General features: G+C 64.6%; 57 protein-coding genes (1 of these 57 running past the window's edge). 38 read left to right on the plus strand and 19 right to left on the minus strand.

What is annotated here, in order from left to right; genetic code table 11:
* Positions 1-197, minus strand: partial view of an SDR family NAD(P)-dependent oxidoreductase gene (locus tag CH305_RS15295; protein ID WP_032402975.1) — the 5' end (the start) only. Its footprint begins 574 nt before the window's first position; the window shows 197 of its 771 coding nt (coding positions 1-197); its start codon is at positions 195-197; its stop codon lies off the left edge, out of view.
* Between the two features lie 102 nt (positions 198-299).
* On the opposite strand from CH305_RS15295, the gene CH305_RS15300 reads away from it, so the two are divergent.
* The 5 genes from CH305_RS15300 (at position 300) to CH305_RS15320 (ending at position 5,111) form a co-directional block, all read left to right on the plus strand.
* On the plus strand, positions 300-1,136 hold the full coding sequence (locus CH305_RS15300; RefSeq protein WP_094704177.1) for a helix-turn-helix domain-containing protein: 837 nt from the start codon (positions 300-302) through the stop codon (positions 1,134-1,136).
* Between the two features lie 34 nt (positions 1,137-1,170).
* Positions 1,171-1,965, plus strand: a complete 795-nt coding sequence (locus CH305_RS15305) for a TIGR03620 family F420-dependent LLM class oxidoreductase (protein WP_094704117.1) — start codon at positions 1,171-1,173, stop codon at positions 1,963-1,965.
* 12 nt (positions 1,966-1,977) lie between these two features.
* Positions 1,978-3,057: a redox-regulated ATPase YchF gene (ychF, locus tag CH305_RS15310; protein ID WP_032386277.1), complete on the plus strand. Its 1,080-nt coding sequence runs from the start codon at positions 1,978-1,980 to the stop codon at positions 3,055-3,057.
* Positions 3,058-3,283: 226 nt separating this feature from the next.
* A complete protein-coding gene (locus tag CH305_RS15315; protein ID WP_094704118.1) occupies positions 3,284-4,279 on the plus strand; it encodes an alpha/beta hydrolase family protein in 996 nt (331 codons plus the stop codon).
* A gap of 214 nt (positions 4,280-4,493) precedes the next feature.
* On the plus strand, positions 4,494-5,111 hold the full coding sequence (locus CH305_RS15320; protein ID WP_094704119.1) for a class I SAM-dependent methyltransferase: 618 nt from the start codon (positions 4,494-4,496) through the stop codon (positions 5,109-5,111).
* 1 nt (position 5,112) lies between these two features.
* Here CH305_RS15320 and CH305_RS15325 read toward each other — a convergent pair whose 3' ends face one another.
* On the minus strand, positions 5,113-6,285 hold the full coding sequence (locus tag CH305_RS15325) for a winged helix DNA-binding domain-containing protein (protein WP_094704120.1): 1,173 nt from the start codon (positions 6,283-6,285) through the stop codon (positions 5,113-5,115).
* Positions 6,286-6,289: 4 nt separating this feature from the next.
* Entirely contained in the window at positions 6,290-7,057 is a 768-nt protein-coding gene (locus tag CH305_RS15330) for a metallophosphoesterase (protein ID WP_094704121.1), read from the minus strand.
* Between the two features lie 171 nt (positions 7,058-7,228).
* Here CH305_RS15330 and CH305_RS15335 point away from each other — a divergent pair, with 171 nt between their 5' ends.
* Both CH305_RS15335 and CH305_RS29475 read left to right on the plus strand, forming a co-directional pair.
* Entirely contained in the window at positions 7,229-8,572 is a 1,344-nt protein-coding gene (locus CH305_RS15335; RefSeq protein ID WP_094704122.1) for an MFS transporter, read from the plus strand.
* 83 nt (positions 8,573-8,655) lie between these two features.
* On the plus strand, positions 8,656-9,294 hold the full coding sequence (locus CH305_RS29475) for a hypothetical protein (RefSeq protein ID WP_256983773.1): 639 nt from the start codon (positions 8,656-8,658) through the stop codon (positions 9,292-9,294).
* 50 nt (positions 9,295-9,344) lie between these two features.
* Here CH305_RS29475 and CH305_RS15345 read toward each other — a convergent pair whose 3' ends face one another.
* Positions 9,345-9,905: a DUF2716 domain-containing protein gene (locus tag CH305_RS15345; protein WP_094704123.1), complete on the minus strand. Its 561-nt coding sequence runs from the start codon at positions 9,903-9,905 to the stop codon at positions 9,345-9,347.
* A 162-nt stretch (positions 9,906-10,067) separates the two neighbouring features.
* On the opposite strand from CH305_RS15345, the gene CH305_RS15350 reads away from it, so the two are divergent.
* A complete protein-coding gene (locus CH305_RS15350) occupies positions 10,068-10,292 on the plus strand; it encodes a hypothetical protein (RefSeq protein ID WP_256983775.1) in 225 nt (74 codons plus the stop codon).
* 13 nt (positions 10,293-10,305) lie between these two features.
* On the opposite strand, the gene CH305_RS15355 is transcribed toward CH305_RS15350, so the two are convergent.
* Complete coding sequence (locus tag CH305_RS15355; protein WP_094704125.1) at positions 10,306-11,679, minus strand: FAD-binding oxidoreductase; 1,374 nt, start codon at positions 11,677-11,679, stop codon at positions 10,306-10,308.
* 70 nt (positions 11,680-11,749) lie between these two features.
* On the opposite strand from CH305_RS15355, the gene CH305_RS15360 reads away from it, so the two are divergent.
* On the plus strand, positions 11,750-13,498 hold the full coding sequence (locus CH305_RS15360; protein ID WP_094704179.1) for a GAF domain-containing protein: 1,749 nt from the start codon (positions 11,750-11,752) through the stop codon (positions 13,496-13,498).
* Here CH305_RS15360 and CH305_RS15365 read toward each other — a convergent pair.
* Entirely contained in the window at positions 13,484-14,473 is a 990-nt protein-coding gene (locus tag CH305_RS15365; protein ID WP_094704126.1) for an SDR family NAD(P)-dependent oxidoreductase, read from the minus strand. The genes CH305_RS15360 and CH305_RS15365 overlap by 15 nt on opposite strands.
* A gap of 71 nt (positions 14,474-14,544) precedes the next feature.
* On the opposite strand from CH305_RS15365, the gene CH305_RS15370 reads away from it, so the two are divergent.
* The 4 genes from CH305_RS15370 (at position 14,545) to CH305_RS15385 (ending at position 18,348) form a co-directional block, all read left to right on the plus strand.
* A complete protein-coding gene (locus CH305_RS15370) occupies positions 14,545-16,458 on the plus strand; it encodes an alpha-amylase family protein (protein WP_094704127.1) in 1,914 nt (637 codons plus the stop codon).
* Between the two features lie 73 nt (positions 16,459-16,531).
* Positions 16,532-17,488 carry an alpha/beta hydrolase family protein gene (locus CH305_RS15375; RefSeq protein WP_037171606.1) on the plus strand — a complete coding sequence of 319 codons (957 nt, stop codon included), beginning with the start codon at positions 16,532-16,534 and terminating at the stop codon, positions 17,486-17,488.
* 16 nt (positions 17,489-17,504) lie between these two features.
* Positions 17,505-17,864 (plus strand): VOC family protein, encoded by a 360-nt coding sequence (locus tag CH305_RS15380; protein ID WP_037153490.1) that lies wholly within the window; start codon positions 17,505-17,507, stop codon positions 17,862-17,864.
* Between the two features lie 10 nt (positions 17,865-17,874).
* Positions 17,875-18,348, plus strand: coding sequence for an SRPBCC family protein (locus tag CH305_RS15385; RefSeq protein ID WP_094704128.1), 474 nt, complete (start codon positions 17,875-17,877; stop codon positions 18,346-18,348).
* On the opposite strand, the gene CH305_RS15390 is transcribed toward CH305_RS15385, so the two are convergent.
* On the minus strand, positions 18,314-19,195 hold the full coding sequence (locus tag CH305_RS15390; RefSeq protein ID WP_094704129.1) for a PE-PPE domain-containing protein: 882 nt from the start codon (positions 19,193-19,195) through the stop codon (positions 18,314-18,316). The genes CH305_RS15385 and CH305_RS15390 overlap by 35 nt on opposite strands.
* Before the next feature lie 75 nt (positions 19,196-19,270).
* Positions 19,271-20,644 (minus strand): WS/DGAT domain-containing protein, encoded by a 1,374-nt coding sequence (locus tag CH305_RS15395; RefSeq protein ID WP_094704130.1) that lies wholly within the window; start codon positions 20,642-20,644, stop codon positions 19,271-19,273.
* A 194-nt stretch (positions 20,645-20,838) separates the two neighbouring features.
* Between CH305_RS15395 and CH305_RS15400 the strand changes: the two genes are divergently transcribed.
* Positions 20,839-22,191, plus strand: coding sequence for a sialidase family protein (locus tag CH305_RS15400; RefSeq protein WP_143545285.1), 1,353 nt, complete (start codon positions 20,839-20,841; stop codon positions 22,189-22,191).
* A 78-nt stretch (positions 22,192-22,269) separates the two neighbouring features.
* On the opposite strand, the gene CH305_RS15405 is transcribed toward CH305_RS15400, so the two are convergent.
* On the minus strand, positions 22,270-23,091 hold the full coding sequence (locus CH305_RS15405; protein ID WP_094704132.1) for a hypothetical protein: 822 nt from the start codon (positions 23,089-23,091) through the stop codon (positions 22,270-22,272).
* A gap of 133 nt (positions 23,092-23,224) precedes the next feature.
* The gene (locus CH305_RS15410) at positions 23,225-23,803 is read right to left on the minus strand and encodes a TerD family protein (RefSeq protein WP_032380864.1); all 579 of its coding nucleotides are present in this window, start codon (positions 23,801-23,803) and stop codon (positions 23,225-23,227) included.
* Positions 23,804-24,031: 228 nt separating this feature from the next.
* On the opposite strand from CH305_RS15410, the gene CH305_RS15415 reads away from it, so the two are divergent.
* Complete coding sequence (locus CH305_RS15415) at positions 24,032-24,781, plus strand: DUF1906 domain-containing protein (protein ID WP_032402990.1); 750 nt, start codon at positions 24,032-24,034, stop codon at positions 24,779-24,781.
* Positions 24,782-24,909: 128 nt separating this feature from the next.
* Here CH305_RS15415 and CH305_RS15420 read toward each other — a convergent pair whose 3' ends face one another.
* On the minus strand, positions 24,910-25,770 hold the full coding sequence (locus tag CH305_RS15420; protein ID WP_094704180.1) for a hypothetical protein: 861 nt from the start codon (positions 25,768-25,770) through the stop codon (positions 24,910-24,912).
* 300 nt (positions 25,771-26,070) lie between these two features.
* On the opposite strand from CH305_RS15420, the gene CH305_RS15425 reads away from it, so the two are divergent.
* Positions 26,071-27,288 (plus strand): mannosyltransferase, encoded by a 1,218-nt coding sequence (locus tag CH305_RS15425; protein WP_094609667.1) that lies wholly within the window; start codon positions 26,071-26,073, stop codon positions 27,286-27,288.
* Here the strand turns inward: CH305_RS15425 and CH305_RS15430 are convergent.
* Complete coding sequence (locus CH305_RS15430) at positions 27,233-27,514, minus strand: 4a-hydroxytetrahydrobiopterin dehydratase (RefSeq protein ID WP_094704133.1); 282 nt, start codon at positions 27,512-27,514, stop codon at positions 27,233-27,235. The genes CH305_RS15425 and CH305_RS15430 overlap by 56 nt on opposite strands.
* Before the next feature lie 14 nt (positions 27,515-27,528).
* Here CH305_RS15430 and CH305_RS15435 point away from each other — a divergent pair, with 14 nt between their 5' ends.
* Positions 27,529-27,954 (plus strand): (deoxy)nucleoside triphosphate pyrophosphohydrolase, encoded by a 426-nt coding sequence (locus CH305_RS15435; protein WP_094704134.1) that lies wholly within the window; start codon positions 27,529-27,531, stop codon positions 27,952-27,954.
* Here the strand turns inward: CH305_RS15435 and CH305_RS29055 are convergent.
* Positions 27,920-28,096 carry a hypothetical protein gene (locus tag CH305_RS29055; protein ID WP_094609726.1) on the minus strand — a complete coding sequence of 59 codons (177 nt, stop codon included), beginning with the start codon at positions 28,094-28,096 and terminating at the stop codon, positions 27,920-27,922. The two genes, CH305_RS15435 and CH305_RS29055, sit on opposite strands and share 35 nt — an antisense overlap.
* Positions 28,097-28,271: 175 nt before the next feature.
* Here CH305_RS29055 and typA point away from each other — a divergent pair, with 175 nt between their 5' ends.
* The 5 genes from typA to CH305_RS15460 all read left to right on the plus strand — a co-directional run bounded on the left by typA (position 28,272) and on the right by CH305_RS15460 (position 33,812).
* The gene (gene typA, locus CH305_RS15445) at positions 28,272-30,209 is read left to right on the plus strand and encodes a translational GTPase TypA (RefSeq protein WP_032365354.1); all 1,938 of its coding nucleotides are present in this window, start codon (positions 28,272-28,274) and stop codon (positions 30,207-30,209) included.
* A gap of 103 nt (positions 30,210-30,312) precedes the next feature.
* A complete protein-coding gene (locus CH305_RS15450; RefSeq protein WP_094704135.1) occupies positions 30,313-32,121 on the plus strand; it encodes an ABC transporter family substrate-binding protein in 1,809 nt (602 codons plus the stop codon).
* Between the two features lie 77 nt (positions 32,122-32,198).
* Positions 32,199-33,092 (plus strand): N-acetyl-1-D-myo-inositol-2-amino-2-deoxy-alpha-D-glucopyranoside deacetylase, encoded by an 894-nt coding sequence (gene mshB / locus CH305_RS15455; RefSeq protein ID WP_037153827.1) that lies wholly within the window; start codon positions 32,199-32,201, stop codon positions 33,090-33,092.
* A 43-nt stretch (positions 33,093-33,135) separates the two neighbouring features.
* Positions 33,136-33,294 carry a hypothetical protein gene (locus CH305_RS29060; protein ID WP_008714214.1) on the plus strand — a complete coding sequence of 53 codons (159 nt, stop codon included), beginning with the start codon at positions 33,136-33,138 and terminating at the stop codon, positions 33,292-33,294.
* 65 nt (positions 33,295-33,359) lie between these two features.
* Positions 33,360-33,812: a hypothetical protein gene (locus CH305_RS15460; RefSeq protein ID WP_094704136.1), complete on the plus strand. Its 453-nt coding sequence runs from the start codon at positions 33,360-33,362 to the stop codon at positions 33,810-33,812.
* Here CH305_RS15460 and CH305_RS15465 read toward each other — a convergent pair.
* The 3 genes from CH305_RS15465 to CH305_RS15475 are packed head-to-tail and all read right to left on the minus strand — an operon-like array spanning position 33,739 to position 36,434.
* Positions 33,739-34,440 (minus strand): uracil-DNA glycosylase, encoded by a 702-nt coding sequence (locus CH305_RS15465; RefSeq protein WP_094704137.1) that lies wholly within the window; start codon positions 34,438-34,440, stop codon positions 33,739-33,741. The two genes, CH305_RS15460 and CH305_RS15465, sit on opposite strands and share 74 nt — an antisense overlap.
* Before the next feature lie 6 nt (positions 34,441-34,446).
* Positions 34,447-35,895 carry a PH domain-containing protein gene (locus CH305_RS15470; protein ID WP_256983787.1) on the minus strand — a complete coding sequence of 483 codons (1,449 nt, stop codon included), beginning with the start codon at positions 35,893-35,895 and terminating at the stop codon, positions 34,447-34,449.
* 59 nt (positions 35,896-35,954) lie between these two features.
* The gene (locus CH305_RS15475; protein WP_094704139.1) at positions 35,955-36,434 is read right to left on the minus strand and encodes a PH domain-containing protein; all 480 of its coding nucleotides are present in this window, start codon (positions 36,432-36,434) and stop codon (positions 35,955-35,957) included.
* 122 nt (positions 36,435-36,556) lie between these two features.
* Between CH305_RS15475 and CH305_RS15480 the strand changes: the two genes are divergently transcribed.
* The 5 genes from CH305_RS15480 to CH305_RS15500 all read left to right on the plus strand — a co-directional run bounded on the left by CH305_RS15480 (position 36,557) and on the right by CH305_RS15500 (position 42,181).
* A complete protein-coding gene (locus tag CH305_RS15480) occupies positions 36,557-39,097 on the plus strand; it encodes a bifunctional FO biosynthesis protein CofGH (protein ID WP_170944749.1) in 2,541 nt (846 codons plus the stop codon).
* Between the two features lie 37 nt (positions 39,098-39,134).
* Positions 39,135-39,893, plus strand: a complete 759-nt coding sequence (locus tag CH305_RS15485; RefSeq protein ID WP_032380584.1) for a hypothetical protein — start codon at positions 39,135-39,137, stop codon at positions 39,891-39,893.
* A 113-nt stretch (positions 39,894-40,006) separates the two neighbouring features.
* Positions 40,007-40,330: a ferredoxin gene (gene fdxA, locus CH305_RS15490; protein WP_008714223.1), complete on the plus strand. Its 324-nt coding sequence runs from the start codon at positions 40,007-40,009 to the stop codon at positions 40,328-40,330.
* 4 nt (positions 40,331-40,334) lie between these two features.
* Positions 40,335-41,438: a succinyldiaminopimelate transaminase gene (gene dapC, locus CH305_RS15495; RefSeq protein ID WP_094704140.1), complete on the plus strand. Its 1,104-nt coding sequence runs from the start codon at positions 40,335-40,337 to the stop codon at positions 41,436-41,438.
* Positions 41,439-41,563: 125 nt separating this feature from the next.
* Positions 41,564-42,181, plus strand: coding sequence for a LysE family translocator (locus CH305_RS15500; protein ID WP_032380586.1), 618 nt, complete (start codon positions 41,564-41,566; stop codon positions 42,179-42,181).
* Between the two features lie 12 nt (positions 42,182-42,193).
* On the opposite strand, the gene CH305_RS15505 is transcribed toward CH305_RS15500, so the two are convergent.
* Positions 42,194-42,616, minus strand: a complete 423-nt coding sequence (locus CH305_RS15505) for a hypothetical protein (RefSeq protein WP_094704141.1) — start codon at positions 42,614-42,616, stop codon at positions 42,194-42,196.
* A 2-nt stretch (positions 42,617-42,618) separates the two neighbouring features.
* Here CH305_RS15505 and CH305_RS15510 point away from each other — a divergent pair, with 2 nt between their 5' ends.
* The 5 genes from CH305_RS15510 to CH305_RS15530 all read left to right on the plus strand — a co-directional run bounded on the left by CH305_RS15510 (position 42,619) and on the right by CH305_RS15530 (position 47,281).
* Positions 42,619-44,034 (plus strand): acyl-CoA synthetase, encoded by a 1,416-nt coding sequence (locus tag CH305_RS15510; RefSeq protein WP_094704142.1) that lies wholly within the window; start codon positions 42,619-42,621, stop codon positions 44,032-44,034.
* Between the two features lie 83 nt (positions 44,035-44,117).
* Positions 44,118-44,780: an SDR family oxidoreductase gene (locus CH305_RS15515; protein WP_094704143.1), complete on the plus strand. Its 663-nt coding sequence runs from the start codon at positions 44,118-44,120 to the stop codon at positions 44,778-44,780.
* A gap of 203 nt (positions 44,781-44,983) precedes the next feature.
* Positions 44,984-45,496 carry an OsmC family protein gene (locus CH305_RS15520; RefSeq protein WP_094704144.1) on the plus strand — a complete coding sequence of 171 codons (513 nt, stop codon included), beginning with the start codon at positions 44,984-44,986 and terminating at the stop codon, positions 45,494-45,496.
* Between the two features lie 4 nt (positions 45,497-45,500).
* Positions 45,501-46,799: an O-acetylhomoserine aminocarboxypropyltransferase/cysteine synthase family protein gene (locus CH305_RS15525; RefSeq protein WP_094704145.1), complete on the plus strand. Its 1,299-nt coding sequence runs from the start codon at positions 45,501-45,503 to the stop codon at positions 46,797-46,799.
* A complete protein-coding gene (locus tag CH305_RS15530; RefSeq protein WP_094704146.1) occupies positions 46,796-47,281 on the plus strand; it encodes a CoA-binding protein in 486 nt (161 codons plus the stop codon). Before CH305_RS15525 ends, CH305_RS15530 begins: the two co-directional genes overlap by 4 nt.
* Before the next feature lie 14 nt (positions 47,282-47,295).
* On the opposite strand, the gene CH305_RS15535 is transcribed toward CH305_RS15530, so the two are convergent.
* The gene (locus tag CH305_RS15535; RefSeq protein ID WP_094704147.1) at positions 47,296-47,997 is read right to left on the minus strand and encodes an SDR family NAD(P)-dependent oxidoreductase; all 702 of its coding nucleotides are present in this window, start codon (positions 47,995-47,997) and stop codon (positions 47,296-47,298) included.
* Between the two features lie 59 nt (positions 47,998-48,056).
* On the opposite strand from CH305_RS15535, the gene CH305_RS15540 reads away from it, so the two are divergent.
* Positions 48,057-48,497, plus strand: coding sequence for a MarR family winged helix-turn-helix transcriptional regulator (locus CH305_RS15540; RefSeq protein ID WP_094704148.1), 441 nt, complete (start codon positions 48,057-48,059; stop codon positions 48,495-48,497).
* Here the strand turns inward: CH305_RS15540 and CH305_RS15545 are convergent.
* Entirely contained in the window at positions 48,472-49,233 is a 762-nt protein-coding gene (locus CH305_RS15545; protein ID WP_256983779.1) for an SDR family oxidoreductase, read from the minus strand. The genes CH305_RS15540 and CH305_RS15545 overlap by 26 nt on opposite strands.
* Positions 49,234-49,294: 61 nt before the next feature.
* On the opposite strand from CH305_RS15545, the gene CH305_RS15550 reads away from it, so the two are divergent.
* The 5 genes from CH305_RS15550 to CH305_RS15570 form a co-directional block, all read left to right on the plus strand.
* Positions 49,295-49,879, plus strand: coding sequence for a TetR/AcrR family transcriptional regulator (locus CH305_RS15550; protein WP_094704150.1), 585 nt, complete (start codon positions 49,295-49,297; stop codon positions 49,877-49,879).
* Positions 49,880-49,889: 10 nt separating this feature from the next.
* Positions 49,890-50,321, plus strand: coding sequence for a DUF1810 domain-containing protein (locus CH305_RS15555; protein ID WP_032403008.1), 432 nt, complete (start codon positions 49,890-49,892; stop codon positions 50,319-50,321).
* Positions 50,322-50,331: 10 nt separating this feature from the next.
* Complete coding sequence (locus CH305_RS15560; RefSeq protein ID WP_032380598.1) at positions 50,332-50,787, plus strand: 6,7-dimethyl-8-ribityllumazine synthase; 456 nt, start codon at positions 50,332-50,334, stop codon at positions 50,785-50,787.
* Between the two features lie 28 nt (positions 50,788-50,815).
* On the plus strand, positions 50,816-51,229 hold the full coding sequence (locus tag CH305_RS15565) for a DUF4440 domain-containing protein (protein ID WP_094704151.1): 414 nt from the start codon (positions 50,816-50,818) through the stop codon (positions 51,227-51,229).
* 129 nt (positions 51,230-51,358) lie between these two features.
* Positions 51,359-51,790: DUF222 domain-containing protein (locus CH305_RS15570; RefSeq protein ID WP_143545287.1), on the plus strand; the 432-nt coding region annotated here is incomplete at its 3' end.

Here is a 51,790-nt window from a genome sequence, read left to right on the forward strand (position 1 = left end):
TCGATGAAGGCCGCAGTGCCGCCTGTCTCGGAAATGCTGTGCGCCAGGGCCTTGCCGCGCTCGGCGTCGCGGCCGCTGACGACCACCGATGCCCCCTGGGCGGCGAGGGTCAGCGCGATGGCAGCACCGATCCCACTGGTCGATCCGGTGACGACGGCGGTGCGTCCGAGGAGCTGCGGAGAAGTAGAAGAAGTCATGACGCCATGTCTACGGTCGGTCGATGCAGTCAACCAGGCGTCGTTCTGCCTAGGTCTGTCATGACCAGGTTGGCAATCGCCCATGTCGCTACTGTGGAATTCGTGAACAAGGACAGGTCCGCCCTCAGCGCGTTTCTGCGTGATCGGCGCGACCGCATGACTCCGGTCGAGGCCGGGATTCGTACGTATCCCGGTGCCAGACGGGTGCCGGGGCTGCGGCGCGAAGAGCTGGCGGCTCTGGCCGGAGTGAGTCCGGATTACTACAGCAAACTCGAACAGGGTCGCCAGGCCAACGTGTCGACCGAGGTGCTGCGGGCAATCGCCGGCGCGTTGAAGCTCGATGAGGTCGAGTCCGCGCATCTACTCGATCTCGCGTCCCCGGCGACGCCCACCGAGGATGTTGCGCAGCTACCGAATCCGGGGCTGCTACAGGTCATGAAGGCGCTCGACCATGTGCCGGTGATCCTGCTCGGGCGTAGCGGGGCCGTCCTGGCCAGCAACTCGCTGGTTCGATCCGTACTGAGTCTGCAACCGCCCGCTGATCACTCGTTGTTCCACTATCTGTTTCGCAATCCCATCGCCCGCGAGCGAATCGTCAATTGGTCGCAGTTCGCGGCGGCCTCGGTCGCGGCGCTTCGCCGCGATCTTGCCCGTCGACCGGGAGACCCGACCCTGACGGCGTTGATCGACGAATTGCGTTCGTCGGAGACATGTTTCGAGCAATGGTGGAGCGATCACGAGGTCGCCGAATTTGCAGGTGCAACCAAGATCATTCAGCACCCGGCGGCGGGCACCCTGCAATTCGGGATCGAGTTTCTGACGTCGCCGAGCGAGCCGGATCAAAGTCTGATCGTCTACACGGTCGAGGAAGGGTCGAGTACGGCGAAAGTACTGCCGATCCTGGCGAGCTGGGACCCGAGTTCGGCGATCACCTCTTGACCTGAACAACACTCGAGGTTTTAGCGTCGTAGCCATGGACACACTCGGTCTCGGCACAATCGGCATTTCCATCGACGTGTCACCGTCGCACCTCGACGACGCACGCGAGTTGGAATCACTCGGATTCACCTCGGTCTGGTTGCCGGGTGGGCAGCTCGATCGACTCGGCAGGCTGGCCGATCTGGTCCACGCGACCGAGACTGCGACCATCGTTCCGGGGATCGTGCCGGTCGATGTGTACTCGCCTGCGCAGACCGGTGAACTGTTCGACGAGCTCTCGGGCACCGGTCGATTCGTCCTCGGCCTCGGTGGGCCGCAGAGTGCTCGGCCTTTGGCTGGGTTGAGGAAGTACCTCGACGAGCTCGAGGTGCCCGCCGATCACCTTCTGCTTGCGGCGCTCGGTCCGAAGAAGTTGGAGATGGCGCGGGACCGCGCTGCCGGCGCAATCGCGTTGCTGGTGACGCCGGAGTGGACGGCGCAGGCGCGCAGTGCACTCGGTGGGTCGACGTTGGTGGTCGACCAGTTCGTCGTGGTCGAGTCCGATCCGGATCGGGCGCGCGCTGCAGCTCGGGAACCGCTGAGCTTTCTCGCCACGGTCCCTGGGTATCGGCAGAACTTCCTGCGCATGGGGTTCACCGAGGCGGATGTCGACGATCTCAGCGACCGTCTGGTCGACGGCTTGGCGGTGTGGGGGAGTGTCGACGACATCGCCGAGCGAGTGTCCGCGCACCATGCTGCCGGCGCAGATCACGTGGTTCTGGCGCCGCTGGGTGCGTCGAGTATCGAGGCTGGCCGGGCACTGTCCGAGCTGGTGGTGTTGTCAAAGTAGACTCCATAGATCGTGAGCCTCACCCTCGGAATCGTCGGACTGCCCAACGTCGGCAAGTCCACCCTCTTCAACGCGCTGACCAACAACGATGTGCTGGCCGCGAACTATCCGTTCGCCACCATCGAGCCCAACGTCGGTGTGGTCGCGCTGCCGGATCCCCGGCTCGAGAAGCTGGCCGAGGTGTTCGGTTCGGAGAAGCTCGTGCCTGCGCTGGTGTCGTTCGTCGACATCGCCGGCATCGTCAAGGGTGCGTCCGAGGGCGCAGGCCTGGGCAACAAGTTCCTCGCCAACATTCGTGAGGCCGACGCCATCTGCCAGGTCGTTCGTGTCTTCGCCGACGACGACGTGGTGCACGTCGATGGTCGCGTCGACCCGACCGCAGACATCGAGGTCATCGAAACCGAACTCGCGATCGCCGATCTGCAGACCCTCGAGAAGGCCATCCCGCGCCTCGAGAAAGAGGTGCGGATCAAGAAGGATCGCAAGCCCGCGCTCGACGCGGCTCTGGCGGCACAGGCCGTACTGAACGACGGCAAGACGTTGTTCTCGGCCAAGGCGAAGTTGGACTTCGAGCTGCTCGGTGAATTTCAGCTGCTCACCACCAAGCCCTTCCTCTACGTCTTCAACGCCGACGAGTCGGTGCTGACCGACGACGCGAAGATCGGCGAACTGGCTCGTCTCGTTGCCCCCGCCGACGCGGTGTTCCTCGACGCCAAGATCGAATCCGAACTGCTCGAGCTGGACAAGGAATCGGCAGCGGAACTGCTCGAATCCGTCGGACAGACGGAGCCCGGTCTCGACGCATTGGCTCGCGCCGGCTTCCACACTCTGGGCCTGCAGACCTACCTCACCGCAGGCCCGAAAGAGGCCCGCGCGTGGACGATTCATCGAGGCGACACGGCTCCGCAGGCTGCGGGAGTCATTCACACCGACTTCGAGCGCGGTTTCATCAAGGCCGAAATCGTTTCCTTCGACGACCTCGTAGCCGCAGGGTCGATGGCCTCGGCCAAGGCTGCCGGCAAGGTGCGCATCGAGGGCAAGGACTACGTCATGTCCGACGGCGACGTGGTGGAGTTCCGCTTCAACGTCTAGCTTGACGCGCGACATCAGTAGGTCACCCAGCATGTCACTTGTCGGCAGCACACTGGCTGCTCGCGGCCTCGGTACGTACTGAACTGTTCCCATCGGCGAGGCACAAAACAGGCTGAATGCCGGATTTTTCACAATTTGCTGACGATCAGTCCGATTCTTGCCCCTCCTTCGTGCAAAACTGCCCCGACAACAGCGGTCGCACAGCGCCGCGGGCAGTGGGGGTCCTATGTTCGGCGTGCGGCCGGTTCTGGTGGTGATCGCAGTTCTGCTCACCTTCGTGGCGGGCGTGCCCGCCGCTGCTCAAGACATCGACACTGAAAATCCTGCACCGAGCCAGCCGGCGCGGATCGAGAACCGAATCGATACCGGCCCGACGCTGACGTGGCTGTCGGTGTACTCGCCGAGCATGGATCGGACCATCGAGGTGCAGGTTCTGACCCCCGCGGAGCGTAAAGGCACGCGCCCGACGTTGTACATGCTCAGCGGATCCGGGGAGAACGAACCGTCGAGCAGCATCTGGCTTCGCAAGGGCAACGCGGCGGAGTTCTTTCGTGACAAGAACGTCAACGTGGTTCTCCCGCTTGCCGGTCCAGCGAGCTTCTACACCGACTGGGAGAACGACGACCCCCGACTCGGCCGCTACCGCTTCGAAACCTTTCTGACGCAGGAGCTTCCGCCGTTGATCGACGCGGAGTTCGAGGGCAACGGCAATGACGGTGTGGCGGGCCTGTCGATGGGCGCTCAGTCGGCGATGATGCTTGCCGCCCGGAACCCGGACAGGTACTCGGCCGTCGCGGCGTACAGCGGGTGCTTTCTATCCGAGGGCATACTTGGGCAAACCCTCATGCGAACCATCGTCGCCGGTTACGGCGGCAACGCCAACAATATGCTCGGTGGCCCCCTCAACGCGGGCTGGGCCGCCCACGATCTGCTGGTGAACGCAGAAGCGCTGCGCGGAATGTCCATCTACCTCTTTTCCGCCAGTGGCCTCCCCGGTCCGCACGAGCGGTACGAGACGCTCGAAGACCTCGACACGCTGGTGATCGGCGGGGCGATCGAAGTAGGCACCGATTTCTGCACGCGCCTGCTGCGCGACAAACTCGTCGAGCTGAACATCCCGGCCACGTTCGATCTGGGCAGCCCTGGTACGCACTCGTGGCCGTACTGGGCCGACCAGCTTGCAAAGAGCTGGCCGACGCTGGCCGCGGGGCTCGAGCCGTGAGCTTGCTCGCGGAGCGGTAGGTACCCCGCGCAAGTCCAGCAGGTTCACGCGGATTGATTCCGTTCACACTCCGCAAGTTCCGCCACACCTGGTCGTATTCCTGGCTCAACATGGCATCGGCGAGACGCCTATCGGTAACTTACCGTTGAGCCCAGTCGTCTGCGCCGCCCATCGAACTTGGCTACGCTCCGAATCAGACGATAGGAGAACGTGGATGGGTCTGCAGGAACTCGAGGCATTGGTACACCAAACGGCCACTGCTGGGGAACCTTTCGAGCGTGGAGCCGATGAGGCGGAGCAGGCATACTTGTCTTCGCTCGCCGCCCGGCCGGGTACGAAGCTGATCTGTGAGGTCGGGTTCAATGCAGGCTTCTCGAGTTGGGCTTTTCTGTCCGCGTCACCCGACGTGACCGTCGTGTCCTTCGACTTGGCCGCGTACACATACAGTGCCGCCGCGAAAGCCCATATCGATGAACACTTTCCGGGCCGCCACACCCTGATACAAGGTGATTCGCACACCACCATCGCCGCATACGCGAAGGAACACCCGGACGTGCGATTCGATGTCATCTTCGTCGACGGCGACCATTCGGTGGAGGGTGCTCGCGCAGACCTCGACGATTTACGTGCGCTCGCTACCGTCGAGTCGGTGGTCGTGATGGACGACATCACCCCGTGGCTCTGGTTCGGTGAAGGACCGACCCAAGCGTGGCAGGAAGCAGTCGACGAGGGTCGAATCCTGCACACCAGCTACTTCCGCGACGGTGAACCTGTCGATGCGGTGACACCGCCGGCAGCCCGTGCCTGGGCCGAGGGACGCTACGTCTTCTGATTCACTTCTTTCCCCGTAGCATTTTCTCCAACGGTGTCGGGAATGACGGGACCACCGCGGTGCCGTCGAGCAGGGTGGTGAGGCGGTCAGTCTCTGCTGCAACGGCTTTCGACACCGTCGAGCCGACGTCTTCGAGCAACTCGGTCGCCACTTCTCCGGATCCGGTCACGGCCCAACCTCCGACGATACGACCCCCGGACCAAATGGTCGGGCCAATGTTGCCGAAGGTATCGAACAGCGGGGCCTTGTGTTCGCCGAGATACCAGGCGCGGTGCTTCCAGCCCATCGGCGTGGGATCGAGTGCGGGCAGCAGCATGACGCTTGTGCCGGCGGGCTTGTCGAAGGTAGTGCCGGTCAACATGATTCCGTCGCCTTCGGTCAGTTCGACCGCCACTGTGTCCAGGCCGGAAACTGCACCACGAGTCTGCGTCTTGTTCCACCCTGTCCACCATTGCAGGTCGTCGAGCGTCGCCGGTCCGAATACTTCGAGCCAGCGTCGGGCAAGTTCGGCGCGTGCCTCGGTTTCATCGAGATCAGGAATCCCGTCCGGCCACCAGTGGTCGATCGGTGCCCACGCATGCCGCCGAGAAGTCCATGCTCCCCGTGGCTCGACCCGCACCAATTTTCCTTCGGCGGCCATCATGACCAACACCTCGGAGGTGACGTATCGCCTGACGTCGTACACCTTGTCGGTGGTCGGTAGCAGTGCCGTCTTGAGGCCGGGGACCACTGCCGACAGCTCGGCTCCGGTCGCTGTACCCATCGAGCGAAGCGCCGCCTCGGCTTCTTTTTCCGTTGCGGCAAGCCAGGATTCGACATCGACGATCACCGGTTCGGTGGGCAGCGTCGAGACCTGTTTGACCAGGCGTGCCCGCATGGTGCGTGCAACCCCGAGACTCGCCGCGGCATGAATCACCGGGACGTCGTCGTGAGCGACGACGAACATCGTGCGCCGCATCGCCATCAGGCGGATCAGACTTCGGCGCTCGTACATCGCGTCACGAACATCGGACAGTCCCAGCGATCGAGCACGCGCCAACACCGAGAGATACACAGTCGCCGGGTCGGTCGCGTGCAACGCGAGCAGGGACGACACCACGGCTTCGACGGTCGAAGGGTCGGAGAAGTGTTGCGCGACGAGCCGGTGTCGCCGCTGGGCGTCGGTGATCTTCACGCGATCAGTGTGACGGCATTTGTGGCGCAGGGCCGACAAAACCGGTGAGGAGGGCGTCGGCGATGGCGTTCATGCCGTGCGCGCGGGCATCGGCGGCAGCACCGATGTGGTCGTAGTCGACCAGCTCGAAAGACACAGACCAGCTGCCTGTGCCGCGATCGTCGAGTACTGCGTAACGCGCATGCGGCGACCCGGATTCCATGACGTGAGGGTAGGGCTGATTGTCGTCGTACGCGGGGGTGCCGACGCTGCCCGGGTTGACCACGAGTGTGCCACTGGGAAGAGTCCACTGGCGCTGTAGGTGGGTGTGTCCACAGGCGATGACAGATCGGTCCGTGAAACCTGCTGCCCGTTCGAGGATTTCGGCTTCGGTCGCCTCGCGCGAACCGTTGGCGTCCACCGAGTGCAGGAAGTATTGCTGATCGTCGGTGGGTGTTCCGTGTACTGCCAGTATTCCGTGATCCAGCGCGAGTGAGAACGGCAGCGAGCCCAGCCACTGTCGGTGCTCGTCGTCGAGTCGATCATGGGCGTGCCGATCCCAACTACCCATGGACTCGGGATCCTGCTCGAGCAGGTAGCGATCGTGATTTCCGGCGATGGTGGGAAAGTTCAGCGCCATCAGCCGATCGGCAGTCTGACGCGGATGCAGTCCGCCGGACAGCAGATCGCCGAGGTTCACCACCGAGTCGACGCCTTGCCGTTCGATGTCGTCGAGGACGGCGTCGAGCGCCGCGATGTTGCCGTGAATATCGGCTATGAGAGCTATCCGCACAACCAACAGGATCGCAGCGTGGGCATTCGACTGCAACAGGGCAGCCCTCGGCGAGCGTTGGAGACTTCGCCCTCGAATCTCCGCCTTGGGTGGGTGATATCTCCATAGACCCGTGCCCGATAGGTCCATAGTGTGGTCCAGGTCACTTTCGCTCTAGGGAAAGCCGAGCCCATGCCTGCAGTCATTTCGAAGCCCGAGATCGAAACGCGGGTGGTCAAGAAGGTCGCCCGACGCATCATCCCGTTTCTCGGGTTGGCCTACTTCGTCAACTATCTCGATCGCACCAACATCGGTCTCGCCAAGCTGACCATGAGCGACGAATTGGGCCTCACCGAAACGATGTTCGGTCTGGCGTCGGGACTGTTCTTCATCGGGTATCTGCTGTTCGAGGTGCCCAGCAATTTGGCGCTGCACAAATTCGGTGCCCGACGGTGGATCGCCCGCATCATGGTGTCGTGGGGAATTGTGGCCGCCGCCATGGCATTCGTACCGACAGCAGGGTGGCTGTACGGGCTACGGATTCTGCTCGGCATCGCCGAGGCCGGCTTCTTCCCCGGTGTGCTGCTGTACATGACGATGTGGTTTCCGCGTGCCTACCGAGTCCGTCTGATGGGCCTGTTCATGCTGGCACTGCCGGTGTCGTCGGCGCTCGGTGCGCCCCTGTCCAGTGCGATCATTCAGTACATGGACGGGCTGTTCGGACTGTCGGGTTGGCGGGTGATGTTCCTCCTCGAGGGCATTCCTGCGATCCTGCTCGGAGTGGTCACCTGGTTCTATCTCACGGATCGACCGTTCCAGGCGAAGTGGCTCACTGCCGATGAGAAGGCCTGGCTTACCACCGAATTGGAGTCCGAGGACGCTGTGAAGGACGGGCACATCAGCGGCTCGGTCAAGCGTGCTCTCGGTGACGTCCGAGTCTGGATGCTCGGCTTGGTGTATTTCGGCATCACCTACGGTCTCTACTCGCTGAGTTTCTTCCTGCCCAGCATCGTCGCGGGATTCAAGCAGACGTTCGACACCGACTTCTCGCTCGTGACAACGGGCCTCATCGTGGCCGTGCCGTTCGCAGTGGGCGCAGTGGCAATGGTGCTCTGGAGTCGACATTCGGACCGGACCGGCGAGCGCACCTGGCACGTCGCGATCCCCACCCTGATCGGTGCGATCTCCATTCCGTTTGCGCTGTACATGGATTCACCGTTCACCACCATGATCGCGGTGACGGTCAACGCCGTGGGCGTGTTCTGCGCGCTTCCCGTGTTCTGGTACCTGCCCAGTACGTTCCTCACCGGAGCGGGAGCAGCGGCTGGAATTGCGATCATCAACTCGGTCGGCAACACTTCGGGCTTCGGTGCCCCGTACGTGACGGGGTGGCTTCTCGACGCTACCGGCAACGCCAAGGCCGGGCTGTGGGTCGTCGGTGGTGTCATGCTGATGGCGGTGGTGCTGGTGATCGTGCTGCGGGGCCGGATGGGTGTCCGCTCCGAGACCAATACGGAAGTGCCGGTGGCGCACTGACGAACGAATGCGCATTCACGGAGCGGGGTATCTCCACGCAGCTGGATCCAGCTCTTCCACCGAACACCGGACATACTCGACAGATGACGAGTCGCGGGCGGGTCCGGAGCTGGGAGATTCTCGGCATGGAGGGCGTGATCGATTCCGAGGACACCCCGGGCGGCAGTTGGACGCCGTCGGCATCCGTCGCTGTTCGCGGATTGCCTGTTCTGGCTCCAGGCGAGGAGGTGGAGTTCGAGTGGCAGCACCAGGCAGAACCTCTGTACGGGTACAGCTTCTTCACAGTTCACGCCTGGCCGCTGGGTACCGAGCCGGTCGCACAGTCGGATCGTCCGACATCCGGTGCTTGGGATATTGCCCCTGACGGCACCGTCACCGAAGTGACAGATCTGGATTGGGAAGAACCGATTCGGATTGGAACGTGGTCCGTCGGAGTGGTGTCCGTGTGGAACGGCGAAGAGAGTTGGGGCGTCATCGATTCCGAGGACACTCCGGGTGGGTGCTGGACTTTCTTCAGTGCCCTTCATCCAGACGAAGTCATCGACTCGCGCTCGGTCGGAGGTTTCAGCATCGGTGGGGGTGAGTCCAACCTCGAAGTAGGCGAGCAGGTCGACTTCGAGTGGGAGCCTGCTATCGATCAGGACGGCTATCGGTTTCGCGCGATCAAGGTCCGACCGCGTCGCGAGATTCCGCCGTGGCGGATCGAGCGATTCGAAGGCTGACGCATCGATCGAAAACAATGATGCTCTGATCTCACGGCGGCCTCCGACGGCTATTGAGCCGTAACCTGCTCTCCGTCGACGCGGATCGTGGGAAGCCACGTTGCCAAGGTGCGGCCGAGCGTGGCGACCATGCGCGGTCCGAAGACACACAAGGTGCGTTCCCACGGGTGGCCGAAGGTCCCTTCGGTGAATCCGTCGCGGGCGAAGATGTAGTAGTCGCCGTCCGGGTGGACGGGGACCCGCCACTCGCCGTTCTCGGCCGCGTCGGCGTGCGCTTCCGCGTCGAAGCTGTAACCGGGGTGTTGCCAGTCCAGGACGACGAAGGTCGGGTTGTCCGAAAACTCGGTGACGAAGCAGCGCAAAGCTTCCGCGTTGACAGCGTCGACCCGGGCAGACCACGAGGCCGTCGTGCGGACGGTATGGGCGTCCAGGTCGAATGTCATGGAGGGTGCAGGCTCGGCGATGGCCGGCCACGACTCAGGTTCGGTCCCGGGCCGAAACCCGAACTTATTGTTGAACACCGACCAGTGCTGTGTTTGCGCAGTTCGGTCGAGTTCGGTCCACCCGATGGGTAGCGTAGATCCGAAGTCCATGGTCAGCTTGGTCGTCATCGGTCTATCGTTCCAGTCCCGTGAGACTGCGCGTAGACAGCAGTCGGAAGGGGAGATGACTGTATGTCGCTTGCGTTGTGTGCCATCACGTTCGCTGTACTGCTCCACGTCGTGGCGGCTCGAATCGCATCTCGTGAAAATTATGGCCGTAGGTTGCCAGCCGTGAACGGCTCGTATCCGGTCAGACCTGCCCAGCGCGCCCGACGTGCCCAGGCTGCCGGATGGATACTGAGTATCTTCGGTGCGCTACAGCTCGGCAATCATTTCTGGCTGACCGAGCCGTGGTTGGCGACTGGCCTCGTGGTGGCCGTTCTCTTGTTGGTCAACGGCCTGCCGAGTCTGGTGGTGACCGCGCTGCACAACGGCAATCTGCGCACTCAACCGTAGGATCTCAGCGCTGTCAGGACGCGAACACCTTGCCCGGGTTCAGGATCCCGTATGGATCCAGTGCCTTTTTCACCGCGCGGTGCATGTCCAACACCACCGGATCCAGTTCCTGCACCAAGCCGTCCATCTTGAGTAGCCCCACTCCGTGTTCGCCGGTCACGGTGCCGCCGAGTTCCAGAGCAGCGTCGATGATCTCGGCAAAGGCGGCCTGAGCGCGCTCGCGGGCCGGAAGGTCGTCGTGCGGAGTGATGAGCAACGGATGCAGGTTTCCATCACCGGCGTGTGCGATGTTGGCGATCGTAGTCTCGTACCGCAGGCCGATCTGCTCGATACGCGAAAGCATCTCGGGCACATGCTTCTTCGGCACACATACGTCCTCGGTCAACACCGGACCCAGGCGCTCCATCGCGGGATACGCCAACCGGCGGGCCGCGAACAGTGCGTCGGCCTCCTCCTGATCGGTCGAGACCGCAGACCACGTGGCCCCGGCCTCGTCGAAGCACGAGAGCATCTTCTCGGCTTCCTGGTCTCCGATGAGCCCTGGATCGTCGATCCGCCCGAGCAACACCACATTTGCCTCGACCGACAGGCCCATGTTCTTCCAGGCATCGACGGCGATGAGGCACTGCTTGTCGATCAGCTCCAACGCAGACGGCGTCAATCCGGCGGCGGCGACCGCGGCCACGGCGCGCCCGGCGTCGACGATCGAGTCGAAGTAGCCGGCGACGGTCCGTTGCGGATCCTGGAGCGGGCGCAGCTTGAGGGTCACCTCGGTGATGATGCCGAGGGTGCCCTCCGATCCGACCATCAGACCCGCAAGATCGTAGCCGGCAACACCTTTCGCGGTCTTGCGACCGAGCCTCACCAGTTCTCCGGTTCCGGTGACCACCTGCATCCCCATGACGTAATCGCGGGTGACGCCGTACTTCACGCAGCACAGCCCGCCGGCGTTGGTGGCGACGTTGCCGCCGATGGTCGACCACGGCGCGCTGGCCGGATCCGGTGGGTACCAGAGGCCCTGCTCGGCGACCGCTGCTCGCAGGTGATCGTTGACCACTCCCGGCTCCACGACGGCGTATCGCTCGAGCTGGTCGATTTCCTTGATCGCATCCATGCCGTCGAGGGCGAGTACAACGCATCCCTCGGTGGCGTTCGCTCCGCCGGACAGTCCGGTGCCCGCCCCGCGAGTGACGACGGGTGCGCCATGGGCCAGGCAGGCGCGAACGACAGCCTGCACTTCTTCGGCGCTACGGGGCCGCACGACGGCAACAGGCACCGCAAACGGTGCCCATTCCGCCTCGTCGTGCTGGTACGACGCGATGACGTCGGGATCGACGACGACGCGGTCCGCGGGGAGAGAATTCGACAACTGTTCGACGAGCGACATATCTCGACTCTAGCTGTGACCTGGGTCTCGGCCAATGTAGGTTTTCTCTATGTCGCCCGTGAAGTCATGGATGGAACTGCTGCTGGACGACGCGTCCATCGACGAACTCGAAGCCCACCGTCGAACACATCCCGGTGCCGAGGCGCACGCGGCCTCGAGGTTGCGCGCATTGCTCGATCAGCGCAAACAGCGCAGCACCGAACTCTCGGCGCTCAACGACATCGCGGTGCGCCTGACGACCGTGCGAGACAATCGGATTCTGCTGCAGGAGGTGGTGGACCAGGCGCGCACACTTCTGGGCGTGGATCTGGCCTACATGGGTTCGGTGTACGGGAACGAGTTCGTCATCGAGGTCACCAGCGGTGCACTGACGCCGAAGCTCGTGGGCATCAGGCTCGCGCAGGACGAGGGGCTGGTCGGCCTCATCGTGCGCGGAGCCTCACCGTCGTGGACTCCCGACTATCAGAGCGAACCTGCCTTTCGGCACATCACCGGAGCCGACAGCGCAGCGCGATCGGAGAACATGCGCGGCTTGCTGGGCGTACCGCTGCGGGTGGGCGACCGTGTGATCGGCGCATTGTTCGCGTGCAAACGGTCGGAGCGGGATTTCGCAGACAGTGAGATCGCTCTGCTGTCGGCACTGGCCGCACACGCGGCCATCGCCATCGAGAACGTTCGGGCGATCGACAAACTCGAAACTCTCAACGCCGAGTTATCCCTTCGCACGGCGGAATTGGAACAAACACTGCAGTGGGACCGCACGTTGACCCAGGTCGTGCTCCAAGGGGGTGGGGTGCGAAGCCTGGTTCGGGAGGTAGCTGCGGCCACCGAACGCCCGGCGTACTTCGTGGCGGATGTCGCGTCCGTGCCGGCTGCTCTGGAGTACACGGCCACCACGGTCGAAACCCTCGTCGACCGCTGTAGGGAGGGCGCGGATACGGCCGTCGACGACGCGATGACCGCTCACCGGGTGGTAGCAGCGGGTCACTTTCTGGGGGTGCTGATCTCCGTCGGACCCGAGGACCATCAAACCCGTTTGCTTCTCGATCGGGCCGCGCCGGCCATTGCGCTGTCGCTGGCCGAGGAGCGTGCAGCAGCGGAATCTGCACGCCGCGCGCAGGACGCCTTTCTGGTGGATCTGCTTCTTCATCCCATCTCGTCACCCGATGACGAACGCAGGCAGTTCCACCGTGCCGGACTGACGCCGGACGTGACGTACTGCGTGGCAGTGGGGCAAGGGAATGCGTCGAGAGCCGAGTTCGAAGCCATTGCACTACCTCCGGGATCAGTAGTGGCGGAGCAGGGTTCGAGGGTTCTGCTGGTCGTGCCTGCCCGAGAATCCGCTGTCGTTCGCCGCATGATCAACACCCGTGCGACGGTAGGAATTTCCGAGCCCGCGCGAGGTGCCGACGCCCTGGCAACGGCATTCCGCGAGGCGCAACAAACCGTCGATGTTCTGACGACCCTGGGCAGGGACGGTGAAGTGTCCTCGGCCCGCGGTTTGGGGATCTATCGAATCCTGCTCAGCCACATGGCCCGTGAGCACTTGGACGAGCTCACCGAGGAACTGCTCGGCCCCTTGATGGCGGAGCAGAACAAGCGCGGGGTTCCGCTGATGGAGACGCTGTCGGTGTATCTCGCACATGGACGGCACCATTCGGCTACGGCGTCGAGCCTGGGTGTACACGTCAACACGCTCTATCAACGACTCGAGGCGATCGACCGACTCATCGGTACACAGTGGCGCGACCCGGACGATGCCCTCGATCTTCAGGTGCTGATGCGGTTGCGCAGATCGGCCGACCTACTCGGTCTGTGAGTCACCGGCCGCGGGTTCGATCTCGATTCCCGTTGCCTCGACCACGCTGGCCCACAATGCCTCTCGCACGCGAGGTGAATCTCCACGCCAGGAGGGGTAATGAGTCGGGCGCGGCGCACGGTCGTGCCAGAACGTGCCGGTGCTGGTCAACGCGGGATCGGCTGCCACGAGCCAGACGATGGTATCGGCTCCGTCGTCGGCGCTGCGAAGAATCGGCTTCATCACCGAACCGAACAGAGGCATCGATCCGGTGACGCCGGGAGTCGACGCCCAGCCGGGGTGCATGCTGTGCACCACCGGATCGTCTTCGAGTGAAAAGCGTTCGGCCAGTTGCTCGGCCACCACCACCTGCATGCGCTTGGTGCGAGCGTAGGCGGTCATACCGGAGTACTTGCCGTTCTCGTACTCGAAGTCCGAGTTCTGCAGCGGCACCGCATACATGCCGCCGCTCGAGACGAACACAACTCGCGATCCGGCGTCGAAGAGCTCGCGCAATCCCACGGTCAACGCGACCGGCCCGAGAACGTGGGTAGCGAAAGCGGATTCGTGTCCCTGCGCAGAGAGTTGCCGTCCATCCGGCATCACCCCGGCGCAATGTACGAGCGCGTGCACGGCCGTGAGCTCGGAGGCCAACGTCGCGATCAACGCCGCCACGGAATCGAGATCGCTGATGTCGCACTCGTGCACTACGAGAGAGGCGTCGGGCACCTCGGTTCTGATGGCCGCGGCGGCGGACTCGAGTCGGTCGGCGGATCGGCCGACCATGTGCACCCGAGCCCCGAGCCGTGCGAGTTCTTTCGCGGTGGCGGCTCCCAAACCGGACGACGCGCCGGTCACCACCATGTCGATGGGGGAGGGGAACGGCGTCGGATCCGCGGCCCAGAATCGTCGACGCACCGTGGCACCGATGCGGGAGTATCCGGGAACGATTGCTCTGTCGAGGATCGTGTCGACCGTGCGGCTCAGCAATGACATGCCGCTCTGATACCCCGCGGTAACCGGATGTATGCGCGTCCGCACGCTGGGGTCGATGCCAGAATGAGTCCATGGTTCACCCCGCCGTCTCCGACGTCACCCGCGAGATACTCGCCGAACTTCCCGCACACCGACGCGAGACGTTCGAGTTGCGTCTCGAGCAGTGGTTTCCCGATCTGCACGACGCGGTCACTGCGGTCTATCCCGATCCCGACGCCGTGGCGGCCGGACTGGTGGACATCGCCGCTCGCGCCTATGCCGCCCGAGCCGAGGATCTGCACAGGCTGGATCAGCGTCGACTGCTTGAGCCCGACTGGTTTCAGCAGCCCGACATGTTCGGCTACGCCTGTTACGTCGACCGGTACGGACAGACGCTGCGCGGGGTCGGCGAGCGGCTCGACCATCTGACCGACCTCGGTGTCACCTACCTGCACCTGATGCCGTTGCTGCAGCCAAGGCCCGGCGACAACGACGGCGGATACGCGGTGATGGACTACCGCGCCGTGCGAGAAGACTTGGGCACCAACGAGGATCTGCGCACCCTCGCGCAGACGCTGCGTCAACGCGGTATCAGCCTGGTGGTCGACCTGGTTCTCAATCACGTTGCTCGCGAGCACGAGTGGGCAGCCAAGGCGCGTGCCGGTGATCCGAAATACCGTGACTACTTCCTGATCTATCCCGATCGGACCACTCCGGACTCGTACGAGCGCACTCTCCCCGAGGTATTTCCCGACTTCGCTCCCGGCAGCTTCACGTTCGACGACGAGCTCGGCGAATGGGTGTGGACGACGTTCAACGAATGGCAGTGGGATCTGAACTGGGCCAATCCTGCTGTGCTGCAGGAGTTCGCGAGCGTGGTGCTGCATCTGGCCAACCTGGGGGTGGAGGTGCTGCGCCTCGACGCGATCGCGTTCCTCTGGAAGCGGCTCGGCACCAACTGCCAGAATCAACCCGAGGTGCATGCGGTCACCCAGGCCCTGCGCGCCACCGCTCGACTCGCCGCTCCGGCCACGTTGTTCAAGGCCGAGGCGATCGTCGGACCCCGCGATCTGCTGCCGTACCTGGGCCAGGGGCGGCACACCGGACGAGTCTCGGACATCGCCTACCACAACTCGTTGATGGTGCAGGTCTGGTCGATGTTGGCTACGGGCAGTACGGCTTTGGCGCGTCACGCGTTGGCGTCGCTGCCCCCGACGCCGCCGAGTGGCACCTGGGTGACCTACGTTCGCTGCCACGACGACATCGGCTGGGCCATCGACGACGGCGACGCAGCGTCACTCGGACTTTCGGGCGCAGGGCATCGGCACTTTCTGGCCGACTGGTACTCCGGTGAATTCGAGGCCTCCTGGGCCGAAGGTCTCGTGTTCCAGTACAACCCCGACACCGGGGACCGCCGGATCAGCGGAACCGCGGCCGCGCTCACCGGCCTGGGCCCGTCCCGCCTGGATCCCGACGGCGCGTTCGGGCGAATCTTTCTGTCGCACGCCATCATTGCCGGTTGGGGCGGTATTCCCGTCGTGTGGAGCGGGGACGAGCTCGGCTCCCCGGGAGACCCGAACTGGGCAGACGAACCGGCTCATGCCGAGGACAACAGGTGGGTGCATCGCCCCCGCGTCACCGACGCCGACCGCGCCGGTCGGTTCGAGCAGGGAAGCGACGCGCAGCGGGTGTTCGACGGTATCGCTCGAATCGCGAAGGTACGCGCCGGTCTGCCGATGCTGCACGCCGAGGCACCGGTGGACGTGCAGACCGAGTCGGACGATGGTCTGCTCGTCGTGCGCAGGCGTCATCCGAGCGGCACCCTGGTCGGCCTGTACAACGTGACGGCCGACCATCGACCCTTTCCCCACGCGCAGCTGATCGAGCTCGGCATCCCGGCTCCGACCGAGGTGCTCTCGCAACACGATCTGCACGTCGACGACTCCGGATCGGTGTGGTTGCCCCCGTACGCGGCGTGGTGGATCGTCGACAGCCCTCTGCGCTAGAAGGAGCGTTACCGTGACCGGGCTGTTACCCTCCCCGAGACGGTCGGTCGATACGAACAAGGGGACAATCTCCATGCTGCATGCTCGGATACGAAGTCTGGTGCTCGCTGTGGTGGCGGTATTGGTAGCCACGATGGCAACGGTGCTGATGGGGACCGGTGTGGCAAGGGCCGATTCCGAGCTCGTCTACGTCTACTCGCCGTCGATGGACAAGGACATCCCGATCAAGGTGCTCAAAGCTGCCGGTGGGGGACCCGCGCCCACCCTGTATCTGCTCGACGGGCTGCGCGCGCCCGAGGACAACAGCGGTTGGCTGATCGAGACCGACGTCGAGAGCTTCTTCGCCGACAAGCACGTCAACGTGGTCATTCCGTTCGGTGGCGGCGGAACCTTCTACTCCGACTGGCAGCGCGACGACCCCAAGCTCGGACGAGTGAAGTGGGAAACCTTCCTCACTCAGGAACTGCCGCCCGTCATGGCCGATCGTTTCGGCAGTGACAACGTCAACAATGCCGTCGCAGGACTGTCGATGAGCGGAACCTCCGCGCTCAACCTGGCCGCGCATCGTCCGGATTTCTACAAGGCGGTGGCATCGTTCAGCGGCTACCCGACCGCGAGCAGCCCCGGATTTGCGCAGGGCATCTCGGTGGCCGTCGGCGAGATGGGCGGCAACGCTCGCAACATGTGGGGCAGCTGGCCGTCCGCGGACTGGATCCGCAACGACCCGTCCCTCAACGTCGGCGCATTGCGCAACACGGCAGTCTTCGTCTCTTCGGGGAGCGGCTCACCGGCTACGGACCCTGTGTTCAACCCGGCCAGCAGCAGCTTCGACCCGGTCAAGTTCGCGCAGATGGTTCCGCTGGAGACCGCCGCCGGCATGAGCAGCCGTGCATTCGTTCCGTTGCTGCAGGCCGCAGGCGGGCGACCTAACGTGAAGATCACCGGTACCGGTGTGCACTGGTGGAACCACTGGGAGCAGCATCTGCACGAGGCATGGTTCGAGACAATTGCCCCTGCGCTCGGCGGCTGATAGCTACTCTGTCGCCATGACGCCCCCGAGAATCACCGTCGACTACACGGTGCTGGACTGCCCGGAACCCGCTGAGCTGGCTCGCTTCTACAGCACCATCCTCGGCTGGGGATCGGTGGACGACGACGGCGACTGGGTGGTTGTCCATGGTCCCGGTGAACTCCGCCTGGCGTTTCAGCGGGCACCGGACTTCACCCCGATCGACTGGCCGAGCGAGGGCATCAAGATCCATCTCGACCTGGTGGTCGACGACATGGAACAAGCACGGGACTTCGTCGTCGACGCGGGGGCGACACTCATCGACCACGCGCAGTCCTCGTTCTGGGTGTACCGCGATCCCGCGGGGCACATCTTCTGCTTGTGCAAAAGAAAATGAAGGAACCGTCATGGCCAGCGAAACCCACCCGGTACTCGTCGAGCGATCGGCCCTCGTCCGGGCCGACGCCGCAACCGTGCACGGACTGATCGACAACTTTCACGAGTGGGTGAAGTGGTCGCCCTACGAGGGACTCGACCCTGGTCTACAGCGCACCTACACCGGTCCCGACGCTGGGGTGGGGGCGTCGTACTCGTGGTCGGGTAACCGCAAGGCCGGTGCCGGGACGATGACCATCACCGAGTCGATTCCGGCTGAACGAGTGGTGCTCGATCTTGCGTTCACCAAGCCGTTCGAGAACCGGAACGTCACGGCGTTCCTGCTCGAGCCTGACGCCGAGGGAACCCGAGTGACCTGGCGAATGTCGGGCAAACAGAACAAGCTCTTCGCTCTGATCGGAAAAGTGTTCTCGATGGACAAGCTCGTCGGACCGGATTTCGAGAAGGGCCTCAGGCAGCTCGCGGCTGTGGCAGAGAAGGGCTGAATCGGTCCTCGAGGCGGTCTGCCCGCTCGCCCAGCCAGCGCGCGAGTACCTGGCATCCGGTGAGTTCGCCGTCGTACGGTTCACGCGCGTAGGCGATGTGGCGGCCGCCGCCGGGGTTGGCCCATTCGAATCGGTGCCAGCGCATCGACTGCGGCAGATAGCCGGCCACCTCGGTGGCCGCGGTGCGGAGGCGTCGAACATCCTTCACCCACTGGGACGGTCGCAGGCGAGTTCGGGTCGCATTCTGGAAACTGTTGCTGCGCAGCAAGGTCCACAGTTCGCGAAGCCAGATCCTCGGGGTGCGAAACGACATCCAGCGGGTGAGGTCGGCGATGTCGCGAATCAGGCTGTCGTCGCTGGCGTTACAGATCATGTCGGTCTCGAGGCCGATCCACCGAACCGGAATCGACTCGGGCAGAGCCGGACCCGTGCCTGCGACCCCTCGTCCAGCGCATCCGCTCACCGCGCCGGCCGGTTGCTGGGGATCGGACACCAAGCCCGCAGCGACGATTCGGGTGCCGTCGATCGTTCCGTCGGCGACGAGTCCGAGCACCTCGCGCACAACGGTCGCACCTTGGGAATAGCCGATCAGTGCGATCGGCCCGGTGGTGCTTTCGACTGCGCGACGGAGGCGTCGGACGCCGATGTCGGCACTGTGCCGGAAGCACAGTCCGCCGAGTGAGACGGGACCGTACGACGCCGGGTAGCCGACCCATCGGCCGACGAAACGGTCGTCGAGTTCACCGACCACACAGGCGAGCAGTCCGGTCACCGACGTCCGGTGGTCGGACGGATGCGATTCTCCGGTACCCCCGACGGCGAGGACGGTGACCTGATCGTGGTTCATGGTGTCGAGTCTGGCGGTCGAACCTGAGCTCGTCGCCCGGCAAATGCTGAGAACTGTCTGGCAGTTCGGTCCCGATCAGGTCAAGGCAGCGCGCACCTGTTCGAGGGCGTCGCGTAGCAGCGTCTCGTAGCGGTCCGGGTCGGGTACGGCGGCGCTGTTGGACGTGATTCCGATGGTGACGGTAGTGCCGATGCCGTGTATTCCGTGGGTCAGGCTCATGGCGGGGGAGAGGGCGGGAAAGCCTGTGGTGAACCGGACGGCACCGCCGCAGAGCGTCAGATCCGCGGCACCACGCGAGACGCTGGACACGACGGTGTTGCCGGTGACCGTCGGTGGCGTCGCGGTCGGATCGAACTGCGCGACTCCCCATTCGGCCAGAAACGCCGGCACGTGTACTTCGACCTCGTCTTGGGAGGCGCGGGCCGCCTCCGTCAGTGGATGACTGGCGCGAACTCTCCGTGCGGCCAAGTCGTCCGAGACGAGGCGCATGCGTGTGCGAATATCCGGCTCTGCGGTGAACAGCCCGACTCCCACGTTGCCGAAGTTGTTGCGCGCGGATCCACGCGTCTGTCGCGCGAGAGTCACCTCCGCGGCCAGATCCTCTGGAGTGTCGAGAAAGGCTTGCAGTGCAATCGATATGGCGGTGAGTGCGAACGCGGTGACCGTGGTGCCCTCGGCGTGCAGATCGGACTTCGGAAGAACGATGGTCCGCACGGACGTCCGGCCGGTGGGGGGTACGTCGAGGGTTGTCAGGGCCCGCGACCGAGCAGGCGGCGGGATCGAATCCGAGTCGGTGGCTCGCCCGAGGGCCAGCGCGTCACGTCGAGCGCGTAGACCGCCGCGGACCATCAGCGCCATGCGCAGCGGAAGGACTGCAGCGGCCCGCACTGCGGAGGCCAGTTCGGTCCCGGTGGAACGCGAGGTGCTCTCGGTTGCGGGCGGGAGTCGATGTGTGCCGAAGAGGTCGCGGGCGGTCTTCGATGCCAGGGCCCCGTCGGCCGCTGCGTGCGAAAGTTGAAGTACAGCAACGATAGCCGGTCCTGCTCCGCCAGGAGCGTCGGAGACCTGCGAATGCAGCTGCAGACACCACACCGATACTCGGGGGTCCACCTGATGCTCGAACGACGACGAGATCGCATCGAGGCATTCCGACCAGGTGCGCGGTGCCCGGTGCACGATGATCGCGTCGGTGCACGGATTCGCGGACGTCCACCGGGGATGGTCGAGGCCGAGAGGCGCATCGGTGACGTGTCGGCTCAGTACGTCGATGCGAGCGCTGCGTTCGAGCAGTCGGACCACCTCGGCATCGAGGTCGTCGGGCCCGGTGTCGAAGCAGTACAGCAGAAACTGGTCGCTGGGGATCTTCGACGCCATCCAGTACGCCCGTGCATCGGCCGGGTGCAGACGCATCGACTCGGGGCGATTGTCGTCGGGGCGATCGCGGGGCACACGGTAGAGCCTAAGCGCCGCGGCCGGACCGGACCGGTTACGAACTGACCAGTTCGGTTCTGTGAACTCTCACCACCACAGGCCGAGGACTTCTTCGATTGCCTCGGCGATTACTCGCCGAATCCCCGTTAGCCTGGGTCGATGCATCGCCTCGCCCTCCGTACGCAACGCCGCGAACCGGCATGGTCGGTGTCGTGACGCCCAGAGTTGCTTCGGGCTATCGGGCGGGTCTGCGTTCCTCGACCAACGCTGCCGCCTCGGCCGACTACGTCACCGACATCTCCTACACGGAGTACGGCTCGGCGGCGTGCACCCTCGGGGTCGCGTCGGACAACACCGTTTTTCTCGCGCCTGCCTTCACCGTCGACGGGATCGGTGTGTTGCGGTCGTCGGACTTCGGAAATTCATGGCGCGCATCGGTTCCGGAGGGCATGCAGAACGGTGGACGTCGGCCGTACCTGTACTTCGACGATGTCGACGACCGACTGTTTCTCCATGCCGGCACATTCGGCGCGGCACCGCAGCGCCTGTTTCGGACGGGATTCGCTCTCGGGGTCAGTGACGACCGAGGTGAGACCTGGCGCATCCGAAAGGTGGCGTCCAAAGCCAGAACGAACGCGAAAATCTTTGCCGGCCCACGTAATTCGAGCAGTGCGAGGGTGACGTACCTGTCTGCTCCGACGCCGTTCGTACTACGTGTACGACCGCTGATCAACGTGACCCGTCAGGTGATCTGGCGGTCCTACGACGGCGGCGTGAAGTGGGAAGTGGCCGGCGGATTCGACATCGATCCGAAGAACATCCCCGGTCTACCGAGCCGCGAGTACGTCACGTTCGGCAAGGGCGTCGTCGGCCCGGATGGAACGGTCTACATCGGCGGCCGTTACGGTCGACGGTTCGCCGTGGCAGTCAGTCACGACGAGGGTCTGACCTGGGATGTCCGCATGGTCCCCGGGTCGGCACTGGCGCGGTACCACAACCCACTGCATTTTCTGCTGCTCGGTTCGCGCTATCGGCTGCCGGAGTCGACGGCCGTCGACGACGAGGGCAACGTCTACGTGGTGTGGCCGGACCGCGACGGAGTGCTCCATGCCGCCTGGTCCTTCGACGGAACGGTGACCTGGTCGAGGCCGGTGGTCGTCTCCGCGCCCGGAGTGCGCGATGCCCGACTCGCCGCCATCACCGCCACCGGGTCCGGGCGAGTGGGCATCGCCTACTACGGGCGTGAGCGAGGGCGCGCATTCCACGGGTTCATCGCACAGTGTCGTGACTTTCGCACCGGCCGCCCGGTGTTCGTCGGCGGCAAGTACAACGAACCCGACGCACCACTGTTTCCGCACGGCTTCCGCGGCGGTGTCAAGGATCTCGCGTTGGGACGCTCACTCGACGACATCGTTCGGGTGCACTTCGCCCCCAACGGTGACCTGCTCACGGGAGCCGCGATGCAGATGCGAGGAAGGAACCGGCAGCGTCCCTGGGCGGTGCGCTCGGAACGCACCGAGATGCAGGCAGTAGTGGGGAGGCTGGGCCGAGCAGTCGGAGCATGAGCAGCGAAAGGCCCTGCAGCGCGCGCTGCAGGGCCTTTCGACTTTCGATATCAGGCGACGTCGATCAGGCGACGTCGATCAGGCGACGTTGACCAGACCCACGGTGGGGAAGAAGAAGCAGCTCTTGTCGGTGCCGTCGATTCCCTTGTGGTTCACCGTGCCGAACACCGCCGCAAGGACGGTTCCCGATCCGGTTTCCACGGGCACGGCGCGCGCACCGGCAGCGGGCAATGCATTGAGTGCGTTGACCACGAGAGGCCGGGCCAGCTCCTTCAACTCTGCCGGAATGCCGGAGTTGTCGAGGATCGACTGGGCGAGAGTGGTGGCCAGCCCACCGAAGTCGGCGAAGCCGCCCTGCAGGGTGTTGACGTTGAACCACGCCACCTGCATGCCGGACTTGTCGGCCGAGTCGTTCACGATGCCGGCCGGAACGAATGCGAACATCGTCTCGCCCTTGTTCACCGCGTTGAGTTCGGGCACGGCGATCGAGGGCAGGCCGGGCAGAGTGGCGATCGGCGGCACGGACAGCTGGGGCCACGGTCCGCCGGCACCACCGGCGACGCCCGGGACGATGCCGAGGGGTGAGGCACCCGTCGCCGCGCAGTTGACGGCCGCAGTCGGGTAGAAGAACGGGGTGATGCCGAAATCGGTCAACGCCTTGTTGGCTGCGTTCAGCGCGGCGAACGGATCGGTGCTCGCATCCTCGGCGACCGGGGTGCGCGAGTCGGCGATGGCATTCGCGGCCTCGAGAGATGCACCGCCCTGACCCTGCAGTGCGGCAATTGCCTGGGCCAGCGGATCGACCGGTGCCGGCTCCGCTGTCGCGGTAGCGGGGACTGCGAGCAATGCTGCGCAGGAGAGCGCGAGCGCGCCCGCCAGACGGCTGAGGCGACGAGACATGTGTGACTCCTGTGACTGATGTGGCTTATGTTGCGGTTGCGCTGATATCACCACACATCATCTCGACGTCACAAGTTCTGCCGGAATCCGTTGTTCAATCGAGACGGTCCGATCGAGACTGTCCACGAACGGATCAGCCCACGTCGATGCCGAAGTCCCGAACGATTCCTTCCAGGCCCGATGCGTAGCCCTGGCCGATGGCGCGGAATTTCCATTCGGCACCGCGGCGGTAGAGCTCACCGAACACCATGGCGGTTTCGGTGGAGGCATCCTCGCTGAGGTCGAAGCGGGCGAGTTCGCGTCCGTCGGACTTGTCGACGACGCGGATGAAGGCGTTGACGACCTGACCGAAGTTCTGCCCCAGCGCGTCTGCGTTGTGAATGGACACCGGAAAGACGATGGAGTCGACCTCCGGGGTCAGGGCCACCAGGTCCACATCGATGCTCTCGTCGTCGCCCTCGCCTTCACCGGTGCGGTTGTCACCGGTGTGCTCGATGGCACCGTCGGGGGAGCGCAGGTTGTTGTAGAAGACGAAGTAGAGGTCGCTCAGCGCCTTCTTGGTGGTGCCGAGGCCGATGGCGCTGGCATCGAGATCGAAGTCGCCGCCCGTGGTGGCACGGACGTCCCAGCCCAGTCCGACGGAGACAGCGGTCAGGTTCGGTGCTTCCTTCGTCAGTGAGACATTTCCACCCTTGGCGAGAGTTACGCCCATGTCCATCCACTCCTTCGCAGGTTCGTCCGTGCATCGTCGTACCCACCCTATTCATGCCTGCCGTCGCGGTGCCCGAGTTGCCGGTGTGAACCACGGGAGGAGCGTGAGGGGTGTGAACAGTGGGGCTGGCGGTACCGATGGGTTTGTGGTGGGATACGACAAAAGATCACAAAGTATCAGTGGTGGTGCAGTTCTGTGAGTAGGCGCGCCGCGGCGATCGATCGAACGATGGAGATTTCTGTGCAGGTTTCGCGACGTGAACTGTTCAAATACGCCGCCGCAGGGTCCGCTGCCGCCGTCGGTCTGGTTGCGCTGGGGACGGCGACCGCGCACGCGGACGCCGGACTGGGAACACTCGTCGACTATTCGGGCGGGGTGCCGTCGGCCTCGGCGATCAAGCAGGCCGGTCACCTCGGGGCGGTGCGGTACGTCTCCGATCGCCGACCCGACGCGAACTGGATGATCGGCAAGCCGATGCGTAAGTCCGAGGCCGACTCGCTCACCTCCGCCGGACTGGAGGTGGTCTCGAACTACCAGTTCGGAAAAGGAGCGACGTCGGATTGGCGCGGTGGGTACGCAGCGGGCGTGAAGCATGCCAAGCGCGGCCTCGAACTCCACACGGCTGCCGGAGGTCCCGCGGACCGCCCGATCTACGCGTCGATCGACGACAATCCCTCCGCGGTGGAGTTCGCGACTCTGATCGCGCCGTACATCCTGGGTTGGCAGTCGGTGATCGGGGCCGAGAACACCGGCATCTATGCCAATTCGCCCACCATCGAATTGGCCTCGGTAGCCGGTCTCGGCCAGTGGTATTGGCAGCACAATTGGGGGACCCCGAAGGGCTTCGTTCACCCGGCGGCGCATATTCATCAGATCCGAATCGACAAGGATTCTGTCGGCGGAGTCAAAGTGGACATCAACAATATTCTCAAAGCCGATTACGGGCAGTGGTCGAAATCCGCCGCCGATATCACCTGAATTACATCGATGTAATTCCGCGGTGTTTGTCGCCTTCCACGATGTAAGTCGACTGTCCGAAATATCTTCGAAATGATTTCGCCCCCGGCTGACGAACAGCCGGGGGCGAATTGCGTCGTGCGCAGGATCTACGAAACGTAGACCGTTCCGATGGTGGGCAGGAAGGTGCAGCTGCGGGGAGCGGCCGCGGGATCTTCCTTCGACTGCGTGGTGATCGAGCCGGAGACCACCGACAGGACGCGTCCGGGACCGGTATCGGCAATGGCCGACAACGTTGCCGGGCCGTCGGCGTTGATCTTCGCCGCGCCGGTCAGGTCCTGTGTTCCCGAGCGGCGGTTGTCGATGTTGAGCCAGGTGACGGTGAGCGGAGCCGACTGCTCGGCGGCGATGGGGGCGGTGCCGAGCGCAGTGAACACGAAACCTGCCTGGCCCGCGGCCGGTCCGGGAGGAGGCAACGTGGCCGGGCCCGGTACGGCGAGAGCAGTTCCGACGGAATCGGCGGTGTCGGAGATGCACCCCTTGCCGAGCGTCGGGTAGAGGAATTGAGTGATGGCCGGTCCGTCGGCGGGCAGTTCCGGACCACCGCCGCCGGATCCGTCCAGGAAGGTGATGACGGACTCGAGCAGCGACTTGACCTGCTCTGGCAGCTGCGCCGTTTCGAGCAGAGCGCGAGCCTGGCTCAGCAGATCTGCGGCCGGAGCGGCTCCGACATCGGCGGGTCCAGCGGCAGCACCGACGATCGCGGGCGCGAACGAGGCGAGCGCCTCGATGTCGGCCAGGTTGGGCATGGGCTCACCGGGAGCGGGAAGGAACTGAGCGATCAACGCGGCGGGATCGGCCGGTGCAGCAGGCAGATCAGCGGGCGCCATGGGCACCAGAGGCTGTGCGGATGCGCTGGTCGGCACGACGAGTGCGGCGGCTGCTGCAACGGCAAATGCCGTCACTACGCGACGCGTTCCGCGGGTACGAAGCACGGTGATAATCCCCATTCTGATCATGACGCGGGCCCCGGCGACAGCCGGTGCTCGAGGGGTCACTCTATGTAGCGCGATCCCCGATGTACAGCCGTTGACGTCGAACCCTCCCCGTCGCAACTGTGCCAGGGCAGTCTATGTGGTCCACGCTGCGAATTCTCCGCAGGGACAAACAATAGCCTGTTACTGGAGTTATCAGTGTTAAAGGTGATGCAAATGTTACTCGTCTACCCACGTGGTTAGGGAAGGCCTGTGACGACCTATAAGCTTCGCTATCGATATACAGCACCGATACCGAACGGAACCGCACGCACAGTGAACCGACTCGTTCGGCTGGCCCCCGTTCTGTTGGCGATGTCGGTGATCAGCCGCTTCGTCTGGGCCTTCGTGACACCGAACGGCATGAACCTCGTCGATCTGCACGTGTACGTAGAGGGCTCGGCGGCGCTGCTGGGCGACAACCTGTACGACTACACCTACTCGGTGCAGACCCCGGACTTTCCGCTTCCGTTCACGTACCCACCGTTCGCAGCCCTGGTGTTCTTCCCACTGCATTACCTGCCGTTCACGGTGGTCGGCGTCGTCTGGCAGGCCGCGACCATGGCCGCGTTGTTCGCGGTGGTTCGGCTGGCGCTGTCGATGGTGCTGGGTGACGGGCGTGCCGCAGAACCGCGCTGGGTGCGGATCGCGATGCTGTGGACCGCGCTGGGGCTGTGGTCCGAACCCGTACGGACAACTCTCGACTACGGCCAGGTCAACGTTTTTCTGGTGCTGCTGGCGCTACTGGCCGTACGCAGCTCGCGGTGGTGGGTCGCAGGCGGCCTCGTCGGCTTCGCCGCGGGAATCAAGCTGACCCCGGCCATCACCGGCCTGTACTTCCTGGCCACGCGCAGGTGGAAGGCCGCAGCATTCTCGGCCGTGGCCTTCGCGCTGACGGTGGCGGTCAGTTACGCGGTGCTCGGGCATCAGGCCGCCACCTACTTCACCACGTTGCTCGGCGACGCCGACCGCATCGGGCCCGTCGGTTCGGTCTGGAATCAGTCTCTGCGCGGAGCGCTGAGCCGGATCGTGGGCGAGGACGTCGGCCAGGGGCCGCTGTGGATCGCCGCCGCAGTGATCGCCACGGTCCTTGCCGTGTCGGCATGGCGAGCACTCGATCGCCGCGACTACCTGGGAACCCTGGTCATCGTCCAACTCCTCGGCCTGTTGGTGTCGCCCATCTCGTGGTCGCACCACTGGATCTGGGTGATTCCGATGGTGATCTGGCTGGTGCACGGTCCACTGCGCAACATCGCCGGTGCCAAGCTCGTCGCGGGATACTGGCTGGTGACGGTCACGGTGGGGGTGCCGTGGTTGCTGAGCTTCTTCCAGGAATCGATCTGGACCATCCCTCGTCCCGGGTTCGAGGCATGGGCGGGTGCCGTCGACGTGATCGGCTCTGCTCTCTTCCTCGGCTGGGTCGTCTATGCGGGACGCATCAGTGCGCGATCAGCTCGTCGATCCGACGCGCCAGATCCACATCCTTCTGCGTGAGACCGCCGGCAGAGTGCGTCGAGAGCGTGAAGGTGAGCGTCCGCCACCTGATGTCGATATCGGGGTGATGGTCCGCCTCCTCCGCGGCGTCGGCCACGCGGTTCACCGCCTCGATGGCTGCTGGGAACGAGCCCAGTTCGACGGTTCGCGTCAGGGATTTTTCCACCACCGTCCAGTCGGTGAGCCGGGAGTCCTCGATGTCGCGGTCGGTCAGCAGTTCGGTCATAGAAAGATGGTGGCATGTCCGGTACCCCTACCGCCGTGGTTGTCGCTGCCGCGTTGATCGAGAACGGCCGACTCCTGCTCGCGCAACGAACCCGTCCGCCGGAGCTGGCCGGCCGCTGGGAACTTCCGGGCGGCAAGGTGGAGCCGGGGGAGTCCGAGGACGCAGCGCTCGCGCGTGAGCTTCGCGAGGAATTGGGAGTCGAGTGCTCCATCGGTGCCGCGCTGAACGGCGATGTCGATCTCCCCGGCGGACTGGTGCTTCGTACCTACTGCGCGACGCTGGTCTCGGGAACCCCTGCAGCGCTGGAACATTCGGCTCTGCGGTGGGTGGACGCCGAGACGCTGCCGACGATGGATCTGGTCGATGCCGACCGGCTCTGGTTACCCGAGCTACTGGACATCCTGCTCACTTCGCCCGAGCTGTCTTCAGGCCCTTCTTGAGGTCTTTCTTGGTTGCGCCTGCCGATTCGAGCTTCTTCATTCGCATGATGACGACCGGGCATTTGATGCACCGAACCTTCTTGCGGCAGCATTTTTTCTTGGGCTTCATCCCCGAGACATCTGCGGCCTTTATCTTGCCCATGAGCACCAAGACTAATGGGTGGCGCAGGTCACAGACCTGAGGGTGGCGCGGGGCACGGTCGAACTACGGGTAAACTCGATCAGTCGCGAGAACCTCGCGGTGCAGCGCGCTTCTCTAGCGACATAAGCCCGCTAGCGAACAAGAGCCCGCATTCGACTCCAGGAGAATTTTTCGCGTGAGCGCCCCAAGCAGTGCAGACAACATCGACAGCACCACTACATTTCGCAACGTCGCCATCGTTGCACACGTCGACCATGGCAAGACCACCCTGGTCGACGCCATGCTTCGACAGTCCGGCGCGTTCGAGGAACGTGCCGAAGCGATCGACCGCGTCATGGACTCGGGTGACCTCGAAAAAGAAAAAGGCATCACGATCCTGGCCAAGAACACGGCCGTTCACAAGCGCAATGCCGACGGCACCATCACCGTCATCAACGTGATCGACACCCCCGGCCACGCCGACTTCGGCGGAGAGGTCGAGCGCGGCCTGTCCATGGTCGACGGCGTCGTCCTTCTCGTCGACGCATCGGAGGGCCCGCTGCCGCAGACCCGTTTCGTGCTGCGCAAGGCGCTCGCCGCGTCGTTGCCGGTGATCCTGGTCGTGAACAAGACCGACCGTCCCGACGCGCGTATCGAAGAAGTCGTCTCGGAGAGCCACGACCTGCTTCTCGATCTGGCGTCAGATCTCGACGACGAAGCGTCCGAGGCAGCCGAGCTCGCACTCGACCTCCCCGTCCTCTACGCCTCCGGTCGTGAGGGCAAGGCCTCGAAGGTCCAGCCCCAGAACGGACACGCTCCCGACGCCGAGAACCTCGACGAGCTGTTCGAGGTTCTGCTCAGCTACGTCCCGGCACCCAAGGGCAACGTCGACGCGCCGCTGCAGGCGCACGTCACCAACCTCGACGCATCCGCGTTCCTGGGCCGCCTCGCCCTGGTCCGCATCCACAACGGACAGCTCTCCAAGGGCCAGACCGTGAGCTGGATGCGTGAGGTCGACGGCGAGCCCGTCGTCCAGAAGGCCAAGATCACCGAGCTGCTCAACACGATCGGCGTCGAGCGCGTTCCCGGCGAGAAGGGTGTCGCAGGAGACATCGTCGCCGTTGCGGGCTTCCCGGACATCATGATCGGTGACACGCTCGCCGACCTGGAGAACCCGGTCGCTCTCCCGCGTATCACCGTCGACCAGCCCGCCATCTCGGTCACCATCGGCACCAACACGAGCCCGCTCGTCGGACGCGTCAGCGGCCACAAGCTCACCTCGCGCATGGTCAAGAGCCGCCTCGATCAGGAGCTCATCGGCAACGTCTCGCTCAAGGTCCTCGACATCGGTCGCCCCGATGCCTGGGAGGTTCAGGGTCGTGGCGAGCTCGCACTCGCCATCCTCGTCGAGCAGATGCGTCGTGAAGGCTTCGAGCTCACTGTCGGCAAGCCCCAGGTGGTCACCCAGCAGGTCGACGGCAAGCTGCACGAGCCCTTCGAAGAGCTCATGGTCGACACACCGGAGGAGTACCTCGGTGCGGTCACTCAGCTGCTCGCCGCACGCAAGGGCAAGATGGTCCAGATGACGAACCACGGCGCAGGCTGGGTTCGTATGGAATTCATCGTTCCCTCGCGTGGCCTGATCGGTTTCCGCACCGAGTTCCTCACGGACACTCGCGGTACCGGCATCGCCAACGCCGTGTTCCACGGCTACGCGCCGTGGGCCGGCGAGATCCGCGCCCGCCACACCGGTTCGCTCGTCTCGGACCGACACGGCACCGTTACCCCGTTCGCGATGATCCAGCTGGCCGACCGCGGCACGTTCTTCGTCGAGCCGGGCGCAGACACCTACGAGGGCATGGTCGTGGGCATCAACCCGCGTCAGGAAGACCTCGACATCAACGTCACCCGCGAGAAGAAGCTGACCAACATGCGTCAGTCCTCGGCAGACGTCATGGAGACCCTGGCCAAGCCCAAGAAGCTGGACCTGGAAATGGCCATGGAGTTCTGTGCAGGCGACGAGTGCGTCGAGGTGACCCCCGAGGTCGTCCGCGTCCGCAAGGTGCACCTCGATTCCAACGAGCGCGCCCGTGAGCGTTCACGCAGCAAGACTCGCGACAAGGCTGCTCTGTAAGACTCATCTCGTGCGGGAGAAGCGACGTGTCACTTTTGTGGGGCGTCGCTTCTCCTGTACCGGTAGCCGATCACGAAGGAGATCCTCGTTGCGCAACGTGCTGATGCCGGCGGTTCTGGTTTCTGCCATCGCACTGGTACTCACTGCGTGCACCGCGGATCCGCCACCTCCCATCGAGAGCGTGGAGACGCCGGTCAGCACGACGATGGTTCCGGCCAAGACCGGTGATCCGGTGGTCGTCGCCATCGACGACGTCGGGATCGGATTCAACCCGCACTTGCTGGCAGACCAATCGCCCGCAACGGCCGCGGTGAGTTCCCTGGTGCTACCCAGCCCGTTTCGGCCGATTCGAAACGTCGACACCGGGGTGACCACCTGGGAACCCGACCTGTCGCTGATGATCTCGGCCGAGGTGACCTCGCAGTCGCCGTTCACCATTCGTTATCAGCTGCGCAACGAGGCGCAGTGGTCCGACAGCGCACCGATCGCCGCCGAGGATTTCCGCTACCTGTGGCAGCAGATGATCACCCAACCCGGTGTGGTCGATTCCGCCGGGTATGCCCTGATCAGCGACGTCGCATCCTCGGGCGGTGGCAAGACGGTCGACGTGACTCTCGAATCGCCGTACCCGGCGTGGCAGCGCTTGTTCACGGACCTGGTGCCCTCGCACTTGCTCAAGGACTCGCCCGGCGGTTTCCAAGGTGGTCTCACCGACAACGTGCCGGTCTCCGGATCCCGGTTCAACATCAAAACCGTCGACCAGGGTCGTGACGAGATTCTGCTCGAGCGCAACGACCGCTTCTGGGGCGAGCCCGCGTCGCCCGATCAGATCCTCATCCGCCGCGGCGGTACCCCCGCGCAACTGGCCGATTCTCTGCGGTCGGCCGACGCCCAGATCGCCCAGGTTCGTGGTGACGCGGCCTTGCGAGCGCAGCTCTCGGCAATTCCCGGCGTCCGCACCGACACGATCCGGCAATCTCGGGTGCTGTCGATGACGGTCAACGGGCGAGCGGCCAATATGTCGGATTCCATTGTGCGCCAGGGTATTTTCGGCTTGCTCGATCCCAATCTGCTCGCCACCGTCGGGGCAGGTGGTGGCGCGACGGATCGTCGAGCTGCAGCGCAGCTCCTCTCTCCCTCCGACCCCGGATACACCGCGACGTCGCCCGCTCCCATCGGCAGAACCGCGGCCCTCGACCTGCTGCGACGCGCGGGCTTCGTTCCGACGCCCGACGCGGTGGTGACATCGACACCGAATGCAACCGCACCGACCACTGCAACCGCGCCGACGTCAACCGCCCCGGCAACCGGTACCCCGACCGCCGACCCGGCGACCACGAGTGCTCCGGTTCCGGGGGTGCCCCGTCTTGCCGACGCGACCGGTACCGCGTTGCGGTTCGTGATCGGTGCCGTCGAGAACGACGACATCGCGCTTGCTGTCGCGGGGACGGCTGCGGACGAGCTCGTCAGCGCAGGGATCGATGCGACCGTCACCCCACTGCCCGCCGACGAGTTGTATTCGACGGCGTTGACCGAGGGCACCGTCGATGCCGTGGTCGGCTGGAACAGTGCAGGAGTGGACCGGGCGACGGCGCTGGCATCACGGTTCGGCTGTGTCCAGGAGCCTGCTGCAGGCAGCGGCGACCGCGCGGCGGCCCCGCGAAATCTGTCCGGCCTGTGCGTTCCCGAACTCGGGCCGACCATCGACAGGGCTCTCGTGAGCGGACTCGATCCGTCCGTCGCCACCAACGACGTCGAGCCCAAGCTGTGGTCCCTGGCGTCGACGTTGCCGATCATGCAGGACTCGTCGGTGGTGGCCGCAGTTCCCGGCATCACCGGCGTCTCCCTGACCGGCCCGATCGAGGTCGGCATCTTCGCCGACGCCGCGCAGTGGATACGGACGCCCTCGTGACCGATCGCCGCGGCGACACCGCGACCAATGACGAAGTGAGCACTGGATCGATGACAGAGGCAGTGACGGAGCAGGCGATGACGGAGCCGCAGCGGCTTCTTCTCGTGCACGCGCATCCGGACGACGAGACCATCACCACCGGCGGCACCATTGCCCACTACGTTCGTGCCGGGGCCGACGTCACGGTACTCACCTGCTCGCTCGGCGAGGAGGGCGAGGTGATCGGCGAGACGTGGGCCGATCTGGTCGTCGATCGTGCCGATCAGCTGGGCGGCTATCGGATTCTGGAATTGCACCGTGCTCTCGCGGCGCTGGGCTGCAATCCGCCGCGCTTTCTCGGCGGAGCCGGCCGCTGGCGGGATTCCGGAATGGCCGGGACGTCTGCTGCCCGCAAGCCGCGTGCGTTCGTCAACGCGGACCGCGACGAGGCTCTCGGAGCGCTCGTGGCGGTGATGCGTGAGCTTCGGCCGCAGGTCGTCATCGGATACGACCCCGAGGGCGGTTACGGCCATCCCGATCATCAGCAGGTGCACTCGTTGGTGACCGAGGCCGTCGAGGTCTGCGGAACGGATTCCTACCCCCGGGCCGGGTCGCCCTGGGAGGTGTCGAAGTTCTACTGGACCGTCACCGGTCAGGACCAACTGCAGTCGGGACTCGCCGCGATCGACGACATTCCGGCCGGATGGCGACTGCCCCTCGACGGTGAGCTACCCAGCGTGCCCGAGAGCACGATCACCACCAGCATCGACATTCGCGGTGTGCTCGACGCCAAGCGGGACGCGTTGCGCGCACACGCCACTCAGGTGACCGTCGCACCGTCGGGACGTGAGTACGCGCTCTCCAACGACATCGCCCAGCCGATCCTGCTGGACGAGCAGTACGTGCTGGTTCGGGGCACACTCGGCGTCGATGGGACGGGCAGGGAGACCGACCTGTTCGCCGGCGTACTAGGCTGTGCTTCGCATCACTGAATGACCACAGGGTCGATCTCATCACAGCAGGGGCGGAACACATATGTACAACTGGGTAGTGCAGGACGCCATCGTCGCGTTCGTCGATTCTCTCAAGCCGCAGTTCGGCGCGCAGGCAGATCTGTACCAGTACGTTCTGGGTCAGATCGCCATGGGTGCGAGCAACTTGCTCACCTCGCTGGGCTATCCGCCGGTTTCCTGAGTGCCGGTGCCCGGTTTTTGAATGCGATGCACTGAAACAACCCGGGTCAAGGCAGTATTGGGCGCATGATCTCGAAGGCCGCATCCAATACTGTCGCCCTGGTGTCCTGGGCGACCGTCGCAGTACTGGTATTCGACGGCTTTCTCTCCGGAATTCTGTCGGTCTTTTTCTTGCCGACCTACCTCGGTTCGGTGCAATTCCCCATCAGCGCACTACTCGGCGGCATCGCCAACGTCGCGCTGATCCTGGCCGCGCGTAAGGTTGCCGAGCGGTCGATCTGGGTGGCGTCACCCCTGATCGGTTGGTTCGTCGCGGTGGTGCTGTGCATGCTGGGCGGCCCGGGCAACGATGTGCTGCTGCTCGCCGACTGGCGCACGATGCTGCTCATCATTGCAGGGGCGGGCCCGGCCGGTGTTCTGCTGTTCACGTTCCGGATGAAGGCGATCACAGCATGCGTGCATGCCGACCCGCATCCCGAAGGACATCCTCGATCATCGTCGGCGTCAACAGTCCGGTGAAGGTGTTTCGCTGACTGACGTGGTAGCTGGCGAACACCGTGATCGAGCCCAGCTCCAGTCGAACTCCATGGCCGAATTTCGGTGCAGGCCTGGGTATTTCCCATCCGTTGGCGGCCAGTATCGGAAGCAGGGACTGCCAGCCGAAGGCGCCGAGAACGAGCACCGATCGCAACGTCGGACGAAGCAACCGCAGTTCGTCTTCCAACCACGGTGTGCACCTGTCTCGTTCGGCCGGAGTCGGCTTGTTCTGCGGCGGCGCGCAATGCACCGGGGCCGTGATGCGAACTCCGTTGAGCGTCAACCCGTCGCCGATATGTGTCGCGGTGGGTTGGCTTGCCAGCCCGACGGCATGCATGGCTCGGTACAGCACGTCACCACTTCGATCGCCGGTGAACATTCGGCCGGTGCGGTTCGCCCCGTGTGCCGCCGGAGCGAGCCCAACTATCAGCATAGCTGCATCGGCCGGTCCGAACCCGGGAACCGCCTTGCCCCAATAAGTTTCGTCCGAAAATGCCGCCCGCTTCTCGGCGGCGACCTGTTCGCGCCACCGCACCAGGCGCGGGCAGGCGCGACATTCCGATACCGCGATGTCGAGTTGTTCGATGCTCTGCGGGCGTGCCTTCTTCACAGCGGGTCAGGTGCGCCGCAGCCAGATGTCTCCGGCTCCCGGGGTGACGGCGTCGATCATGGCCCACGCGTTCTCCACCGGGATGTCGATCACCTCGTAGTGGCCGACGCCTGCCGGAGTTGCCGCGACGATGGTCGCCACCCCGGCGCGGCGCTGGAAGAACGTCTGCCGCACCGTCCAGCCGATGATGCCCGCGGCCTCGAGGCTGTGCCGAGTCCTGTCCAGCGAGCCGTGTTGGGTGATGAGCCAGCCGGGCAGCACTGCATGGCCGAGGCCTCGGTAGCGATCGTGAGCCAGGCCGACCGCGGCGACGAACAACACCCCGATCGCCGTCCACGCGAGGATCGGAATCGGCGCGCCGAAATACTGCGTAGCTCCCAGGCCGGCGGCGATGACCAGCAGCGGCAGCGCTGCCCGGGTGTAACGGCGACGTCGCGCTGCGGGGCCGTGTTGCAGCAGTGGCCGGTCGGCGCCGCCGTGCAGACCGGCGTCGCCGAGCACCGTGGTCATCATGCGTAGAGCCTCGGCCTGCGGGGCCTGGGGGAGCAGCAGAGACGATTCCTTCTTCTCGGCGCTGACGCCGGTCATGATGGCGTCCAGGCGGGCACCGCTGACGGCACGCAGTAGCAGCGGTTGGGACAGGGAGGTGCCGCGCAGCCGCTTGCGGTCGAGTGTCGACTGACGGGTGCGGAGCAGTCCGTGGCTGACGTGCAAGGTGCGACCCTGGTCGGTGACAGTGAGATTGGCGTAGGTCAACAGGTAGCGGACACACGCGAAGATGCTCGACACGACGAGCAGGGCGATCAGGGCTACGACGACGAACACGGCGATTCCGAATTGCTCGGCGGAGTCGATACTGTTCGAGACCACCGACGACTCGGCCAGCGTCTGCCCCAGTCCGTACTGGAACAGCACGCCGACGGCAGCGGCGATGGTGACGATGCCGGTGATCGAGAACGGGGCGAATCGCACCCACGAGAACTGCCAGTGGGCAATCTCCACTTCGGCATTCGGTGCTGCGGTGGGGATACCATCGGCTGCCGGAATCTGTCCCGACACTCGCTGCAGCAGATCGACACGCAGTGCGGGGACCAGCGAGGTGTCGAGGGCATTGAGCTCGAAGGCCTCGCCCTTGCCCGCCTGCTGGCCGGTTCCGATCCGCAGGATCGACAATCCGAGCATCCGGTGCAGCACGTTCGCCTCCACGTCGACCGACCGAATCCTGTTGCGCGGGATGGACAGAACCTTCTTCTGCAGCACTCCGGTGCGCAGTTGCACATGTACCGGGCCGATCCGGTAGCTGGTGGTGAACCAGCGCAGAATTGCGAACACCACCACGACCGCGAGGATGCCGAGACTCCAGTAGTGGTTACCGCTCTGGCTGCCGACGAAGAACGAGATCAGCAGCACCGGCAGGATCTTGATGCCCTCGTTCACCGGGTGCACCAACAACATTCGCTTGTCCAGGCGTAGCCACGGTTGCTCTTCCTCGACGGCGAGGAGCTCCTGATCTGTCACGTTGCGTCTCCGACGGTGCGGCCGGCGATATCGGTCAGTCGGGCCACTGTCTTGTCTGCGACGTCTCGATCGAGTGCCGTGATCTTCACTGCTCCGGCCGACGACGCCGTCGTGACGGTGACCGTGGCCAATCCGAGCAACCGATCGAGCGGTCCGCGCTCGGTGTCGACCGTTTGCACTCGCGAGATCGGCGCGATGCGGCGCTCCTGACTGAGCCAGCCGGTGCGGGTGTAGACCGCCGTGTCGCTGATCTCCCAACGATGGACGCGGTACCGCCACTGAGGAACGATCGTGACGTGCAGGGCCGCCAGCACTATCGATGCCACAAGGACGGCGACATGCGGCCACGAGGTCCACGTCGAGTCGACGACGGCCCAGACGATCTGGGCGACGAAGACCGGTAGCCACAGCAGACCGGCACTCAGAGCCCAGAGAAGACGTGCACGTGGAGACGGTTGCCACTGGGGGTCGGTCATCGTTGTCACGGCTACAAACCTAGAGGTGTCTTTTGGTATCCACCACCCCGAGTCGGAGTGGGGGCGGCAGCCCGAAGACCCTGCAGTGGCACGGGCGTACCGGGAAGGCGCATGATCGACGGGTGACTTCTCTACCGGATCCCGTACCAGCCCCCTCTGCGATGCGACGAGTGTTGCGTCGTGCCCGCGATGGAGTGTCTCTCAACGTCGACGAGGCCACGGTACTGCTGCACGCCCGCGGTGACGATCTGACCGATCTGATGGCGTCGGCGTCCCGAGTACGCGATGCCGGGCTCGAATCCGCGGGCCGGCCGAAGACGGTGTCGTACTCCCGCAAGGTATTCGTACCCATCACGCGGTTGTGCCGCGACAAGTGCCACTACTGCACGTTCGTCACGGTGCCGGGCAAGCTCAATGCCGCCGGGCACGGGATGTTCATGGATCCCGACGAGATCATCGACGTCGCTCGCAAGGGTGCCGCGCTCGGGTGCAAGGAAGCGCTGTTCACTCTCGGCGACCGACCGGAGGAGCGGTGGCCCGAGGCCAAGGCGTGGCTCGATTCCCGCGGCTACGATTCGACCTTGGACTACGTGCGTGCCATGTCGATCCGGGTGCTCGAGGAGACCGGCTTGCTGCCGCACCTCAACCCGGGAGTGATGTCCTGGCAGGAACTTTCGCGACTCAAGCCGGTCGCCCCGTCGATGGGCATGATGCTCGAGACCACCTCGCGTCGGTTGTTCGAGGAGAAGGGGCAGGCGCACTACGGCAGCCCTGACAAGGATCCCGAGGTTCGGCTGCGCACCCTGACCGACGCGGGCCGGCTCAACATCCCGTTCACCACCGGCATTCTGGTGGGCATCGGCGAGACGTTGCGCGACCGCGCCGAGTCGATCATGGCAATTCGCAAGGTGCACAAGTCTTTCGGGCACGTTCAGGAAATTATCGTGCAGAACTTCCTGGCCAAGTCCGATACCGCGATGCGATCGGTGCCCGACGCCGGTCTCGAAGAGTTCCTGGCAACCATCGCGGTGACGCGCATGGTGCTGGGCCCCTCGATGCGGATTCAGGCTCCGCCGAATCTGGTCGCACCGGAAGAGACTGCCGCGTTGCTGGGGGCGGGCGTCGACGATTGGGGCGGGGTCTCGCCCCTGACGCCCGATCACGTCAATCCCGAGCGGCCGTGGCCGAACCTGGACACTCTCGCCGAGCTGTCGGCAACGGCCGGATACCGGTTGGTCGAGCGCACCGCCGCGCAGCCGCAGTACGTTCTCGCCGGCGCGCCGTGGATCGATCCGCGGATCTCGGCGCACGTGCGGGCGGTGGCCGATCCGGAGACCGGCATGGCTCGCGAGGGTGTGAACCCGACGGGTCTGCCGTGGCAGGAGCCGGACGAGGAGTGGGAGTCCTCGGGTCGGGTGGATCTGAACACCGAGATCGACACCCAGGGCCGCAACACCGAGACCCGCTCGGATCTGGCGAATGCGTTCGGCGACTGGGAATCGATCCGCGAGCAGGTCCGTGATCTCGCCGGGCTCGAGCGGGTGGACCGCGACCTGGTCTCAGCGCTCACGGCAGCGGAGAAGGACCCGGCCGGATTGTCCGACGAGCAGTACCTCGCGCTGGCCACAGCCGAGGGCCCGGGCATGGATGCCGTCGCTGCGCTCGCCGACGATCTGCGCAAGCAGGTCAACGGGGACACCGTCACCTACGTGGTGAACCGGAACATCAACTTCACCAACATCTGCTACACCGGATGCCGTTTCTGCGCGTTCGCGCAGCGCAAGGGCGACGCCGACGCGTTCACCCTGTCCACCGCAGAGGTCGCCGATCGGGCGTGGGAAGCGCATGTCGTCGGAGCCACCGAGGTGTGCATGCAGGGCGGAATCGACCCCGAACTCCCCGTGACGGGATATGCCGATCTGGTACGGGCGGTCAAGGCCAAGGTGCCCTCGATGCACGTGCATGCGTTCTCGCCGATGGAGATCGTCAACGGGGCCTCGCGCGGAGGCCAGTCGATCCGCGAATGGCTCACCGAGCTCCGGGCCGCCGGCCTGGACTCGATTCCGGGTACCGCCGCGGAAATCCTCGACGACGAGGTCCGCTGGGTGCTCACCAAGGGCAAGCTCCCTGCCGCCGAGTGGATCGAAGTGATCACCACCGCGCACGAGGTGGGGCTGCGGTCGAGCTCGACGATGATGTACGGGCACGTCGACAACCCGTCGCACTGGGTCGGTCACCTGAACGTGCTCAAGAAGATCCAGGACAAGACCGGTGGATTCACCGAGTTCGTGCCGCTGCCGTTCGTACACCAGTCCTCACCGTTGTATCTGGCCGGGGCGTCGCGGCCAGGACCGACCAACCGGGACAACCGCGCGGTGCATGCTCTGGGCAGGATCATGCTGCACGGCCGGATCGACAACATCCAGACATCGTGGGTGAAATTGGGAATCACGGGTACACAGGCGATGCTGAACGGAGGCGCGAACGATCTGGGCGGGACCCTGATGGAAGAGACGATCTCGCGGATGGCGGGTTCGCAGAACGGTTCGGAGAAGACCGTCGCGGAACTGCACGAGATCGCCGACGGCATCGGACGACCGGTTCGTCAGCGCACCACCACGTACGGCCCGGCACCAGAGGTGTCGGTCGCCGGCCTGATCTGACCCTGGGTCCTGATTTTCGAAATGGAGCTTGTCTGACATGGACGACCGTCGAGTCGCCGCGGTGCTGAGCAGCGCCGTCGCCATCATTCATCCTGTGCTCGACATCCTTGCCACACGTGACCCGATCGGTCTCAAGGGTCGGACGTTCCGCGAGTCCTCTGCGGACGATTCGACCCTCGACAACGTCATCGACTTTCTCGCGAAAGCCTTCGACACCACCGACTTCCCGGGCACCGCCGGCTGGGAAAAGCTCGACAGCGACGCTCGTTCGCAGTGGTGGGTCAATCGCATCGGAGCTCTCAACACCGTTGCCGTCGCATTCCCCGGTGTATTCGGCATCCTGGTCAACCGTCTGCCGATCCAGGATCTGCTCGGGTTCGCCAACCAGGCGATGGTGCTCGTGGCGGTGGCCCGCGAATCCGGAGTGACCGACCGCGAGACGCACGTGGCGCTACTCGGGTCGGTGCTGTGCAAGCGCGACCTGACGTCCTTGGCCGACAGCGCTCCCGCGAAGAAGGAAGAATCGCCGAAATCCGGCCCGTTCGCACTGCTGCGCGGAATGTGGCAGATCGCCAACGTGCTGCGCGACGTTGCCGGCGAACTGGAGAAGCGCCCGCATCCCCGTGGGTTCTACCGCGTACTCGGAGCCATTCCGCTCGTCGGCGGCGTCGCCGGATACCTCGGTGAGCGGGGCGCGCTCTCGCGCGCCGCCAAGCAGGGCCGCAAGTGGCTCGCGGCGCACAAGAAGGCGTCCGCACTCGGTGCAGACGTGCCCGCGAAGCAGCTGCGGCGATAGCCGTTCGGGGCAGGTGAGGCCACCCTGGTCGATTTGCCCCATGTTCGGACGGCGATACTAGGATGCTCAGGGCGCGCGAGCGCCCACGATCGATACAGGAGGGGAGAGCAGCAGTGACCTACTCGATTGCAGAACCGTGCGTAGATGTACTGGACAAAGCGTGCATCGAAGAGTGCCCGGTGGATTGCATCTACGAGGGTAACCGAATGCTGTACATCCACCCCGACGAATGCGTCGACTGCGGGGCCTGCGAGCCCGTGTGCCCCGTCGAGGCCATTTTCTACGAGGACGACGTTCCCGAGCAGTGGAGCGCCTACGTCGGTGCCAATGTCGACTTCTTCGACGACCTGGGATCTCCCGGCGGTGCCGCGAAGCTCGGCAAGACCGACTACGACCCGCCGTTCATCAAGGCTCTGCCTCCCATGGGCGAGAACTGACGCCTTGGCACGTAGAGCGGTGGCAGCGGCGCTGCCCGATTTTCCCTGGGACTCGTTGACCGCTGCCAAGGAGAAGGCGTCGGCGCACCCGGACGGCATCGTCAACCTGTCGGTCGGTACGCCGGTCGATCCGGTTGCCGAGGTCATCCGCACCGCACTGAATTCGGTTGCGGGCGAACCCGGGTACCCGACGACCGTCGGCACCGTTGCGCTGCGGGAGTCCGCGGTGGCTGCGCTCGAGCGCCGCTACTCGATCACCGGCATCGGGGTCGACGCGGTGCTGCCGGCCATCGGCACCAAGGAAATGATCGCCTGGTTGCCGACTCTGTTGGGTCTGGGTGCCGACGACCTGGTCGTCATCCCCGAATTGGCCTATCCCACTTACGAAGTGGGTGCTCTGCTTGCCGGTGCTCGTATTCTGCGGGCAGACGGTCTCAATCGGCTCGGACCGGAGCGCGCGTCGTTGATCTTCGTCAACTCTCCGTCCAACCCGACGGGCAAGGTGCTCGGCGTCGATCACCTGCGCAAGGTCGTCGACTGGGCCCGCGAGCGCGACGCCATTGTCGTCTCCGACGAGTGCTATCTGGGACTGACCTGGGATGCTGACGCCGTGTCCGTGTTGGATCCTCGCGTGTGCGACGGCGATCATACCAATCTGCTTGCCGTGCACTCACTCTCGAAGACCTCGAACCTGGCGAGTTATCGCGCCGGCTTCGTCACCGGCGACGCGTCCCTCGTGGCCGAGTTGCTCGAGGTGCGCAAGCACGCCGGCATGATGGTGCCGCTGCCGATCCAGGCTGCCATGACCGCAGCACTGGCCGACGACAAGCACGAGAGCATTCAACGCGAGCGATACCGCGCCCGGCGAACTGTGCTCAAAGCTGCCGTCGAAGCAGCAGGATTCGCCGTCGATCATTCCGAGGCCGGGCTCTACCTGTGGGCCACTCGGGGCGAACCGTGCCGCGACACCGTCGACTGGCTCGCCGAACGCGGCATCCTCGCCGCTCCGGGAGAGTTCTACGGGCCGGACGGTGGACAGCACGTGCGAATCGCACTGACGGCTACGGACGAGCGCATCGAGGCTGCGGCTACTCGCTTGCGCGGGTAGCCGGGTTTCTCCAGCGCGCTGAGCGTCCACAATTCGGTTCGGCGCGCGGGATCCCGTTTCTCGACCCAAATAGTGGACACTCGAGTCAGTTGGCTCCGGCTCCGCCTGGGTGTTCTCATGTACGCATGACCCTCACCCTGCTGCTCAGCTTCGCCGGCGTGTGTTTTCTGCTGGCGATCCTGCCCGGGCCCGATTCGTTTCTGGTGCTGCGGTACAGCATCGGCGGCCTCAAGCCCGGGATCGCGGCGGCGATGGGCGTCGCGATCGGCGGACTGTTCTGGGCCGTGCTGGTAGCCGTTGGGCTGGCGGCGATCGTCGAGCAGTCGGCGACGGCGTATCGCGTGGTCAAGATCCTCGGCGGGCTGTATCTGCTGTACCTGGGTGTGAAGGCGTTTCGGGCACGCCGAAAGAACAAGGTGGCCGGTGAGCCGCTGGTGCCGGTCGCGGCGGCCGCATGGTCGGCGTTCGGTGCCGGAGTTCTCTCGTGCGCGCTCAATCCCAAGGTCGGACTGTTCTACCTGGCCGTGGTGCCGCAGTTCCTCACCGTGGTCACGTTCACCGGTGCAATGACGCTCGGGCTGGTCGAGGTGGTGGTGGCAGCCCTGGTGATGGGAGTGTTCTCCGTCGTCGCCTCACGCGCGGTCGCGTTGCTGCGCAAGCCCGCGGTGACCGACTGGCTGGACCGCATCAGTGCCGGATTCCTGGTCGCCCTCGGCGTCGGAACCGTCGCGTCCTCGGCCTAGCGGCGACAGCGATCAATCGAGGTCGGGCTCGCCCACGTCCCAGCCGCCGCGTCTGATGCGCAGGATGTAGACCAGTTCATTGCTGCCGAACGCTTCGACGGTGGTGAAGCGCTTCGGCTCGGTGTTGACGTCGGGATTGCGTGCGTGGGCTTCCTCGTAGAGCTGAGTGGCTCGCAGATCGGCCAGTTCCACCCGCGTCCAGAAATCGTCCGATTGGACCGAGTAGACCAGCCTCGGCGCGCCGTCGGTGACGTGCGCGATGTCGATGGCGTCGTCGTCCGAATCCTCGTCTTCGAGATCCAGGTCGAGTTCGTCCTCGGAATCGGTGTCCTGCTCGGCGTCGGTTCCGATCAGATAGACGCCCGCCTGCAGGTCACCGGCGGCGACCGTCATGTACTCGGCGTAATCGCCGGTGTCGATTCCGTCCACGTCCATGTATGTACGGTAGCCATGTGCTGCTTCGTTCACTGAACCCACTCGCCGTTGCGCGGGGAGACGATATTCCCGACGCCATCACCATCGACGGAGTCTCGCTTTCTCGCGCCGACATCCTGGGTGCTGCGACCTCGGTTGCCGAACGCATCGCGCGGGCAGATCGGCTCGCGATCTACGCAACGCCGTCGGTCAAGACGGTGCTCGCGGTCGTCGGTGCCCTGATCGCCGGAGTCACCGTGGTCCCGGTGCCGCCGGACGCGGGCGTCGCCGAACGCGAGCACATCCTCCGGGACTCGGGTGCGCAGGCGTGGCTCGGCGAAGCTCCGCCCGATACCGCCGGGCTCGAGGTTCTACCGGTGCGTCAGCACGCGCGGTCGTGGCACAGCTACGCCGAACCGCAGCCGTCTTCCGTTGCGTTCGTGCTCTACACCTCCGGTACCACCGGCCCGCCGAAGGGCGTCCTGATCTCTCGCAGCGCCATCGCGGCCGGCCTCGACGCGTTGGCCGATGCGTGGAGCTGGACGTGGAAAGACACTGTGGTGCACGGGCTTCCACTGTTCCATGTGCACGGTCTCATCCTCGGGGTCCTCGGCCCGCTGCGGGTCGGCAGCCCACTGATTCACACCGGTAAGCCGACTCCGGAGCTCTACGCGGCTGCGCGTGGTTCCCTCTATTTCGGGGTGCCGACGGTGTGGTCGCGGGTCGCCGCCGACGAGACGTCCGCCCGAGCTCTCGCGGACGCCCGGTTGCTGGTCTCCGGCAGTGCGCCGCTTCCGGTACCGGTGTTCGAGAAGCTGCGCGAGCTCACCGGCCAGGCCCCGATCGAGCGGTACGGCATGAGCGAAACCCTCATCACCATCAGCACCCGCGCCGACGGTGAGCGTCGCCCGGGCTCGGTGGGACTACCGGTTGCAGGCGTCGAAACCCGACTGCGCGGCGAGCAGGGCGAAATCCTGCCCCACGACGGTGAATCGATCGGAGCACTGCAGATCCGTTGCCCCATGCTGTTCGACGGCTACCTGAACAACCCGGAGGCGACAGCGAAGACCTTCACCGAGGACGGCTGGTTCGACACCGGAGATGTCGCTCTGATCGAGCCGGACGGCTTTCATCGCATCGTCGGGCGCGCGTCGACGGACCTGATCAAATCCGGCGGCTATCGCGTCGGCGCGGGGGAGATCGAGACGGTGCTGCTGGGGCATCCGAGCGTGGACGAGGTCGCTGTCGTCGGCTTGCCGGACGACGACCTGGGCCAGCGCATCGTGGCCTTCGTCGTGGGTACCGATGTCGAGGATAGGGTGCTCATCGATCTGGTGGCCACCGAGCTGTCGATTCACAAGCGGCCCCGCGAGATTCGCGTGGTCGACTCGCTGCCGCGCAATGCGATGGGCAAGGTGCAGAAGAAGTTGTTGAGCTAGTCGTCGCGGGAGTGGAGCCTGCGGAATTACCCAAAATGGCTCAACGTCAGCGCGGGGTACGAGGCGGCGATTAAGTTCGGGGTATGACCTCACTCGACGGCGCACGCATTCTCGTATTCGGTGCCAGTGGTGGGCTGGGGTCCCCGATAGTCGACCAGCTCGCAGAAGCCGGTGCGCGGTTGACCGTCAGCGGTCGCAGCCTCGAGTCCTCGGATCATCACGTGGTGAATGCCGATCTGACGCTTCCGGATTCGGCTCGCTCGGTGATCGCAGAGGCCGTCGAACACCACGGCGGTCTGGACGGGATCGTGATCGCCGCCGGTGTCGTGGCGTTCGGGCCGGTGACCGAAGTGGACGACGACACCGTCGACGAACTGCTGCTGCTCAACTACCTCGCGCCGCTGCGCATCATGCGCGAAGCGTTGACCACACTCGATCAGGGCGGCTTCGCCCTCAACATCAGTGCGGTGGTGGCCGACAAGCCGATGCCGAACATGGGTGCCTACTCTGCGAGCAAGGCCGCGGTGAGTGCGCTGCTGAAAAGTGTTCGCACAGAAGCCCGTAAGTCGAAGATCAGGATCGTCGATGTGCGGCCACCGCACACCGAGACCGGCTTGGCCACTCGGCCGATCGCCGGGCAGGCACCGAAACTGCCACAGGGGCTGACCCCGGATGCGGTGGCAGCGCGCGTCGTCGCGGCCATCGCCGACGACGAGACCGACGTCGGCGCGGACCAGTTCTCGTAGGCGAGACGTTCCTAGGCTATTGTCGGCTTCGTGACCGAGACACATGTGACCGACGCAGCCAGAAGGCTCGTTCGTCGTCGCACCATCGACTTCGGTCTCGTCTGCACCTCCTCCTGTTCGTAACAGTCGATCGAACCCATTCCCGACGGGCTTTTGCGCTCCTCGGGTAGTTCCGGCAACCCTCGAATCGAACAGGAATTCTCATGACCACATCTGTCTCTCATCTCGGCGGCGTCATCGCTGCCACCGATGACGCCGTACAGGCCGACGCGAAGAACGCCCAGGTCGTCTTTCGTGGTTCGGCCACCGCACACGACGCCGTCGCCAGCACCGTCACACTCGGCAAATACAGCGTCGAGGTGGACGAGCCGCCGGCCCTCGGCGGGGAGAACAAGGCCGCCAATCCCGTGGAGTACTACCTCGCGTCGCTGCTGTCCTGCCAGGTGGTCACCTATCGTGTCTGGGCCGAGAAGCTGGGCATCGTCGTCGACGACATCAGCGCAAAGGCCGAGGGAGATCTCGACGTGCGCGGATTCTTCGGGTTCGACGACGCGGTGCGCCCGGGGTTCGGTGAGGTGCGTGTTGTCGTCACGGTCACGGGGCCGGAGACGCGGGAACGGTACCAGGAGCTGCAACAGGCCGTCGACGATCACTGCCCCGTGCTGGATCTGACGCGCAATCCCACCCCGATCCACACCGTTCTCGAAACGGCCTGAGGTCATGAGCGAACGGACATTCGGCCTACGTACCAGAGCAATTCACGCCGGCGCAAGGCCTGATCCTTCCACCGGTTCGCGTGCTGTGCCGATCTATCAGACGGCGAGCTACGTGTTCGAGAATTCCTCTGACGCAGGCGATCTGTTCGCTCTGCAGAAGTACGGCAACGTCTACAGCCGTATCGGCAATCCGACCGTCGCCGCCTTCGAGGAGCGCATCGCGAGCCTCGAAGGCGGCATCGGAGCGGTCGCGTTCGCCAGTGGGTTGTCGGCCGAGTTCGCGGTGTTCGCTGCTCTCGCGGGCACCGGCGACCACATCGTCGCGGCGGCCGGTCTCTACGGCGGCACGGTGACCCAACTCGACGTCACACTCCGCCGCTTCGGTGTCGAGACCACGTTCGTTCCGGGCACCGATCCGGCGGATTACGCTGCTGCGGTAACGGATTCGACCAAACTCATGTACGCCGAGATCATCGGGAACCCGTCGGGGGAGATCGCCGACCTCGACGGTCTAGCCGCCGTTGCGCACGAGCACGGGATCCCGTTGGTGATCGACGCGACGATGGCGACCCCGTGGCTGAGCCGGCCCATCGAGTTCGGTGCCGACATCGTGATCCACTCGGCGACGAAGTTTCTCGGTGGGCACGGTTCGACGCTGGGTGGAGTGGTGGTCGAATCCGGTCGATTCGACTGGGGCTCTGGCAAATTCCCGCAGATGACCGAGCCGGTGGCCTCGTACGGAGGCCTGTCGTGGTGGGGAAACTTCGGCGAGTACGGCTTTCTGACCAAGCTGCGCAGCGAGCAACTGCGCGACATCGGTGGTGCGTTGGCACCACAGTCGGCCTTCACCCTGATCCAGGGTGTCGAGACGTTGCCGCAGCGTATGGACGCACATGTTGCCAATGCCCGAGCGGTCGCCGAGTGGCTGGAACAGGATCCGCGCATCGACTACGTGAGATGGGCTGGGCTGGAGAGTCATTCGCATCACGACCGCGCCTTGAAATATCTGCCCGCCGGACCCGGTGCGGTGTTCGCCTTCGGAATCGACGGGGGTCGCGACGCCGGTCAGACGTTCGTCGAAAGTGTCCGAGTTGCCAGCCATGTCGCCAACATCGGCGACGTGCGTACGCTCGTGATTCACCCGGCCAGCACCACCCACCGGCAGCTGACCGACGATCAACTTCGCGGAGCGGGTGTCGGCCCGGAATTGATCCGCATCAGCGTCGGACTCGAAGACGTCGAGGACATCCTCTGGGATCTGGATCAGGCCCTGACGCTGGCAACCGGAAAGGCACGCTCGTGACCGAACGCACCTGGCAGGGCCCGTCCGCCCAAGAGCGCCAGCGCATTCTGCGGGAAACCAGGACGGTGGCAATCGTCGGTGCGTCCAAGAACCCCTCGCGGGCATCCTATTTCGTCAACCGATATCTGTCGTCGACGAGCAACTACGAGATCTTTCTCGTCAATCCGACGATCACCGAGATCGAAGGAACAACGGTCTATCCGACGCTCGCAGACCTGCCGAAGCCGCCGGATCTGGTCGACGTCTTCCGCAAGTACGACGACCTTCCTGCGGTTCTCACCGAAACCATTGCAGTGCAGACGAAGACGGTCTGGCTGCAGCTGGGGCTGTGGCACGAGCAGGTGGCCCACGACGCCGAAGCCGCCGGATTGAACGTCGTCATGGACCGTTGCCTCAAGATCGAACACGCGCGATTCCACGGTGGATTGCATCTGGCCGGATTCGATACGGGAGTGATCGATTCGCGTCGTACACGGGGGTAGGCGCGCCGCACGCCTCACCACGTCAGGACGGTGTCGTCCTCGAATACCAGTCCGGTGGGTCCATCGGCGTCGAGGGTGGCGAGCCGAATCGCGACGGCCGCACCCTCGTCCGGCGATCGTGTTCCGCGGAATCCGTTGAAGTCGGTGGCGACGTGCCCGGGGGCTGCTCCGTTGACCTTGATCGGGGTATCGGCAAGGTCTCGGGCGTAGTGAACGGTGAGGGCGTTCAGAGCGGTCTTCGAGCTCGAATACGCCATCGACGGCGTGCCCACCCACGCGCCGTCCTCGCCGATGGAACCGCGCTTGCTGGTGACGTTGACGATCCGACCGGCCGGGGACTTTCTCAGTAGCGGCAGGAATGCGTTGGTCACATCGACGACGGCAAAGACATTGACGCCATACACCTTTCGCAGATCCGACGAATTCTCCTCGGTAGGGCGGTGATACCCGACGTTGACGCCGGCGTTGTTGATCAGAGCGTCGAGGTGGCCCACTTCGGTGTCGATGTGTCGGACGGCCTCGTCGATGTCGTCGGTCGAGGTGACGTCGAGCCGAATCGGGCGTATGTCTCCGTCGATCCCGGTGGCCGCTGTGACGCCCCCGGCGAGATCTCGCGAGCCCAAATAAACGACAAAGTCCTGGGCGGCGAGGCCGCGGACGATGGCAACGCCGACGCCTCGGTTGGCACCCGTGACGAGAGCGGTGTGTGTTGTCATGTCAACACAATGCACCCGGTTGTGTTGTCATGTCAACAGTGGGTGGATAGGCTGGCGCAATGACGCTGTTGAACGAATCCGAGATGGCCCTGTGGCACGTATGGAAGCGGGCGCAGGGCGCCGTGTGGACTCGCGTCACCGCGGAGATTGCGGACGAAACTGGCTTGTCGGAACAGGATTTCGCGGTCCTGACCCGAGTACACGAGATAGGGGATGGGGTGCTGCGGCAGAGCGCCTTGGCCGCGTTGCTCGAGTGGCATCGCAGCCGGCTGTCGCACCATCTGACCCGAATGGCCGACCGCGGACTCATCAGTCGGCGTCAGGTCGACGGGGGAGTGGAGGTATTTCTCACCACCGCGGGACGCGATGCCGTCGTGCGCGCTCGGCCCGTTCACGCTGAGGCGGTCCGACGGCATCTGCTCGACGCGATCCCGGCTTCCGAGCGAGCGGCATTCGAGCGCATCCTCGTCGGCCTCACGCTTTCAGCAGGCGACCGCTGATCACTGTTGCCAGACCGCGCGGGGCGAGGCGCACGCTGCCCGCGCTGATCTTGTTGGACAGACCGGACACGACACTGGCCGGAGTGCGACGAGAATCCAACGCGCGCAATGCCGTCGAGACAACTTGCTCGGATGTCTGAAAGTTGCCCACCGCGGCGTCTTTCGATCCCACGACGTCGAAGAACTCGGTGCGCGTCGGACCGGGGGAGAGCGCGAGGACTTTCAGCGACGAGGTGCGGTACTCGAATGCCAGAGCTTCGGTGAAGTTCAAGACGAACGCTTTGGTCGCCCCGTACACGGCCATGTTGGGCGTCGGTTGATACGCAGCGGTACTCGCCACGTTGATCAGCGCACCGGTCAGGTTCGGCAGGAATGCGTGAGTGAGGTCGACCAGCGCACTGACGTTGAGGGCGATTTCTGCGGCCACGCGCTCCGGATCCTCGTCGGCGAACCGGCCGTGCGTTCCGAAGCCGGCGTTGTTGACCAGGGAAGTGGGAGTTATCCCTTTCTCGGTCAACGTGGTTCGCAGTGCTGCGCCAACTCCAGGTACGCCCAGGTCCATCGCCACGACGGTGGCAGTGACGCCGTGGTCGGCCTCGATGCGGCGAGCGAGAGCCTCGAGTCGATCGGCCCGCCGTGCAACGAGGACGACGTTCTCGCCGCGTGCGGCAAATCGGGTGGCGAATTCCTCGCCGAGGCCTGAGCTTGCGCCGGTGATGAGCACTGTGGAAGTCATGAGCGCAAATGTAGGCAGTGTCAGCATTGTTGTCAATGCCAACATCACTTAGGGTGAGTGCATGGCAACGCGGCGCTATCACCATGGTGACTTGCGGGCGGTACTGCTCGACGCGGCCGAACGGAGCATTGCGCAGGGTGGCGTCGATGCGCTCTCGCTGCGGCAGTTGGCCAGAGATGTCGGAGTCAGTCACGCCGCCCCGGCTCGTCATTTCCGAGACAAGCAGGCATTGCTGGATGCGCTGGCCCTGCACGGTTTTCAGGAGATGAACCGCCGGATGGCCGCCGCCGCGACCGGTCCCGGTGAGCTGATGTCGCGGTTTCGTGGCGTCGCACGTGCGTATCTCGGATTCGCCGTCGAGCATCCCGAACTACTGGATGTCATGTACAGCACCAAACATCACCCCGGTGCCAGCGACGACCTGAAAGCTGCTGCGGGCCAGAGTATGACGGCAACCGAGGCGTTGTTGAAGGACGCCATTGGCGCCGGCATGATCACTGAGGCGCCCACCGAAATACTCGCTCGGGTGGCGTTCGCGAGTGTGCACGGCCTCGCGGTGCTCGCCACCGGTGATCTCCTCGACGGCGTCCCGGTCGAGGATCTACTGGACGCAACCGTCGACACCCTGATGCGCGGGTTCACCTAGGTTGAGTGGCATGACCGAATACGACCTGCAACGCTTCGTGGACGCCCAGGACCCCGTCTGGAATGCAGTGACGAAGGAACTGAAAGCGGGACGCAAGCAGACGCACTGGATGTGGTTCGTGTTCCCGCAGTTGGCGGGGCTGGGCCGCAGTGCAACTGCTCAGCACTTCGGCATCGCCGATCTGACCGAGGCGGAACTGTACTTGTCTCACGAGGTGCTGGGGCCGCGCCTGAGCAAGGCAGCTCGGCTGACCGTTGGAATCGAGGGCCGGACGGTCGACGAGATCTTCGGTTATCCGGACAATCTGAAATTGCACTCGTCCATGACCCTTTTTGCCGAAGCTACCAAGGGCACGTCCGTTTTCGGTGAAGTGTTGCAAAAGTATTTCGACGGTGAATCCGATGGCGGAACACTCGACTTGCTCGACGAGCGATACCGCTAGCATCGCACCCATGACGACTCCACTCGCCGGATCCATTGCCTTCGTTCACGCCAGCTGGCACCTGGACATCGTCGACCGCGCGCGAGTGGGTTTCGCAGCAGAACTCGAGCGGCTCGGCCAGGCCGGGACGTCCATCGACGTCTTCGAGGTCCCGGGAGCATTCGAGATCCCGCTGCATGCGCAGCGGCTGGCCAAGACCGGGAAGTACTCGGCGATCGTTGCCGCCGCACTGGTGGTGGACGGCGGAATCTATCGACACGACTTCGTCGAGACGGCGGTCATCGACGGTCTCATGCGGGTGCAGCTGGATACCGACGTCCCCGTGTTCTCGGTGGTGCTCACTCCCCACCATTTCCACGAGCACGCCGACCACAATGCCTTCTTCACAGCGCATCTCGAAACCAAAGGTGCCGAGGCGGCGAGAGCTGTCGTCAAAACTCTGGCGTCGCTGGGAACCATCGGCTGACGCTGGGGCCGACGTCGTCGCCGATTCTGTGCGCGGGCCCGATGGCCGCTCACTGCCCGAGCTGGATGAGATACTCGCGGAACTCGAACGGCGAGAACCGATCTTCCATCGCCGCGAGTACGGCACCACGCGGGGAGACTTCGAGTGCCTCACCGATCCAAGTTTCTGGGAGATCGGAGCTTCGGGTCGGCTCTACAGTCGCGAACACGTCTGGTCGGTCCTCGAACATCGGTACGCGTCCGACCCGAGCGGTCGGCTCGACGGTGATTGGGAGACCAGCGGATTCGAGCTCCGGGAAATTGCCCCGGCGACCTACCTGCTGACTTACACGCTGCGGCTCGACGGCAGGTATACCCGTAGAACAACGTTGTGGCAGCGACGGGACGGTGACTGGAGAATCCTCTATCACCAAGGAACCGTGATCGCAGACCATGAATCGTGATGTGTGACGGATGAGTTGACCTTTACCACGAGCTACCGACAGGTTCCGTTTCGTGAATAGTGAAGCACGGCAATAGTTTTGGATTCGACTATCATTGCCGGTCGAACACATGTTCGATACACTTGGTCCATGACAACGGAGATCTGGCAACTGAGCGAAAGCGAACTCCTCGCCGACGCTGCTGATGTCTCCCACCGAATCCAGTTGATGGAAGCCCGACGTATCGCCCTCGTAGGCGAAATCGACACCCGCGTCTCCCGCGAGAAGCTCGGCTTCCCCGGCCCTGCCGGATGGCTGACCTCCACCACCCTGCTCAGCCCCAGTAAAGCCACCAAAATCGTCGCCCTGGCCCGCGGACTGAAGAACTTCTCCGACATCGCCGACGCCGTCAACACCGGCGTCATGACCATCGACCATGCAACTCTGATCCTCGCCTTCGCCGAAACACCACCGAAGAACCTGCCGCAAGAGGGTCGCGATATTGCCCGGAAGGCGATGATCACCGCCGCCACCGGACCCGGCGCACGTACCGGCCGCATCCGCGAAGCGATCACCAAACTC

It is taken from the genome of Rhodococcus sp. 15-649-2-2 (assembly GCF_002258645.1).
Classification (GTDB): Bacteria; Actinomycetota; Actinomycetes; order Mycobacteriales; family Mycobacteriaceae; genus Rhodococcoides.

What these genes read in the sequence shown, in the direction of transcription:
- mshB (WP_037153827.1), top strand. Translation starts at nt 32,199, where the DNA reads ATGACGGAGCCGCAGCGGCTTCTTCTCGTGCACGCGCATCCGGACGAC.
- CH305_RS15470 (WP_256983787.1), bottom strand. Translation starts at nt 35,895, where the DNA reads ATGTTGTTGGTGCACCCGGTGAACGAGGGCATCAAGATCCTGCCGGTG.
- CH305_RS15515 (WP_094704143.1), top strand. Translation starts at nt 44,118, where the DNA reads ATGACCTCACTCGACGGCGCACGCATTCTCGTATTCGGTGCCAGTGGT.
- CH305_RS15370 (WP_094704127.1), top strand. Translation starts at nt 14,545, where the DNA reads ATGGTTCACCCCGCCGTCTCCGACGTCACCCGCGAGATACTCGCCGAA.
- CH305_RS15420 (WP_094704180.1), bottom strand. Translation starts at nt 25,770, where the DNA reads ATGGGGATTATCACCGTGCTTCGTACCCGCGGAACGCGTCGCGTAGTG.
- CH305_RS15390 (WP_094704129.1), bottom strand. Translation starts at nt 19,195, where the DNA reads ATGAACCACGATCAGGTCACCGTCCTCGCCGTCGGGGGTACCGGAGAA.
- CH305_RS15555 (WP_032403008.1), top strand. Translation starts at nt 49,890, where the DNA reads ATGACCGAATACGACCTGCAACGCTTCGTGGACGCCCAGGACCCCGTC.
- CH305_RS15520 (WP_094704144.1), top strand. Translation starts at nt 44,984, where the DNA reads ATGACCACATCTGTCTCTCATCTCGGCGGCGTCATCGCTGCCACCGAT.
- CH305_RS15375 (WP_037171606.1), top strand. Translation starts at nt 16,532, where the DNA reads ATGCTGCATGCTCGGATACGAAGTCTGGTGCTCGCTGTGGTGGCGGTA.
- CH305_RS15360 (WP_094704179.1), top strand. Translation starts at nt 11,750, where the DNA reads ATGGAACTGCTGCTGGACGACGCGTCCATCGACGAACTCGAAGCCCAC.
- CH305_RS15385 (WP_094704128.1), top strand. Translation starts at nt 17,875, where the DNA reads ATGGCCAGCGAAACCCACCCGGTACTCGTCGAGCGATCGGCCCTCGTC.
- CH305_RS15505 (WP_094704141.1), bottom strand. Translation starts at nt 42,616, where the DNA reads ATGGACGTGGACGGAATCGACACCGGCGATTACGCCGAGTACATGACG.
- CH305_RS15500 (WP_032380586.1), top strand. Translation starts at nt 41,564, where the DNA reads ATGACCCTCACCCTGCTGCTCAGCTTCGCCGGCGTGTGTTTTCTGCTG.
- CH305_RS15415 (WP_032402990.1), top strand. Translation starts at nt 24,032, where the DNA reads ATGGAGATTTCTGTGCAGGTTTCGCGACGTGAACTGTTCAAATACGCC.
- CH305_RS15435 (WP_094704134.1), top strand. Translation starts at nt 27,529, where the DNA reads ATGTCCGGTACCCCTACCGCCGTGGTTGTCGCTGCCGCGTTGATCGAG.
- CH305_RS15380 (WP_037153490.1), top strand. Translation starts at nt 17,505, where the DNA reads ATGACGCCCCCGAGAATCACCGTCGACTACACGGTGCTGGACTGCCCG.
- CH305_RS15315 (WP_094704118.1), top strand. Translation starts at nt 3,284, where the DNA reads ATGTTCGGCGTGCGGCCGGTTCTGGTGGTGATCGCAGTTCTGCTCACC.
- CH305_RS15560 (WP_032380598.1), top strand. Translation starts at nt 50,332, where the DNA reads ATGACGACTCCACTCGCCGGATCCATTGCCTTCGTTCACGCCAGCTGG.
- CH305_RS15345 (WP_094704123.1), bottom strand. Translation starts at nt 9,905, where the DNA reads ATGACGACCAAGCTGACCATGGACTTCGGATCTACGCTACCCATCGGG.
- CH305_RS15430 (WP_094704133.1), bottom strand. Translation starts at nt 27,514, where the DNA reads ATGACCGAACTGCTGACCGACCGCGACATCGAGGACTCCCGGCTCACC.
- CH305_RS15410 (WP_032380864.1), bottom strand. Translation starts at nt 23,803, where the DNA reads ATGGGCGTAACTCTCGCCAAGGGTGGAAATGTCTCACTGACGAAGGAA.
- CH305_RS15355 (WP_094704125.1), bottom strand. Translation starts at nt 11,679, where the DNA reads ATGTCGCTCGTCGAACAGTTGTCGAATTCTCTCCCCGCGGACCGCGTC.
- CH305_RS29060 (WP_008714214.1), top strand. Translation starts at nt 33,136, where the DNA reads ATGTACAACTGGGTAGTGCAGGACGCCATCGTCGCGTTCGTCGATTCT.
- CH305_RS15550 (WP_094704150.1), top strand. Translation starts at nt 49,295, where the DNA reads ATGGCAACGCGGCGCTATCACCATGGTGACTTGCGGGCGGTACTGCTC.
- CH305_RS15335 (WP_094704122.1), top strand. Translation starts at nt 7,229, where the DNA reads ATGCCTGCAGTCATTTCGAAGCCCGAGATCGAAACGCGGGTGGTCAAG.
- CH305_RS15540 (WP_094704148.1), top strand. Translation starts at nt 48,057, where the DNA reads ATGACGCTGTTGAACGAATCCGAGATGGCCCTGTGGCACGTATGGAAG.
- CH305_RS15305 (WP_094704117.1), top strand. Translation starts at nt 1,171, where the DNA reads ATGGACACACTCGGTCTCGGCACAATCGGCATTTCCATCGACGTGTCA.
- CH305_RS15485 (WP_032380584.1), top strand. Translation starts at nt 39,135, where the DNA reads ATGGACGACCGTCGAGTCGCCGCGGTGCTGAGCAGCGCCGTCGCCATC.
- CH305_RS15460 (WP_094704136.1), top strand. Translation starts at nt 33,360, where the DNA reads ATGATCTCGAAGGCCGCATCCAATACTGTCGCCCTGGTGTCCTGGGCG.
- CH305_RS29055 (WP_094609726.1), bottom strand. Translation starts at nt 28,096, where the DNA reads ATGGGCAAGATAAAGGCCGCAGATGTCTCGGGGATGAAGCCCAAGAAA.
- CH305_RS15450 (WP_094704135.1), top strand. Translation starts at nt 30,313, where the DNA reads ATGCCGGCGGTTCTGGTTTCTGCCATCGCACTGGTACTCACTGCGTGC.
- CH305_RS15320 (WP_094704119.1), top strand. Translation starts at nt 4,494, where the DNA reads ATGGGTCTGCAGGAACTCGAGGCATTGGTACACCAAACGGCCACTGCT.
- CH305_RS15475 (WP_094704139.1), bottom strand. Translation starts at nt 36,434, where the DNA reads ATGACCGACCCCCAGTGGCAACCGTCTCCACGTGCACGTCTTCTCTGG.
- CH305_RS15365 (WP_094704126.1), bottom strand. Translation starts at nt 14,473, where the DNA reads ATGTCATTGCTGAGCCGCACGGTCGACACGATCCTCGACAGAGCAATC.
- CH305_RS15525 (WP_094704145.1), top strand. Translation starts at nt 45,501, where the DNA reads ATGAGCGAACGGACATTCGGCCTACGTACCAGAGCAATTCACGCCGGC.
- CH305_RS15545 (WP_256983779.1), bottom strand. Translation starts at nt 49,233, where the DNA reads ATGACTTCCACAGTGCTCATCACCGGCGCAAGCTCAGGCCTCGGCGAG.
- CH305_RS15510 (WP_094704142.1), top strand. Translation starts at nt 42,619, where the DNA reads ATGTACGGTAGCCATGTGCTGCTTCGTTCACTGAACCCACTCGCCGTT.
- CH305_RS15405 (WP_094704132.1), bottom strand. Translation starts at nt 23,091, where the DNA reads ATGTCTCGTCGCCTCAGCCGTCTGGCGGGCGCGCTCGCGCTCTCCTGC.
- CH305_RS29475 (WP_256983773.1), top strand. Translation starts at nt 8,656, where the DNA reads ATGACGAGTCGCGGGCGGGTCCGGAGCTGGGAGATTCTCGGCATGGAG.
- CH305_RS15535 (WP_094704147.1), bottom strand. Translation starts at nt 47,997, where the DNA reads ATGACAACACACACCGCTCTCGTCACGGGTGCCAACCGAGGCGTCGGC.